The sequence below is a fragment of the Acidovorax sp. GBBC 1281 genome, assembly GCF_028473645.1.
GTDB lineage: Bacteria > Pseudomonadota > Gammaproteobacteria > Burkholderiales > Burkholderiaceae_C > Paracidovorax.
Genome location: NZ_CP097269.1, coordinates 4,797,501 through 4,852,102, shown reverse-complemented (window position 1 = coordinate 4,852,102; position 54,602 = coordinate 4,797,501). Strand labels below are relative to the sequence as shown.

General features: G+C 64.3%; 59 protein-coding genes (2 of these 59 cut by a window edge). 37 read left to right on the top strand and 22 right to left on the bottom strand.

Annotated features, from left to right (window positions below; all coding sequences use genetic code 11):
- A protein-coding gene (gene flgC, locus M5C96_RS22710) for a flagellar basal body rod protein FlgC (RefSeq protein WP_272565439.1) crosses the window boundary here: on the bottom strand, window positions 1-174 show its beginning. Its footprint begins 231 nt before the window's first position; only the first 174 of its 405 coding nucleotides appear in the window; it begins with the start codon at window positions 172-174; its stop codon lies beyond the left edge, outside the window.
- A 39-nt stretch (window positions 175-213) separates the two neighbouring features.
- Window positions 214-672 (bottom strand): flagellar basal body rod protein FlgB, encoded by a 459-nt coding sequence (gene flgB / locus M5C96_RS22705; protein ID WP_272565438.1) that lies wholly within the window; start codon window positions 670-672, stop codon window positions 214-216.
- Between the two features lie 213 nt (window positions 673-885).
- Here flgB and flgA point away from each other — a divergent pair, with 213 nt between their 5' ends.
- From flgA to M5C96_RS22690, 3 genes are all read left to right on the top strand, one after another.
- Window positions 886-1,644, top strand: coding sequence for a flagellar basal body P-ring formation chaperone FlgA (gene flgA, locus M5C96_RS22700; protein ID WP_442867336.1), 759 nt, complete (start codon window positions 886-888; stop codon window positions 1,642-1,644).
- Window positions 1,645-1,735: 91 nt separating this feature from the next.
- On the top strand, window positions 1,736-2,071 hold the full coding sequence (gene flgM, locus M5C96_RS22695) for a flagellar biosynthesis anti-sigma factor FlgM (RefSeq protein WP_272565436.1): 336 nt from the start codon (window positions 1,736-1,738) through the stop codon (window positions 2,069-2,071).
- Between the two features lie 42 nt (window positions 2,072-2,113).
- Window positions 2,114-2,476 carry a hypothetical protein gene (locus M5C96_RS22690; RefSeq protein ID WP_272565435.1) on the top strand — a complete coding sequence of 121 codons (363 nt, stop codon included), beginning with the start codon at window positions 2,114-2,116 and terminating at the stop codon, window positions 2,474-2,476.
- Window positions 2,477-2,601: 125 nt separating this feature from the next.
- Here the strand turns inward: M5C96_RS22690 and M5C96_RS22685 are convergent, their stop codons facing one another.
- The 9 genes from M5C96_RS22685 to motA form a co-directional block, all read right to left on the bottom strand.
- Entirely contained in the window at window positions 2,602-3,318 is a 717-nt protein-coding gene (locus tag M5C96_RS22685; RefSeq protein WP_272565434.1) for an RNA polymerase sigma factor FliA, read from the bottom strand.
- 4 nt (window positions 3,319-3,322) lie between these two features.
- Window positions 3,323-4,120, bottom strand: coding sequence for a hypothetical protein (locus tag M5C96_RS22680; protein WP_272565433.1), 798 nt, complete (start codon window positions 4,118-4,120; stop codon window positions 3,323-3,325).
- Window positions 4,113-5,639, bottom strand: a complete 1,527-nt coding sequence (gene flhF / locus M5C96_RS22675) for a flagellar biosynthesis protein FlhF (protein ID WP_272565431.1) — start codon at window positions 5,637-5,639, stop codon at window positions 4,113-4,115. Before flhF ends, M5C96_RS22680 begins: the two co-directional genes overlap by 8 nt.
- Complete coding sequence (gene flhA, locus M5C96_RS22670) at window positions 5,636-7,717, bottom strand: flagellar biosynthesis protein FlhA (RefSeq protein ID WP_272565429.1); 2,082 nt, start codon at window positions 7,715-7,717, stop codon at window positions 5,636-5,638. Before flhA ends, flhF begins: the two co-directional genes overlap by 4 nt.
- Window positions 7,714-8,868 carry an EscU/YscU/HrcU family type III secretion system export apparatus switch protein gene (locus M5C96_RS22665; RefSeq protein WP_272569821.1) on the bottom strand — a complete coding sequence of 385 codons (1,155 nt, stop codon included), beginning with the start codon at window positions 8,866-8,868 and terminating at the stop codon, window positions 7,714-7,716. Before M5C96_RS22665 ends, flhA begins: the two co-directional genes overlap by 4 nt.
- Window positions 8,869-9,131: 263 nt before the next feature.
- Window positions 9,132-9,761, bottom strand: coding sequence for a protein phosphatase CheZ (locus M5C96_RS22660; RefSeq protein WP_272565428.1), 630 nt, complete (start codon window positions 9,759-9,761; stop codon window positions 9,132-9,134).
- A gap of 2 nt (window positions 9,762-9,763) precedes the next feature.
- On the bottom strand, window positions 9,764-10,150 hold the full coding sequence (gene cheY / locus M5C96_RS22655) for a chemotaxis response regulator CheY (RefSeq protein WP_092745669.1): 387 nt from the start codon (window positions 10,148-10,150) through the stop codon (window positions 9,764-9,766).
- 66 nt (window positions 10,151-10,216) lie between these two features.
- Entirely contained in the window at window positions 10,217-11,155 is a 939-nt protein-coding gene (gene motB / locus M5C96_RS22650; protein ID WP_272565427.1) for a flagellar motor protein MotB, read from the bottom strand.
- Window positions 11,156-11,170: 15 nt separating this feature from the next.
- Window positions 11,171-12,031 (bottom strand): flagellar motor stator protein MotA, encoded by an 861-nt coding sequence (motA, locus tag M5C96_RS22645; protein WP_272565425.1) that lies wholly within the window; start codon window positions 12,029-12,031, stop codon window positions 11,171-11,173.
- A gap of 250 nt (window positions 12,032-12,281) precedes the next feature.
- On the opposite strand from motA, the gene M5C96_RS22640 reads away from it, so the two are divergent.
- The 10 genes from M5C96_RS22640 to M5C96_RS22595 all read left to right on the top strand — a co-directional run bounded on the left by M5C96_RS22640 (window position 12,282) and on the right by M5C96_RS22595 (window position 22,954).
- Window positions 12,282-13,958 (top strand): O-linked N-acetylglucosamine transferase, SPINDLY family protein, encoded by a 1,677-nt coding sequence (locus tag M5C96_RS22640; RefSeq protein WP_272565423.1) that lies wholly within the window; start codon window positions 12,282-12,284, stop codon window positions 13,956-13,958.
- Window positions 13,955-15,106 carry a DegT/DnrJ/EryC1/StrS family aminotransferase gene (locus tag M5C96_RS22635; protein WP_272565422.1) on the top strand — a complete coding sequence of 384 codons (1,152 nt, stop codon included), beginning with the start codon at window positions 13,955-13,957 and terminating at the stop codon, window positions 15,104-15,106. The genes M5C96_RS22640 and M5C96_RS22635 overlap by 4 nt, the downstream gene beginning before the upstream one ends.
- Window positions 15,107-15,234: 128 nt before the next feature.
- Window positions 15,235-16,365: an aromatic ring-hydroxylating oxygenase subunit alpha gene (locus M5C96_RS22630; RefSeq protein WP_272565420.1), complete on the top strand. Its 1,131-nt coding sequence runs from the start codon at window positions 15,235-15,237 to the stop codon at window positions 16,363-16,365.
- The gene (gene rfbF, locus M5C96_RS22625) at window positions 16,362-17,132 is read left to right on the top strand and encodes a glucose-1-phosphate cytidylyltransferase (RefSeq protein WP_272565419.1); all 771 of its coding nucleotides are present in this window, start codon (window positions 16,362-16,364) and stop codon (window positions 17,130-17,132) included. The genes M5C96_RS22630 and rfbF overlap by 4 nt, the downstream gene beginning before the upstream one ends.
- On the top strand, window positions 17,126-18,214 hold the full coding sequence (gene rfbG, locus M5C96_RS22620; protein WP_272565418.1) for a CDP-glucose 4,6-dehydratase: 1,089 nt from the start codon (window positions 17,126-17,128) through the stop codon (window positions 18,212-18,214). Before rfbF ends, rfbG begins: the two co-directional genes overlap by 7 nt.
- Window positions 18,215-18,220: 6 nt before the next feature.
- The gene (gene rfbH, locus M5C96_RS22615; RefSeq protein ID WP_272565417.1) at window positions 18,221-19,537 is read left to right on the top strand and encodes a lipopolysaccharide biosynthesis protein RfbH; all 1,317 of its coding nucleotides are present in this window, start codon (window positions 18,221-18,223) and stop codon (window positions 19,535-19,537) included.
- A gap of 8 nt (window positions 19,538-19,545) precedes the next feature.
- Complete coding sequence (rfbC, locus tag M5C96_RS22610; protein WP_272565415.1) at window positions 19,546-20,112, top strand: dTDP-4-dehydrorhamnose 3,5-epimerase; 567 nt, start codon at window positions 19,546-19,548, stop codon at window positions 20,110-20,112.
- On the top strand, window positions 20,102-20,992 hold the full coding sequence (locus M5C96_RS22605; protein WP_272565414.1) for an NAD-dependent epimerase/dehydratase family protein: 891 nt from the start codon (window positions 20,102-20,104) through the stop codon (window positions 20,990-20,992). Before rfbC ends, M5C96_RS22605 begins: the two co-directional genes overlap by 11 nt.
- The gene (locus tag M5C96_RS22600; protein ID WP_272565413.1) at window positions 20,970-21,911 is read left to right on the top strand and encodes an SDR family oxidoreductase; all 942 of its coding nucleotides are present in this window, start codon (window positions 20,970-20,972) and stop codon (window positions 21,909-21,911) included. Before M5C96_RS22605 ends, M5C96_RS22600 begins: the two co-directional genes overlap by 23 nt.
- A complete protein-coding gene (locus M5C96_RS22595; protein ID WP_272565412.1) occupies window positions 21,908-22,954 on the top strand; it encodes an oxidoreductase in 1,047 nt (348 codons plus the stop codon). Before M5C96_RS22600 ends, M5C96_RS22595 begins: the two co-directional genes overlap by 4 nt.
- 16 nt (window positions 22,955-22,970) lie before the next feature.
- Here the strand turns inward: M5C96_RS22595 and M5C96_RS22590 are convergent, their stop codons facing one another.
- The 7 genes from M5C96_RS22590 to M5C96_RS22560 all read right to left on the bottom strand — a co-directional run bounded on the left by M5C96_RS22590 (window position 22,971) and on the right by M5C96_RS22560 (window position 29,582).
- Window positions 22,971-24,218, bottom strand: a complete 1,248-nt coding sequence (locus M5C96_RS22590; RefSeq protein ID WP_272565411.1) for a WavE lipopolysaccharide synthesis family protein — start codon at window positions 24,216-24,218, stop codon at window positions 22,971-22,973.
- A 48-nt stretch (window positions 24,219-24,266) separates the two neighbouring features.
- Window positions 24,267-25,505, bottom strand: a complete 1,239-nt coding sequence (locus tag M5C96_RS22585; protein ID WP_272565410.1) for an FkbM family methyltransferase — start codon at window positions 25,503-25,505, stop codon at window positions 24,267-24,269.
- A gap of 46 nt (window positions 25,506-25,551) precedes the next feature.
- Entirely contained in the window at window positions 25,552-26,217 is a 666-nt protein-coding gene (locus M5C96_RS22580) for a NeuD/PglB/VioB family sugar acetyltransferase (protein ID WP_272565408.1), read from the bottom strand.
- Between the two features lie 7 nt (window positions 26,218-26,224).
- Window positions 26,225-26,992: an SDR family NAD(P)-dependent oxidoreductase gene (locus tag M5C96_RS22575; RefSeq protein ID WP_272565406.1), complete on the bottom strand. Its 768-nt coding sequence runs from the start codon at window positions 26,990-26,992 to the stop codon at window positions 26,225-26,227.
- A 3-nt stretch (window positions 26,993-26,995) separates the two neighbouring features.
- Window positions 26,996-27,982 (bottom strand): ketoacyl-ACP synthase III, encoded by a 987-nt coding sequence (locus M5C96_RS22570; protein WP_272565403.1) that lies wholly within the window; start codon window positions 27,980-27,982, stop codon window positions 26,996-26,998.
- A 57-nt stretch (window positions 27,983-28,039) separates the two neighbouring features.
- Window positions 28,040-28,270 (bottom strand): acyl carrier protein, encoded by a 231-nt coding sequence (locus M5C96_RS22565; RefSeq protein WP_272565401.1) that lies wholly within the window; start codon window positions 28,268-28,270, stop codon window positions 28,040-28,042.
- Window positions 28,271-28,352: 82 nt separating this feature from the next.
- Window positions 28,353-29,582, bottom strand: a complete 1,230-nt coding sequence (locus M5C96_RS22560) for a flagellin (protein ID WP_272565400.1) — start codon at window positions 29,580-29,582, stop codon at window positions 28,353-28,355.
- 385 nt (window positions 29,583-29,967) lie between these two features.
- Here M5C96_RS22560 and M5C96_RS22555 point away from each other — a divergent pair, with 385 nt between their 5' ends.
- The 4 genes from M5C96_RS22555 (at window position 29,968) to M5C96_RS22540 (ending at window position 33,658) form a co-directional block, all read left to right on the top strand.
- A complete protein-coding gene (locus M5C96_RS22555; RefSeq protein ID WP_272565399.1) occupies window positions 29,968-31,191 on the top strand; it encodes a flagellin in 1,224 nt (407 codons plus the stop codon).
- Window positions 31,192-31,347: 156 nt separating this feature from the next.
- The gene (gene fliD, locus M5C96_RS22550) at window positions 31,348-32,772 is read left to right on the top strand and encodes a flagellar filament capping protein FliD (RefSeq protein WP_272565398.1); all 1,425 of its coding nucleotides are present in this window, start codon (window positions 31,348-31,350) and stop codon (window positions 32,770-32,772) included.
- 158 nt (window positions 32,773-32,930) lie between these two features.
- Window positions 32,931-33,356 carry a flagellar export chaperone FliS gene (fliS, locus tag M5C96_RS22545; RefSeq protein WP_272565397.1) on the top strand — a complete coding sequence of 142 codons (426 nt, stop codon included), beginning with the start codon at window positions 32,931-32,933 and terminating at the stop codon, window positions 33,354-33,356.
- 2 nt (window positions 33,357-33,358) lie between these two features.
- A complete protein-coding gene (locus M5C96_RS22540) occupies window positions 33,359-33,658 on the top strand; it encodes a flagellar protein FliT (protein ID WP_092745692.1) in 300 nt (99 codons plus the stop codon).
- Window positions 33,659-33,981: 323 nt separating this feature from the next.
- On the opposite strand, the gene fliE is transcribed toward M5C96_RS22540, so the two are convergent.
- Window positions 33,982-34,290, bottom strand: a complete 309-nt coding sequence (gene fliE / locus M5C96_RS22535) for a flagellar hook-basal body complex protein FliE (RefSeq protein ID WP_272565395.1) — start codon at window positions 34,288-34,290, stop codon at window positions 33,982-33,984.
- A gap of 171 nt (window positions 34,291-34,461) precedes the next feature.
- Between fliE and fliF the strand changes: the two genes are divergently transcribed.
- The 13 genes from fliF (at window position 34,462) to fliR (ending at window position 45,723) form a co-directional block, all read left to right on the top strand.
- Window positions 34,462-36,144: a flagellar basal-body MS-ring/collar protein FliF gene (gene fliF / locus M5C96_RS22530; protein ID WP_272565393.1), complete on the top strand. Its 1,683-nt coding sequence runs from the start codon at window positions 34,462-34,464 to the stop codon at window positions 36,142-36,144.
- Between the two features lie 51 nt (window positions 36,145-36,195).
- Window positions 36,196-37,191, top strand: coding sequence for a flagellar motor switch protein FliG (gene fliG / locus M5C96_RS22525; RefSeq protein ID WP_272565391.1), 996 nt, complete (start codon window positions 36,196-36,198; stop codon window positions 37,189-37,191).
- On the top strand, window positions 37,175-37,903 hold the full coding sequence (locus tag M5C96_RS22520; RefSeq protein WP_272565388.1) for a FliH/SctL family protein: 729 nt from the start codon (window positions 37,175-37,177) through the stop codon (window positions 37,901-37,903). The genes fliG and M5C96_RS22520 overlap by 17 nt, the downstream gene beginning before the upstream one ends.
- An 85-nt stretch (window positions 37,904-37,988) precedes the next feature.
- On the top strand, window positions 37,989-39,347 hold the full coding sequence (gene fliI / locus M5C96_RS22515) for a flagellar protein export ATPase FliI (protein ID WP_272569820.1): 1,359 nt from the start codon (window positions 37,989-37,991) through the stop codon (window positions 39,345-39,347).
- Between the two features lie 10 nt (window positions 39,348-39,357).
- A complete protein-coding gene (gene fliJ / locus M5C96_RS22510) occupies window positions 39,358-39,831 on the top strand; it encodes a flagellar export protein FliJ (protein ID WP_272565386.1) in 474 nt (157 codons plus the stop codon).
- Window positions 39,832-39,833: 2 nt separating this feature from the next.
- Entirely contained in the window at window positions 39,834-41,237 is a 1,404-nt protein-coding gene (gene fliK, locus M5C96_RS22505; protein WP_272565385.1) for a flagellar hook-length control protein FliK, read from the top strand.
- 257 nt (window positions 41,238-41,494) lie between these two features.
- Window positions 41,495-42,076 carry a flagellar basal body-associated FliL family protein gene (locus tag M5C96_RS22500; RefSeq protein WP_272565383.1) on the top strand — a complete coding sequence of 194 codons (582 nt, stop codon included), beginning with the start codon at window positions 41,495-41,497 and terminating at the stop codon, window positions 42,074-42,076.
- Window positions 42,077-42,094: 18 nt separating this feature from the next.
- Window positions 42,095-43,099 carry a flagellar motor switch protein FliM gene (fliM, locus tag M5C96_RS22495; protein WP_272565382.1) on the top strand — a complete coding sequence of 335 codons (1,005 nt, stop codon included), beginning with the start codon at window positions 42,095-42,097 and terminating at the stop codon, window positions 43,097-43,099.
- On the top strand, window positions 43,089-43,535 hold the full coding sequence (fliN, locus tag M5C96_RS22490) for a flagellar motor switch protein FliN (protein ID WP_272565380.1): 447 nt from the start codon (window positions 43,089-43,091) through the stop codon (window positions 43,533-43,535). Before fliM ends, fliN begins: the two co-directional genes overlap by 11 nt.
- A gap of 13 nt (window positions 43,536-43,548) precedes the next feature.
- Window positions 43,549-43,908 (top strand): FliO/MopB family protein, encoded by a 360-nt coding sequence (locus M5C96_RS22485; RefSeq protein WP_272565378.1) that lies wholly within the window; start codon window positions 43,549-43,551, stop codon window positions 43,906-43,908.
- Complete coding sequence (fliP, locus tag M5C96_RS22480; RefSeq protein ID WP_272565376.1) at window positions 43,901-44,677, top strand: flagellar type III secretion system pore protein FliP; 777 nt, start codon at window positions 43,901-43,903, stop codon at window positions 44,675-44,677. Before M5C96_RS22485 ends, fliP begins: the two co-directional genes overlap by 8 nt.
- Before the next feature lie 9 nt (window positions 44,678-44,686).
- On the top strand, window positions 44,687-44,956 hold the full coding sequence (fliQ, locus tag M5C96_RS22475; protein ID WP_272565375.1) for a flagellar biosynthesis protein FliQ: 270 nt from the start codon (window positions 44,687-44,689) through the stop codon (window positions 44,954-44,956).
- On the top strand, window positions 44,953-45,723 hold the full coding sequence (gene fliR, locus M5C96_RS22470; RefSeq protein ID WP_272565373.1) for a flagellar biosynthetic protein FliR: 771 nt from the start codon (window positions 44,953-44,955) through the stop codon (window positions 45,721-45,723). Before fliQ ends, fliR begins: the two co-directional genes overlap by 4 nt.
- A gap of 12 nt (window positions 45,724-45,735) precedes the next feature.
- Here the strand turns inward: fliR and M5C96_RS22465 are convergent, their stop codons facing one another.
- The gene (locus M5C96_RS22465) at window positions 45,736-46,365 is read right to left on the bottom strand and encodes a response regulator (protein ID WP_272565372.1); all 630 of its coding nucleotides are present in this window, start codon (window positions 46,363-46,365) and stop codon (window positions 45,736-45,738) included.
- Complete coding sequence (locus M5C96_RS22460; RefSeq protein WP_442867335.1) at window positions 46,362-47,483, bottom strand: ATP-binding protein; 1,122 nt, start codon at window positions 47,481-47,483, stop codon at window positions 46,362-46,364. Before M5C96_RS22460 ends, M5C96_RS22465 begins: the two co-directional genes overlap by 4 nt.
- A 166-nt stretch (window positions 47,484-47,649) precedes the next feature.
- Between M5C96_RS22460 and M5C96_RS22455 the strand changes: the two genes are divergently transcribed.
- The 7 genes from M5C96_RS22455 (at window position 47,650) to M5C96_RS22425 (ending at window position 54,150) form a co-directional block, all read left to right on the top strand.
- Complete coding sequence (locus M5C96_RS22455) at window positions 47,650-48,096, top strand: hypothetical protein (protein ID WP_272565370.1); 447 nt, start codon at window positions 47,650-47,652, stop codon at window positions 48,094-48,096.
- A gap of 52 nt (window positions 48,097-48,148) precedes the next feature.
- On the top strand, window positions 48,149-48,511 hold the full coding sequence (locus M5C96_RS22450; RefSeq protein WP_092745705.1) for a response regulator: 363 nt from the start codon (window positions 48,149-48,151) through the stop codon (window positions 48,509-48,511).
- Window positions 48,512-48,550: 39 nt separating this feature from the next.
- Window positions 48,551-50,710: a chemotaxis protein CheW gene (locus M5C96_RS22445; protein WP_272565368.1), complete on the top strand. Its 2,160-nt coding sequence runs from the start codon at window positions 48,551-48,553 to the stop codon at window positions 50,708-50,710.
- 31 nt (window positions 50,711-50,741) lie between these two features.
- Complete coding sequence (locus tag M5C96_RS22440; protein ID WP_272550831.1) at window positions 50,742-51,233, top strand: chemotaxis protein CheW; 492 nt, start codon at window positions 50,742-50,744, stop codon at window positions 51,231-51,233.
- A gap of 103 nt (window positions 51,234-51,336) precedes the next feature.
- Window positions 51,337-52,227: a CheR family methyltransferase gene (locus M5C96_RS22435; protein ID WP_272569819.1), complete on the top strand. Its 891-nt coding sequence runs from the start codon at window positions 51,337-51,339 to the stop codon at window positions 52,225-52,227.
- Window positions 52,228-52,252: 25 nt separating this feature from the next.
- Window positions 52,253-53,014 (top strand): chemoreceptor glutamine deamidase CheD, encoded by a 762-nt coding sequence (gene cheD, locus M5C96_RS22430; RefSeq protein WP_272565367.1) that lies wholly within the window; start codon window positions 52,253-52,255, stop codon window positions 53,012-53,014.
- A gap of 23 nt (window positions 53,015-53,037) precedes the next feature.
- Window positions 53,038-54,150, top strand: a complete 1,113-nt coding sequence (locus tag M5C96_RS22425; protein WP_272565365.1) for a protein-glutamate methylesterase/protein-glutamine glutaminase — start codon at window positions 53,038-53,040, stop codon at window positions 54,148-54,150.
- Between the two features lie 26 nt (window positions 54,151-54,176).
- Here M5C96_RS22425 and M5C96_RS22420 read toward each other — a convergent pair whose 3' ends face one another.
- Window positions 54,177-54,602, bottom strand: the final stretch of a protein-coding gene (locus M5C96_RS22420) for an ATP-binding cassette domain-containing protein (protein ID WP_272565363.1). Its footprint extends 1,464 nt past the window's final position; the window shows 426 of its 1,890 coding nt (coding positions 1,465-1,890); its start codon lies off the right edge, out of view — the gene reads right to left on this strand; its stop codon occupies window positions 54,177-54,179.

Sequence of the window (54,602 nt, the reverse complement as noted above, 5' to 3'; positions counted from 1 at the left end):
GCTCTCGGCGCCCATCGGCGCCGTCTGGAACACCACCTGGCGCGCCTTGTAGGCCTGGCCGTCCGGGCCGGCGACGGCCTCGACGTTGGCCAGGTTGCTGGCCACCACGTTGAGCCGCTGCGACTGCGCACTGATGGCGCTGCCTGAGACATTGAAGATGGAGAACATGGACATGGCGGTTTCCGCTTTCCGTGGGTGGTGGCGTTGCGGCGCTTACTGGCCCTGGATGGCGCTCAGCATCGTCTTGGCGTTGCCGTTGATGAACCGCAGCGTGGCTTCGTAGCGCACGGCGTTGTCCACGAAGGCGGCCCGCTCGCGATCGAGGTCCACCGTGTTGTTGTCCAGGTTGGGCTGGGTCTGCACCGAGTAGCCCAGCGTGCTGCCCGATCCCATGCCTGTCGTGGCGGCCGGCAGCGGAATGTGGCGCGGATCGGTGGCGCTTTGCTGGCGCTGGCCGGTGGCCAGGGACATGGTCGACCCCGATCCGGTGCTCAGCGTGGTCGAGCCGCCGCCGGTCGCATCGCGCATCGCGTCGGCGAAATTGAAGTCGCGGGCCACGTAGCCCGGCGTGTCGGCATTGGCGATGTTGCTCGCGATGGCACGCTGGCGCTCGGCACGCAGCAAAAGCGCGTTGCCGTGGAAATCCAGCCTTTCAGTCATCTTGTTGAGCATGTCAGCCTCGCAAAGCGTTGGGTCCTGGCCGGGGAAAAGAGGGGTTCCGGCGTGGGTTCGATTATGGAAATGGGCCGGTTTTTCTAAAGCGCGAAGAACGCGGCGATTGGCGCGCAGTTCGGTGCTTCGTGCGCGCCGGCCGGCCCTAAAGTGCAAGGGGTCGAATGGCCTTCCCTGTTGGGCGGCGCATTCCCCGCCACAGGAGGCTTTCCCATGTCACACACCACCGCTCCCCGATTCCTTCCCACCCTGCGCCTGGCCCGGATGGCCGCGCTGGCGGCGGCCTTTGCCCTGCCCGCCGCGGCGCTGCGGGCCCAGGCCGTGGCCGAACCGGCGGCGGACCTGGGCGGAATCACCCAGCGCTGGCTGGACGATGCGCTGCAGCGCGGCCAGTCGGGCACGGCCAGCATGCCGCTGCGCATGGAAGTGAGTGTGGGGGCCTTGGACCCCCGCCTGCGCCTAGCGCCATGCGCTCGCGTCGAGCCCTACCTGCCCGCTGGCTCGCGGCTGTGGGGCCGCACCCGCCTCGGGCTGCGGTGCGTGGACGGTGCCACCGCGTGGAACGTGTTCCTGCCCGTCACCGTCAAGGCGTACGGCCCGGCGTGGGTGCTCACGGGCAATGTCGCGTCCGGGGCCGTGCTCACGGCCGCCGATGCGACCGAGGCCGAAGTGGACTGGGCGGCAGAAACCACCGCGATCTTGGCCAATCCCGAAAGCTGGGTCGGCATGGTGGCCTCGCGCCAGCTCATGGCCGGCCAGGCCGTGCGTCAGCACATGGTGAAGGCGCCGACCCTGTTCAAGGCGGGGGCGGCGGTGCGGGTGGTGGCGCAGGGGCGGGGTTATTCGGTAACATCCGCAGGCCAGGCGATCACTGCAGGCGCCGTTGGCGAGACTGTGCGCATCCGTATGGAGAATGGCCGTGTCGTCGCCGGTGTTGTGTCCGAAAATGGAACAGTAGAGATCACTTTGTAAGCGATGGGGCGCAAGAAAAGCCTAAAGTCCCTGTCGAAGTGGTCGAAAACATTGCTACTGTGCCCCACATCGAGCGGGGTGGGAGAGAGCGATGAAGATAGGTCAAAACCCCGAAATAGCCAATGCAGTGTCGCAAGCCGCCACTGCCGCCAAGCAGGCCAAGGCCCCTGCGGCTGCCGCCGAAACGGCTGCCAAGAGCGCCGCGCCCGCTGCCGCTGCGGCCGCTGGCGTGCCTGTCACGTTTTCCAGCGCCGCCCGCGGACTCGAAGCCAATGGCCGGGCCAGCACCGATTTCGATGCCAACAAGGTGAAGGCCGTGCGCGCCGCCATCGAAAAGGGCACGTTCACGGTGGACGCCGATGCGATCGCGGACAAGCTGCTGTCCAATGCGCAGGAAATCATCTCCCACACCAGCAACAGCCACTGACCCCGGGTTTCCTGCAGGGGTTGATCGGCACAGGATCCACCCATGCAACTCGAAACCACGCTGTCTGAAGTTGAATCCCGGTTGAAAGACGTCGGTGCCGCCCTGGTGGAAACCGACGCGCTCGCGGTAGAACGTACCGCCCCCCTGTTGCGCCAGGCCGCTCTCGATCTGTCCCAGGCGCTTCAGAAAATCCCCCGCCCCACCGAATTGCCGGCCGACATCCAGCGCCGCATCCAGGCCCTGCGCAGCCAGTTGTCCCAGCAGCGGGAACAATTGGCGCGCCTGTCTGCTTTGACCGAGCGCCAGGTGGCGACCCTGCTGCCGCCCCAGGAGGCTGCGACCTACGGAAACGGTGCTCCGGCACGCTCGGGCGGCGCCGCTCGGATCTACCGGTCGCAGGGCTGATCCCGCCCGGCTTCCCCTTCGCTCCTGGCAAAAGCCAGTTCCCCAAAGCAAAAAGGCCGCATCTGCATGCGGCCTTTTTCGTTGGCTCCAGGGGATGTGCCCGGTGGGGGGGCAGCGGCACTCCGCTAGTGGCTGCGCATCTTGGCGCGCAGGCGGGCGATGGACTGGCTGTGCAGCTGGCAGATGCGCGATTCGGTCACTCCCAGCACGGCCGCGATTTCCTTCAGGTTCATGTCGTGCTCGTAGTACATACCCATGATGTGCTGCTCGCGCTCTGGCAGGCTCTTGATGGCGGCCACCAGCGAGGCCTTGAGCCGCTGGTCGCGCAGCATGGCCATCGGGTCGGCGTCGCCGTCGGCCACGTGCCGGTCGAGGAAGCTGTCGTCGCCGTCGTCGCCCCGCGTCATGTCTTCCAGGTAGACGAGCTGCGTGCCGCGCACCTTGCCCAGCAGCGTCTGGTATTCGCCCAGGCTCAGGTCCAGCTCGGCGGCGATTTCTGACTCGAGCGGACTGCGGCCGAGTTTCTGCTCCAGCCGGTGGACGGCGTGTTCGATTTCCTTCTGGCTCTTGCGCGAGCTGCGGGACATCCAGTCGCCCTCGCGCAGTTCGTCGAGCATGGCGCCGCGGATGCGCTGGGTGGCGAAGGTCTCGAACTGCACGCCCTGCGCCACCTCGTAGCGCGACAGAGCCTCGCTCAAGCCCATCATGCCAACCTGGATGAGGTCGTCCAGCTCCACGTTGGGCGGGAGCTTGGCGATCATGTGGTGCGCAATCCGGCGAACCAGCGGCACGTGCTGGCGGATCAGCGCATCGCGGTCGAGCTGTCCTTTGGCGGTGTACATCGGGTCAATGTCTCCGGGCGAAATGCGCAGCCGTCTCCGTCATGCCGAAGGGCGGGGTGGGGGGCGGCGTTGCGGCGCCAATGGTGCACGCGTTTTCCAGCAGTTGCAAGGCCAGGCGCTGCACGTCCTGGGCGTGGTTGGCACGCACCGTGCTGGTCAGGATGCCGCTGCCCAGGTGCCGCTCGGCGCAGCGCTGCAGCGTGTTCAACGCCGCATGCGTCGGGTCGGCCTGGGCCGGCCCGCCCGGCGGCAGGATGGAGGCCACCGAGCAGTGCACGCCGGCGTGCATCGCCATGTGTTTCAGTTGCCGGTAGCTTTGCACCACGCTGTCGGGGCCGCCCTCGGCGATCACCAGGGGGATGGCCGAGGTCGCGCGCACCAGCGGTGCCAGCACCTCGGCGCTGGCGTAGAGCACGAGCAGCGCATAGGTGCGAAAGAAGGGTTGCAGCGCCTGCATCGCGGCCGGGCCGTCGGCGGTCTGGCGGGCGAGGCGCTGCATGCCGTAGCCGGCCGGAATCACCGCCAGCGACGAGGCCGCCGGGCCGGTTTCGAGCGGGGCGCCGTTCTGCCAGGAGGGCTCGGCCAGCAGGTGGGCCAGGCCCGGCGCGTCGTCGGTTTCGCGGGCGGTGCCGTCCAGCACGGCCACGGGATACCCCAGCCGCTGCAGGCTGGAACACACCTGCCACAGGGTTTCCAACCCGTAGGCGGCGTCGGGCTGCGCCACGACGGACACGACCCGCAGGTCCGACTGCGGCGTGATGCTGTGCAGGCTCGTGGCCTGGTGGAATCCGGTATCAAGCATCGACCAGTCCCCTTTCCGAGGCAAGCTCGGGCGAGTGCGAGAAGAAGAAGTTCAGGTCCGACGCCTTGGGGTCGAAGGCCGACTTGGCGGGCGAGCGCATCGAGGTGCTGATGAGCTTGTGCGCATCGGCGGCCTCCCAGTCCTCAGGCACACGCTGGCCGTTGGTCACGCCGCGCAGCACCATCTGGTGGCGGATCAGGGCGTCGATCGAAGGTCCGAGCTTGACGGCTTCGTCCACCTTGGACAGGATGGCCTGCTGAGAGCCGGCGGTCTTGAAGGCGCTGAGCACGTCGTCCAGCGTGTCGCCGTGGCAGCCGGCGTTCAGCACCAGCAGGCGGTTGACGTTGGGCAGGTCCAGCACATCCAGCATGTCGCGCTTGCGCGGGTCGCGCGGGGCGACGCCGGTGGTGTCGATGAGCACCATCTTCTTGCCGCCCAGCAGGCCGAGCAGGTCCTGCAGCGCGGCGCGGTCGTGCGCCAGGTGGGCCACGACGCCCAGCATGCGGCCATAGGTGCGCAGCTGTTCGTGGGCGCCGACGCGGTACGTGTCCAGGGTGATGAGGCCGACGCTGCCCGGGCCGTGGATGCGGGCGCACAGGGCGGCGAGCTTGGCCGTGGTGGTGGTCTTGCCCACGCCGGTGGAGCCCACCATGGCGTAGATGCCGCCTTCTTCGTACAGGGGGCGGGCGTGCGCGTCGGTCTTCAGGTTGCGCTCCAGCACTTCCATGAGCCAGCGCACCGCGTCGCCGGCGCCCAGTTCCTCGGGAAGGCGCTCCAGCACGGCGCGGGCCAGCGACGGCGAGTAGCCGGCGCGGATGAGCTTGAGCATCAGGTTCGACTGGATCGGGTTTTGCCTGGCCTGGCCGAGCCAGGCCAGGGTGTTGAAGCGGTCCTCGATGAGGTCCTTCATGGACTGCAGCTCGCTCATCAGGTTCTGCTGGCCGGCGGCGGGGGCCAGCGAGGGCACGGGCACCTGCACGCGGCGCGGGGCCACGGGCTCGGGGGCGACGTCCATCGGAATGGAGCGCAGCGGGTTGTGGCGCACCACGGGCGCGGCGGCCGGTGCGGGCATGCGTTCGCGCTCGCGGTCCGGAGCGCGTTCGCGTCTGCGCTCGTTGATCGAAGGGGCCTCGGCCGTGCCGGTCAGGGCTTCGTGGCGGCGGCGCAGCATGCGCTCGCGCACGTAGTCCTGGAACGACAGCGTGCTCATGGCCAACTGCTCGGTGTCCTGCGCCACCGCATTGCGCTGGGGCTCGGCCCGGGCCGCGGCGGCTGCGGGGCGGGCCAGGGTGCGCGCGGGGCTGGCGGCCATGTCGGAGGCGCGCTCCTGCAGGCGGCTCGGCGCAGCTTGCTCGGGCGCGTTTTCCAGGCTGGACAGCGTGTCTTCCGCCGTGGCCATGACTTCCACGCCATTGGCGGTGGGGCGGTTGGACAGGATGAGGGTGCCGTCCCCGAAGGCCATGCGCGCCTTGGCCAGGGCCTCACGCGAGGTGGGGGCGGTGAAGCGTTTGATGTTCATGCGGATGCACCTTTGAGGATCGGGCCAATGCGGATGGTGTGGGTTTCAGGGATCTCGCTGTGGGCGAGCACCTGCAGCCGGGGCGCGACGCGGCGCACCAGGCGGGAAATGGCGTTGCGGATGGCGTCGGGCACCAGCAGGCAGGCGGGCATGCCCAGTTCTTCCTGCTTCATGGCGACTTCGGCGGCCTTCTGCGTGAGGATGTCGGCCACGCCCGGGTCCAGCGAAGGGCCGGCGTTGTTGCTCAGGGCCTGCACCAGCAGGCGCTCCAGGCCGGGTTCGATGGCGATCACGTTCAGCTCGCGCGTCGGGCCGTAGATCTGCTGCACGATGGCGGGCGACAGCGCGATGCGCACGCGGCGGGCCAGTTCCACCGGGTCGGTGGTGGCGCCGGCATGTTCGGCCAGCGTCTCGATGATGGTGCGAATGTCGCGGATGTGCACAGACTCTTCCAGCAGCAGCTGGAGGACTTTCTGGAACGTTGCGATCGACACCATTTTGGGAACCACTTCCTCGATGAGCTTGGGGGCCAGTTTTGCCACGTGTTCCACGAGTTGCTGGGTTTCGGTGCGACTCAGGAGCTTTGCGGCTTGAACTTGCATCAAGTGTGACAAATGCGTCGCCATCACGGTTTCTGAATCAACGACCGTAAAACCCGCCATTTGTGCCGCTTCCTTCTGGTGTTCGTCGATCCAGTGGGCGGGCAGGCCGAATGCGGGGTCGGTCGTGGGCGTGCCGATCAGGGGGGTGGTGATGCCGCCGGGATTGATCGCCAGGTGCATGCCGGGGAAGGCCTCGCCTTCGCCCACCACCACGCCGCGCAGGGTGATGCGGTAGGCGCTGGGCTTGAGTTCCAGGTTGTCGCGCACATGCACGGCCGGCGGCAGGAAGCCCACTTCCTGCGCGAACTTGCGGCGCACGCCCTTGATGCGGGTGAGCAGGTCGCCCTGGCGGTTTTTGTCCACCAGCGTGATGAGGCGGTAGCCCAGCTCCAGGCCCAGCAGGTCCACGGGCTGCAGGTCGTCCCAGCTGGCTTCGCCGTCGTGCGCGGGCGGGGGCGCTTCCACCACCGGCTGCGGGGCGTTGGCGCGCTTCATCAGCGTCCAGGCGGCGTAGCCCAGCGCCGACCCCATGATGAGGAACACGGCGTGCGGCATGCCCGGGATCAGGCCCAGCAGGATCAGGATGCCGGCCGTCACGCCCAGCACGCGGGGCGACATGAAGAGCTGTTGCACGATCTGGTGCCCCATGTCCTCTTCCTTGCCCACGCGCGAGATCACCATGGCCGCGGCCACCGAGATCAGCAGACCCGGGATCTGCGCCACCAGCGCGTCGCCGACTGCCAGCAGGATGTAGCTGTTGGCCGCCTGGCCGGCCGACAGGTCGTGCTGCAGCATGCCGATGGCGAAGCCGCCGACGATGTTGATCAGCAGGATCAGGATGCCGGCGACCGCATCGCCGCGCACGAACTTCGAGGCGCCGTCCATCGAGCCGAAGAAGTTGGCTTCTTCCGCCACTTCCAGGCGCCGGCGCTTGGCTTCCTTCTCGTCGATGAGGCCTGCGTTCAGGTCGGCGTCCACCGCCATCTGCTTGCCGGGCATGGCGTCCAGGGTGAAGCGGGCCGACACTTCGGCGATCCGCTCGGCGCCCTTGGTCACCACCACGAAGTTGATCACCACCAGGATGGCGAACACGATCAGGCCGACGGCGAAGTTGCCGCCGATCAGGAAGTGGCCGAAGGCCTCGATCACCGCACCCGCCGCGCCCGGGCCGGTGTGGCCTTCCAGCAGCACCACGCGGGTGGAGGCCACGTTGAGCGACAGCCGCATCAGCGTGGTCAGCAGCAGCACCGAGGGAAACGCCGCGAAGTCCAGCGGCCGCAGCATGTAGGCCGCCACCATCATCACCATCAGCGCGACGGCGATGTTCAGCGTGAAGAAGGTGTCCAGCAGCCAGGCGGGGATGGGCAGCACCATCAGCGCCAGGATGGCCACCACCAGCAGCGGGGCGGACATGCCCTGCACGGCCGAGGCGTTGGTGCCGGCCCACTGCCGGACGGATTTCATGGAGGGCGTCATGGGGCGGTCCCTGCGTCGGTGGTGCGGTTCAGCGGATCAAGCTCGGGCGGCACGAACGGGTCGGGCTGGGCCTCGGGCATGCGACCTTCGCCGCGCATCGCGGCCTTGAGGCGGTAAACGTAGGCCAGCACCTGCGCCACGGCGGCGTACAGCGTGGCGGGAATGGCCTGGTCCAACTCGGCATGCGCGTAGAGCGCGCGGGCCAGCATGGGCGACTGCAGCACCGGCACCGAATGCTGCGTGGCCATTTCGCGGATCTTGAAGGCCAGCAGGTCGGTGCCCTTGGAGATCACCTGCGGGGCGCTCATCGTGCCTTCTTCGTACTTGAGGGCCACGGCATAGTGGGTCGGGTTCATCACCACGAAGTCGGCCTTGGGCACGGCGGCGATGCTGGCGCGGTCGGCGATCTCGCGGGCGCGCTGGCGCTGGCGGCTCTTGGTCTCGGGGCTGCCCTCGGATTCCTTGTGCTCCTGCTTGATTTCCTCGTGCGACATCTTCTGGCGCGACTTGAAGAAGAACGCCTGCAGCGGCACGTCGACGACCGCCGCGAGAAACACCACCAGCAGCATGAGGCTCACGCCCGAGGTCATCCATTCGCCCACCCAGCGCAGAGCCACCGGCGAGGGCTGCAGCACCAGCATGGACAGCTTCTGGATGCTGTTGCCCAGGAAATTCCAGGCCACGGCGGTGATCACGCCGGTCATGAGCACCATCTTGCCCACGTTGACCAGCTGCTGTTTGGACACCAGGTTGGTGAACCCCGAGATCGGGTTCAGCCGGCTGAACTGGGGTGTGATGGGCTGGAAGCTGAACACCCAGCCGCCGGCGCCGATGGCGCTGACCACGGCGGCGGCGCTGGTGAGAACGGCGAAGACGAGGCTGGCGACCACGCCGATCAGCGCCATCTGGTGCAGCCGGGTGACCATGCTGCCCGTGGCCTGCACCGTGGCGGCGTTGAACACCAGCTGTTCGCGCACGGCCAGCTGCAGGTGTTCGGTCAGCATGGGCGCCAGCACGAGGACGCTGCAGGCGCCCATGCCGAGGACGGCGATGTGGGACAGGTCCCGCGAGCGCGCAGCCTGGCCGTCCTTGCGCGCTTTCTGGAGCTTGTGCTCTGTCGCGGGGAGGTCTTTGTCTTGGCTGGAGTCCATGGTGGCATGACGGCTGGTGGTCATGCCATTGTCGTGAGCGCCCCGGAAACCTAAAGCGCGAATAGACGGCTTGTCGGGCGGCTATTCAGGGTGGCGGCCGGTGGGGTGGGCCGGCAGGGGCGGGGCGTCACGCATGCCGTTGTATCAAAAATGATAGCAATATGCCCTAGTACTTATTGCCATTGCATGCCAAAATGCCATGAAATCCCATGCGGGCATTCGGTGGGCGCTCCTTTTTCAGGAGCGCCATCGCCCGCGCGCCATCAGAAGCCCAGGCTGGCCAGCAGATCATCCACTTGCGACTGGTCGGTGACCACATCGGGCGTGCCTTCGGGGTCGACCACCGGGCCGGCCAGGTGTTCGCGGCGCGCTTCCACCACCGGGGCGACCTGCGCCTGCGCGGCCGGGGGAGCGGTCTGGATGAGTAACTGCACCAGCTGCTCTTCGATCGTGGCCGCCAGGTTGACCACACGGGCGATCACCTGGCCGGTGAGGTCGTGGAAGTCCTGCGCCATCATGATTTCGGTCAGGTGGCCGTCGGCTTCCTTGGTGACGCGTTCCACGTCGTGCAGGAAGTTCATGATCTCGCCCTTGGCGACGGCCGCCACGGGGTCCTTGACCAGCGAGGAGACGACGCGGCGGGTTTCCTCGGCGATGAAGTCGTGCTGGGCCTTGGCCTGCTCCACCCGGCTCAATACCTTCTCCGCCGCTTCGCCCGTGAGGCGCGCGATGTAGGAAAGTCGGCTTTGCGCATCGGGCAACTCGCCCATCGTGCCGCGCAGCTTGTCGGCGTAGCCGAGTTCGTTCAGCGAGTCGTGCAGCTGGCGGGTCAGCTGGCCGATCTTGTTGTGAACGGCGCCGGCTTCCGGAAGGTTGTTGTCCGAGGTATCCATGATCACAGGCCCATTTTCTTGAGGATCAGGGTGACTTTCTCTTCCAGCGTGGCCTTGGTGAACGGCTTGACGATGTAGCCGGCTGCCCCGTTCTGGGCGGCTGCCACGATGTCTTCCTTGCGGGCTTCCGCCGTCACCATCAGCACAGGCAGGTGCTTGAGCTTGTCGTCCTTCTTGATTTCAGCCAGCAGCTGGAATCCGTTCATGTTGGGCATGTTGATGTCGGTGACGACGAAATCGAACTTGCTGTTGCGCAGTTTGTTCAGCGCCACCACGCCGTCTTCCGCCTCGTCGGCATCGGCGAAGCCGCTTTCCTTGAGCAGGTTGCGCACGATGCGTCGCATGGTGGAGAAGTCGTCAACGATCAAAAAGCGGAGTGCAGTGGTCACGTGGGACCCTTTCGGTCGGAAATTGCAGTGTGTATTGTCATGGGCCGCAGGTTTGGTGACAAGACGTTACGGCCGAGGGGCGGATGCCGGATTCTCGCGCTTTTCGGCGGTGAACTCCGTGGAAGTGATGGTGGCAGATTTCTTTCCGAGCAGCCGTTCCTCGGCTTCCTGGGTCAAAACCGTGATCGTGATGCGCCGGTTAGCGGGCGCGCGCGGCTCCTTGGGCTCCAGCAAATCGCTGGCCGCCAGCCCGACAACGCGGCCCAGCTTGGCATCCGGCATGCCGGCGGCCACGAGTTCGCGGCGCGAGGCGTTGGCCCGGTCTGCCGACAGTTCCCAATTGCTGTAGCCGCGGTCGCCGTTGCCGTAGGGCGTCGCGTCGGTGTGGCCCGCCAGGCTGATGCGGTTTTGCACGCCGCCGAGCGCGGTTCCGATTTCTCGAAGAATGTCGCGCATGTAGGGTTTTACCAACGCACTGCCGCTGTCGAACATGGGCCGGTTCTGGTCGTCCACGATCTGGATCTGCAGGCCATCGGGCGTCACATCCATGCGGATCTGCGAGCGATATTCATTCAGCTTGGGCGTTTCGGTGATAAGCGCGTCGATTTTGGCCTGCAGCGCCTTGATGCGCATCTCGTCCTGGCGGGCGCGCTCGGCGCGTGCGGCTTCGAGGTTGGCGCGGCGGTTCGTCGATGTCTCCGAGTCGGAGCGCCGCACCTGGCCATGCACCTTGGACAGATCGTTGCCGCCGCCGGGAATCACGCTCGAGCTGTTACCCGCACCGTCTCCCCCCTGCATGGACACCTTCAGCGGCGAATTGAAGTAGGCGGCGATGCCCTGCAGTTCGCCCTTGGCGGTGGAGCCCAGCAGCCACATCAGCAGGAAGAACGCCATCATGGCCGTCACGAAGTCGGCATAGGCGATCTTCCAGGCGCCGCCATGCACGGCGTGGCCGCCCTTCTTGACGCGCTTGATGATGATCGGCTGGAGTTTCTTGTCGGCCATGGTGGCGTCTTCAGCCTACTTCTTGCCCTTCACGTGGCTTTCCAACTCGGAAAAGCTCGGTCGGTCGGTGGAGAACAGGACCTTGCGGCCGAATTCGATCGCAGTGGCGGGGTTGTAGCCCTGCATGCTGGCCAAAAGCGTGGTCTTGATGCACTGCAGTTCCTTGGCGGCATCTTCCAGCTTCTGCTCGACCAGGCCACCCAGCGGCTCCACCACACCATAGGCCAGCAGGATCCCGAGGAAAGTGCCGACCAGCGCCGAGCCGATCATGCCGCCCAGCACCGAAGGCGGCTGGCCCACCGAGCCCATGGTGTTCACCACACCGAGCACGGCCGCGATGATGCCGAAGGCGGGCAGGGCGCCGGCCAGGCGGGCCAGCGCTGCCACGGGGGCATGCGCTTCCTGGTGGTGGGTTTCTATCTCGCTGTCCATCAGCGCCTCGATCTCGTGGGCGTTCAGGTTGCCGGACACCATCATGCGCAGGTAATCGGTCATGAACTCGATCACATGATGGTCGTTGCCGACCGTGGGGTATTTCTTGAAGATTTCCGACTCGTGGGGCGTCTCGACATCCTTTTCGATGGCCATCAGCCCTTCCTTGCGGGCTTTTTGCAGGATGTCGTAGAGCATGGCCATCAGTTCCATGTACCGCGCCTTGGTGTACTTGGACCCCTTGAGCGCCATGGGCAGCGCCTTCAGCGTGGACTTGAGCACCTTCGGCTGGTTGTTCACCACGAACGCGCCCAGCGCGCCGCCGAAGATCGTGATCATCTCGAACGGGAGCGCTTTGATGATCACGCTCACATTCCCGCCGTGCACCACGTACACGCCGAAAATGCACCCGAGACAGACCAGGTAACCGATGATTACAAACATGGGGCCATTCTGTCAGAGTCTTTTTGAAGCGCAAAAACGGAAATGCAGGCGGGATACACCCCAATTCGTTCCCCTTGACAAGTCCCGTTGCCCTGTTGGTGAAACCGGCCGCCCACCGCCAAAACAGGCGGGCAAACCATGGTTTATTGGGGCCACCGCAGGCTCCGCGAGCCCCTAAGATGGACCCCAGCCGTTTCGATCCACTGCCCCCGATCCAACCCTTCCCCATTGCCTGCCGCCGATGTGCTCCATGTCCACTTCCACCGACGACGCCGATGTGCAAGAGCATGCCGAGCTGCTGATCGCGCTCTTCCAGGCCGAGCAGTGCCTGGCGCAGCAGGACCTGATGGGGGCCCTGACGAAATTCGCGACGGCCCTGGCGTTCGATCCGCAGCGTGCGGACGTGTGGATGCATGTCGGGCGCACCTACCTCAAGATGGAAAACTGGGCGCAGGCCATTCCGGCGCTGGAGACCGCCCTGAACCTGCAGCCCGGCATGCCGGATGCGCAGCATGGCCTGTCTTTCGCGCTGTTCAACCTGGGCCGGCATGCCGAAGCGTTGCAAATGATCGACGATGTGTGTCGCCGCGGCAACAATCCGGCCATGTGGGTGATGCGCGCCTTCCTGCATGACCAGATCGAGGGCAATCCCGTCAAGACGCTGGAGGTCTACCGGGACTGGGGCCGGCGCTACGCCGATCCGCTGACGCGCAAGGTCGCTCCGCTCGTCGTGGCCGATCGGCGGCCGAAGAAACGCCTCAAGATCGGCTATGTCACGGCCGACTTCCGGGAGCACTCCATCGCGTTCTTCATGCTGCCCGTGCTGCGCCACCACGACCCGCAGGAGGTCGAGGTGCATGTGTATTCGGGCGGGCGGCGAGACGGCATCACCGATGCCCTGCAGCAATGCGTGCCCCATTGGCACGAGATGATCCATCTGTCCGACGACGAGCTGTACACGCTCATCCGCTCGCACGGCATCGACGTGCTGGTGGACCTGTCGGGCCACACCGCCGGCAACCGCCTGCTGGTCTTCGCGCGCCGCGCAGCGCCCGTGCAGGTGACGTGGCTCGGATTCATGAGCCCGCTGGGCATGAAGGCCATGGACTACCGCCTGACGGATGTTGGCATCACCCCGCCGGGCCATGAAGTCTTCTACAGCGAGCGGCTCTTTCGCCTGGCCTGCATGGCGAGCTACGCGCCGCCCACCTATGCGCCGCTGTGCGAAGAGCCGCCGATGCTGCGCAACGTCTACCCCACGCTCATCTCGCTGAACAATTCCGCCAAGGTCACGGACCGCATGCTGGGCGTCTGGGGCCGCATCCTGCAGGCACGCACCGATGCGCGCCTCGTCATCATGGTGAAGGAGCGGTCTGCCGAGGCCGCGCAGGCCAACATGCAGATGCGGGTCGAGGCACAGGGCCTGCCGCTGGACCGCGTGTTCGTGATGCACCAGCAACCGCTCAATCAGTTCATGGAACTGGGGCATATCGCCGACGTGGCGCTCGACACGGCCCCGATCTCTGGCGGCACCACGACGCTGCATGCTCTCTGGATGGGGCTGCCGATCGTGGCGCTGGACGCCGAGCGCGGTGTGGACGCGAGCACCGCGCGCACGCTGCAGGGCGTGGGCTATCCCGATTGGGTGGCGCGCAGCGACGACCAATACGTCGAGCGGGCCCTGGCGTTCATGGCCGATCCGGAAACCCTGGCCCGCCTGCGCCACGAAACACGGCAACGCGTTTCCGCCTGCGCACTCATGGACTATGCCGCCCGCACGGCCGAGCTGGAAAAGGCGTTCCGGCTCATGTGGCTCAACTACCTGGAAGGCCGTGACCGTTTCCTGGATGTGTTCGCCGATGCGGAGCCGGCCCTGGCACACCTGGGCGGTGGCGAGAAGCGTGTGCACGGCACGCCCTCCATATGACCGCTGGCGCTTCCACCAATCCCATTCCTCTGCTGGTGCCGGATGTGCCGGACCCGCTGTCCCTCCTGCCCTATCTGCAGCGCATGCATGCCGCGCGCTACTACTCCAACGGCGGCCCACTGGTGCGCGAACTGGAGGACCGCTTCGCCGAGCGCTTCGGCCTGAGTGCAGAACAGGTCACGACCGTGGCAAGCGCCACCCTGGGCCTGGAGCTGGTGCTGCAATCGCTGGGGCTGCGTGCCGGCTCCCGGGTGCTCATGCCCACCTTCACGTTCGCTGCCACGGCGACGGCTGTGCTGCGCGCCGGCCACGTGCCGGTACTGTGCGATGTGGATGCCGACAGCTGGCTGCTGACGCCCGACATCGCGCGCGCGGCCCATGCCACCGATGCCGTGGATGCCGTCCTGCCCGTGGCGGCCCTCGGCATGCCGCACGACATGGCGGCCTGGCAACGCTTCGAGGACGAAACGGGGCTTCCGGTGGTGATCGATGCGGCAGCCGGCTTTGGCAGCCAGTGGCTGGCAGGCGCTTCTGGCACGCTCGTGTTCAGTCTCCATGCCACCAAGTCGCTGCCGGCGGGAGAGGGCGGTTTCGTGGTCTCGTCCCGTCCCGGGTTGGCGGCGCGAGTGCGTCAACTGGCCAATTTCGGCATCAACCTCGACCCGGCCAGCCACCTGCCGGTCGGCGCCCTGGCTGCGGTGGGCACGAACGCCAAAATGAGCGAGTTGCACGCTGCCGTGGCGCTGGCATCGCTCGCTTGCTGGGAGCAGGGCGCGCAGGCCCGGCGCGCGTTGCAGCGGGAAATGCAGGATGCCCTTGCGCGCGCGGCGGACGGCCGGATCGCATGGCAGTTGGCGGGCCCGGCCGGCGCCATTGCAGCACCGACGCTGTTGTGTGCACGGATGCCCGACGCTGCCTGCCGGGGACGGCTCGAGGCACTGTGTGCCGCGCAGGGCATCGCGACGCGTCGCTGGTACCAGCCTCTCATGCACCGCATGGAAGCCCTGTTGCCCTTCTGTACGCTATTGCCCACGCCCCAAGCGGATGCGCTCGCCGAAACCCTGATCGGCCTGCCGTTCTTTCCGAAGATGGATCCTGCGCAGATGCAGCGGCTCACCCGTGTGATGGAGCAGGCAATGCGCAGCTAGGAAGGGGCCCATTTCAGATCACTGTAGAGACAATGGGCTGTACGAGCCGCCGCTGGCTCGGCAGGCCCCAGACCGGTACCGACCACGGGGCCGCGGTCCTTGCAACATCCATCCAGAAGAGTCGATCCATGCCGAGCAGTGTCGTTTCCCCCCACTTCTATCGAGACCCCGATCACCACGCCTGCGAACTGGAGGGGCTGTTCCGCGAAAGCTGGGTTTTCGTCTGCATGCGCTTCGAACTCGGCGGTCTCGTGCACCGCGGTGTGCAGGTGGGCGGGGTGTCGTTGTTGCTCCAGTGCGACAGCCAGGGGCGGCCGCGTGCCTTTCTCAATGTCTGCTCCCACCGGCATGCCCAGTTGTGCGAATCGGGCACGCACCGCGGGCCTGCGCGCTGCCCCTACCATGGCTGGGTGTACGACCGGGAGGGCGTTCCGGTCGGCATTCCGGCGAAACACTGCTTTCCCGAGGTGGTGGCCGAACCTGCCCGCTTTCGCCTCCAGGAATTCAACTGCGAGGCGGTAGGGCAGTTCGTGTTTGTCCGTATTTCCGAAAGCGGCCCGGCACTGCGCGAGTATCTGGGCGAGCAATACGCCTTTCTCGAGCGTGCCAGCCAGGGGATGCAAGGCTTGCTGGACGAGTTCCGGGAGCCGGTGGGCGCCAACTGGAAAATCGTGATCGAGAATGCCCTCGAGGGGTATCACGTCCCTGCCGTGCATTCGCGAACCTTCATGCAGGTCGACGGCATGGACCGGGCCGAAACGGCACCCCGCTTCTTCCTCGAAGATCGCCGGCACAGCCACCTGGAGCATGCCGCCGATGCGCAGTGGGTAGCGCGGTTCGCCCGCATGGAGAGCAAGATCGGGCAATGGCCCTGGCGCTTCGCGCATTACACCCACCACCATATTTTTCCGAACCTGACTGTTACGTCGTTCATGGGTTACAGCTTCCATGTCCAGTCGTTCGAGCCGACCGCGCCCCGCCAGACCACGGTTCACTCGAGGACTGTGGGCGTGGAGTTCACCGGGACCACGCCTGCCGGCGCCAAGATGATGGAACACATCCATGCCGACGGCCACGCCTTCACGCGCAAGGTGTTCGCGGAAGACGGTGGTATTTGCATTAAGGTGCAGGCGGGCGTCGATCAGGCGCAGCGCCCGGCCCTCGTGGGCGCCGGGATCGAGGACCGGGTGGCGCATTTCCAGGCGGCCTATGCCCAGGCGCTTCAGGGCTCCGAAACATCGATGGGCGGAAAAGCATGAAGGCCATCATCCTGGCGGGGGGGCTGGGTTCCCGCCTGAGCGAGGAGACGCAGCAAAAGCCCAAACCCATGGTGGAGATCGGTGGACGCCCGATTCTCTGGCACATCATGAAGATGTACTCGCACCATGGCATTCATGACTTCGTGGTGTGCTGCGGCTACAAGGGCTACGTGATCAAGGAGTACTTCGCGAACTATTTCCTGCACATGTCCGACGTGACGTTCGATCTGGTGAACAACCGCATGGACGTTCACGAGCGGTATGCCGAACCCTGGCGGGTGACCCTGGTGGACACCGGCGATGCCACCCAGACGGGTGGCCGCCTGCGCCGTGTGCGGCGCTACGTGAGCGAGGACGAGGCCTTCTGCTTCACCTATGGCGATGGGGTGGGCGACATCGACATCACGGCGCTCATCCGGTTCCACCGGGCGCATGGACGGCAGGCCACGCTCACCTCCACCCGGCAACCCGGCCGCTTCGGCGCGCTGGACATGGAGGGCGACCGCGTGCTGTCGTTCCGCGAAAAGCCCGATGGCGGCGGCGGCATGGTCAACGGCGGGTTCTTCGTGCTGTCTCCTGCCGTTTTCGATCTGATCGATTCCGACGAGACGGTTTGGGAAGGCCCTCCGCTCGAGGCGTTGGCGCGGTCTGGGCAGTTGCAGGCCTATCGGCACGAAGGCTTCTGGCAACCCATGGATACGCTGCGCGACAAGAACTATCTCGAACAGCTTTGGCAGGGGGGCCATGCGCCCTGGAAGTCATGGTGAGCGGTCCCGACAGCGGTTTTTGGTCCGGACGCAAGGTGTTCGTCACGGGCCACACAGGCTTCAAAGGCACCTGGCTGTCGCTCTGGCTGCAGCGTTTGGGCGCGCAGGTGACGGGGTATGCGCTGGAGGCGGACTCCATGCCCGCGATGTTCGCGCTGACCCGGGCCGCGCAGGGCATGCATTCGGTCATCGGCGATGTGCGGGATGCGGCGTTGCTTGCAGGCGCGCTGGAAGCAGCGGCGCCGGAGATCGTGATCCACATGGCTGCACAGCCCCTGGTGCGCAAGTCCTACGCCGATCCGGTCGGCACCTATTCGACCAACGTCATGGGTACCGTGCACCTTCTGGACGCCGTCCGTCGCGTGCCGTCGGTGCGCGCGGTGGTGGTGGTGACGAGCGACAAATGCTATGAGAACCGCGAGTGGCTCTGGGGCTATCGAGAGAACGACGCGTTGGGCGGGTTCGACCCTTACAGCAACAGCAAGGCTTGCACCGAGCTGGTGGCCGCCTGTTACCGCGACTCGTTTTTCGCCCCGGCAAGGCACGCGGATCACGGTGTGGCGCTGGCCACGGCGCGGGCGGGCAATGTGATCGGCGGCGGTGACTGGTCCCGCGACCGGCTGATTCCGGACTTCCTAAGAGCCGCCTGCGGCGGCGATCCGCTGGACGTGCGCAATCCCGCTGCCGTACGGCCATGGCAACATGTGCTGGAGCCCCTGGCCGGGTACCTCCAATTGGCGCAGAGACTCGTCGAGAAGGGTCTGGTGGCATCGGGCGCCTGGAATTTCGGGCCCGCCGAGCAGGACGTGCGAAGCGTCGGCGACGTCATTCGGCAACTGGCTGCCGCGTGGCCTGGCCCTGTCGAATGCCGCTTCGCGGCCGGGCCCGAGGGCGTGCACGAGGCGCAGATGCTGCGGCTCGACAGCAGCAAGGCCTGCTCTCTGTTGGGCTGGGGGCCTCGGTGGTCGCTGGCGCAGGCCGTGGAGCGCATCGCCCAATGGCATTCCGCACACGCTCGCGGCGAAGACATGCGCCAGGTGACCGAGCGTCAGATCGAATCGTATTGCGCCGCCGAGCGCTGAAATTCTATGGACAAGTTGCACCACATCCGCGAGCAGATCGCCGCGCTCGTTGGCGAATACGCGGCCCACGCGTATCGCGCCCAGCCATTCCTGCCGGGCGCCACGGCCATTCCGCCCTCCGGCAAGGTGATCGGGGAGGCCGAGCTGCAGAACATGGTGGCTGCGTCGCTCGACGGATGGCTGACCACGGGGCGTTTCAACGATGCGTTCGAAAAGCGCCTGCGCGAGTACCTCGGGGTGCGCCATGCGCTCACGACGAACAGCGGCTCGTCCGCGAATCTGCTCGCCTTCTCGGCGCTCACGTCTCCTGCATTGGGCCAGAGGGCCATCCGCCCGGGCGACGAGGTGATCGGTGTGGCGGCGGGGTTTCCCACCACCGTCAATCCCATCCTGCAGAACGGCGCGGTGCCCGTCTTCGTGGATGTGCAACTCGGCACTTACAACATCGATGTCGCGCTGATCGAAGCTGCGATCTCGCCGCGCACCAAGGCCATCATGCTGGCCCACACCCTCGGCAATCCCTACAACCTGGAGGCAGTGCAAGCGTTGTGCCGCAAGCATGGACTGTGGCTCGTCGAGGATTGCTGCGACGCCCTGGGGTCCACTTACGACGGACGGCTGGTAGGCACCTTCGGTGATATCGGAACCCTGAGCTTCTATCCGGCCCACCACATCACCATGGGCGAAGGCGGCGCGGTCTTCACCAACGACGATGAACTGGCACGCATCGTCACGTCATTCCGCGACTGGGGGCGGGACTGCTATTGCGGGCCCGGCAAGGACAACACCTGCGGAAAGCGGTATGGCTGGCAACTGGGCGATCTGCCCCCAGGCTATGACCACAAGTACACGTATTCGCATGTCGGCTACAACCTCAAGATCACCGACATGCAGGCGGCCTGTGCCCTGGCGCAGATGGACCGTTTGCCCGGCTTCATCGCGGCGCGGCAGCGCAATTTCGAGCATCTCGCCGGCCGGCTGAAAAGCTGCGAGGAGTTCCTGGTGCTTCCCCGGGCCACGGAAAATTCGCAGCCTTCGTGGTTCGGGTTCCCGCTCACGCTGCGCGAAGCTGCCGGTACCCGCCGCGTCGATCTGCTGGAGTACCTGGATCAGAGCCGCATCGGCACGCGGCTGCTGTTCGCCGGCAACCTGACCCGGCAGCCTTCGATGCAGGGACAGACGTACCGGGTGGCCAGCAGCCTGGCGAATACGGACACGGTCATGGAGCACACGTTCTGGCTGGGCATCTACCCCGGATTGAGCGAGGGCATGATCGACTTTGTGGCCGATCGCATCGAAACCTATTTCGGCGTCAACTTCTAGCACCCACCATGCGCTTCGAAGAAAGCCCTTTGCCGGGCTGCTACCTGATCCAGCCCGAAGTGCGGCCCGACGAGCGTGGGCGATTCGTGAAGACCTTCAGCCGCGAGGCGTTCCTTGCCCGAGGGCTCGACTGCGACTGGGTAGAAAGCTTCTACAGCGTATCGCGGCGTGGCGTGCTGCGCGGGCTGCACTTCCAGTTGCCGCCGCACCACCATGCCAAGCTGGTGCACTGCAGCCACGGCCGCCTCTTTGATGTGGTGGTCGATCTGCGCCGCGGCTCGCCGACACAGGGCCGCTTTGCCGCCTTCGAGCTGGACGTCGAGCTTGGCAACCAGGTCTACATTCCGGCGGGGTATGCCCACGGCTGCTATGCGCTGACCGAAGGCGCGACCATCGTCTACCACGTCACCTCGGCCCACGCGCCTGGGCACGATGCCGGCATCCGCTGGGACTCTGCCGGCATTCCCTGGCCCGATGACCATCCTGTGCTGTCGGTGCGCGACCGCCAGCACCCGCGGATGGAGGATTTCGCCAGCCCCTTCGAGATGCCGGAAGGACCGCCGAATGACCACTGAACGGCATGTGTTCCTGACGGGAGGGACGGGGTTCATCGGCCGGCACGTGCTGGCGTCTCTGCTGGAGGCGGGCCATCGCGTCACCGTCCTGAGGCATCCGGCCGACGCGCCTGCGTCGGTGCATCCTCGCCTTGTGTGGCTCAGCCGCGCCATGGACCAGTTGGCGCCCGCCGATCTGGCCGGGGCGGACGTGCTGATGCACCTGGCGTCGCCGGGCGTCCCGCCGCAGCAGGCCGACTGGCAGGCCCTGTTCTACTGGAACGTCACCGTTTTGCTGCAACTGCTCGATACGGCGCGTGCCGCTGGCGTGAAGCGGTCGGTCTTGGCGGGTACGTTCGCGGAATACGGTCGCAGCGCGGATGCCTTCGACTTCATTCCGGCCAGCGCACCGCTGGCACCCGCGTATGGCTACGCGGCATCCAAGGCCGCAGGTTTCCAGGCTGCGCATGCGCACGCGATCGAACACGCCATGGAGCTGTGCTACCTGCGGATCTTCTCGGTCTTCGGCGAAGGCCAGTACGCCGGGAACTTCTGGCCGGCATTGCGTCTGGCCGCATCGCAGGGCCTTGATTTTTCGATGACACCCGGTGCGCAGGTGCGCGACTACGTCCCCGTGGAGGCGGTCGCCCGGGCATTCCGGCATGCGGCTGAGCGCGGTGACGTCGAGGCGGGCAGGCCCTGGGTGCGCAATGTGGGATCGGGCTCGCCGGTATCGATGCAGGATTTCGCGCAGCACTGGTGGTCTGTCTGGAAGGCGCCGGGCCGGCTGCTCGTCGGCGCCCTGCCGTACCGGCCCAACGAGGTGATGCGCTGCGTCCCCGAAATGGCGGCCGACCTGTTCTTGTCTGGATCTGAACATGAGGGGCAACGATTTGCGTGAATTCAACGAACTGTCCGCCCTGGAGGGCTCGCGCATCCTGATCACGGGTGCCGGCGGAATGCTCGGGCAGGCGTTCGCCCGCCACTTGGCTGAGCAGGTCCCTGCTGCCCTGGTCGCGGCCCTCGACCGCCACGCGTTCGATGTGCGCCAGCGCGAGCAGGCCCAGGCCTTGCGCGCCTGGCGGCCCGATATCGTGATCCATTGCGCCGTGTGTTCCGACGTCAACTGGTGCGAGGACCATGCGGACGCGGCGGTGCAGGTGCAGATCGAAGGAACCCGCCACGTGGTCGAGCTGGCCCGCGAATGCGGAGCCCGGTTCTTTTACCCGCAGACCTTCCTGATCTACGACGGAAGCCAGCCGGTGGACGAGGCCACGCCCCCCCGTCCTTTGAGCGTGTACGGACACCTTAAGCTGGAGGCGGAGCACATCGTGCTGGAGGCATCGCCGCAGGCGCTCACTGTGCGCATGGGCGGGTTTTTCGGAGAGCATGCGCGCGACAAGAATTTCGTCGGCAAGCTGGTTCCGCACCTCGCGGGACTGCTGCGCTCCGGCGTGGACCGCATGGAGATCGGTGACCGCATCTGGCAGCCCACGCTCACGGACGATTTGGCCTACAACAGCCTGCTGCTGCTGGCGCGCGGCGAGACGGGCCGTTTCTGCATGGCTTCCCATGGGCAAGCCTCTTTCTTCGAACTGGCGCGGGAGATCGTGCTCCGATTGGGTCTGGATCGCCGCATCGAGATAGCGCGTGTTCCTGCGGAAACCATGGCTCGCAAGGAAAAAGCCGTGCGCCCCGATGCGGTGGTGATGCGCAACGCCGCGCTGCAGGCCCACGGGCTGGACCGTCAGCGCACATGGCAGGACAGCCTGGCCGCCTATCTCGACCACCCTTATTTCACTGGAATGTTCGCCCCATGAGCCTGCAACTGCTGAGCCCCTTCGTTCACCACGACATTTTCGGTCCCATGCGCAATCGTGTGGCCATGGCGGCCATGACGCGTGGTTTTGCCGATGCGCAGCACCGCTGCACGGACGAAATCGCTGCTTACTACGCGCGGCGTGCCGCTGCCGGCGTATCGCTCATCCTGACGGAAGGCATCGTGGTCCATCCTTCGGCGGATGGTTACCGGAACGTGCCCCATCTGCAGAACGACGAGCAGGCCGACAGCTGGATCCCGGCCGTCCGGCAGGTGCAGGAGGCTGGCGGGCGCATCGTGGCGCAACTGTGGCATTGCGGGCGGATCTCGCACCCGGACTTCACTGGCGGGTTGGCGCCGGTCAGTTCCACGGACCGGCCAGCGGCGGGCATCAACCGCCAGAACGGCCAGCCCTACGGGCAGCCCCGTGCGCTGCATGCATCGGAGATGCCTGGCATCTACCGTCTTTTCGAGGAGGCCGCGCAGCGCGCCCTGAATACAGGTTTCGACGGCGTGCAGATCCATATGGGACATGGATACCTGATCGACCAGTTCCTGGATGCGCGCATCAATGACCGGACCGATGCCTATGGAGGATCGGTCGAGAACCGTTGCCGCATCGTGCTGGAACTCGTGGAGCGCCTGCTGCCCATTTGCGGCCCCCAGCGCCTGATGATTCGCCTCTCGCCTGCGCGGATGATGGGCGGACTGTACGAGTGGCCGGACCTCGACGACATGCTGCAGCATCTCATCGCCCAGCTGGATCGCCTGGGGCTGAGGCAACTGGACATCAGTTGCGCGGATGCGCCCTATGCCGAAACTTCCGGAAAAATCGTGCGCCGTGTGCGTCCCCTCTGGCCCCACTTCCTGATGGGGGGCGCGTCGCTATCCGCTGCGGAGGCCGAGCACGAAATCCAGGAGGGGCATCTGGACATGGTCACCTGGGGCCGCGCGCTCCTTGCGAACCCGGACTTCGTGCGAAGGCTGGAGCGTGGAGAAGCCCTCGAGCCCATGACGCCCGAGCGGCGCGCCGTGCTCTATTAATCAGATTGATGGGCAGTCAGCCGACACGGCCACTGAAGAATTCGGCGATCGTGAAGTCCTGAGCGCTTTCCTCGTGCGCCTGCCGCATGGCCGAGGGCAGATCGGCGTAGACCTCCCGCCACCAGGCGGGCGTGCCGACGAAGCCCTTGTTGAGGGTCAGATTGAACAGCGGGACGCTCTTGAGCGACAGGACATCGGCGTATTCGTCCATCGGCAGAAGATGGTTCGCGGCGAACCGGTAGCCATCGGCGAGGTCCTGGGCCGGCTCACCCCACTTGCGTGCCAGGCTCTGCCACAGCAGGCATTCGACGGCCGCCTTCTGGATCTGCTGGTAGGGCTCGTCGGTCCGGTGCTGGATCTCGGACGCACCGCGCAGGTCTTCCGGCAGCGCCCACAGCTCGCACATGTCCTGGGTGCGGCTCACGAGAAAACGCTCGGAGAAATGGAAGGGAATCTGCTTCCAGGACGAATGCGCCAGGAAGCCGAATTTCCCCTCGTTCCTGCTGCCATCGTCGAACAGTTCTTCCACCGCCCGGTAGAGCGATCCGGTGACGACCGTATCGCTTCGCATGCGCACCGAGTACGGTACGCCCACCTCGGCCAGATGCCGGGCGCCTGCCTTGGCCGAGCGGATGATGGCATTGCGGCTGTCCACCATGTTCTGGGGCTGGGGAAGCGTGATCACGGCGTCTACCCATGGCCGGCAGGCATCGAGGCTGGCGGCAGACTGGTGATCCCAGGTGACGAAGCACAGATGCGCCTCGGGGCACGCCATCCGCTGCCAGGCCAGTGCCATGGGGGTATAGGGAAACACCGGGCCTTGCACGAAGATGCCGAGCGAAGGCGTTCGTGAGGGCGATTTGCGCTGCAGGGACAGCCCTTCGAACACCCTGGAGAAAGCCTGGAGCTGGTCGATGTCTCCATGCCGACCGCTGTGGGTGAGCGCCGGCACGCAGCGGTAGTCGCCCCACAGGTTGCGGATCTGGTTCATGATTTCCGCCGAATGCGCTGCGAAGATCACCAGGAGCACTTCCTCGTGCGGTTCCTTCATGAGCGCTTCGGGGCCGCGGACGGGAACGCCATGGATCTGCCTGTCCTGGTGGGCGGTGAACGGGCACACGGTGTATTCCACCGGCAGGCCCAGCAGCGGGTAGTAGTCCGTGAACGCCTGTCCAGCGCCCCAGCCGATCAGTCGGACCTTGGCCGGGTCGATTTCCGGATATTTCAGTAGAACGCGGTCAAGGCCGCCCCGAATCTTGGCCATCCTGCGGTGCCCTCTGGGTATTGGAGTGAATGCCTCTGGAGAGGCGTTTCAGCGATAGAAATACAGGCAGGTATCCCAGCGATCTTCGGTGTGGTGCTGCAGCCCGATCGAGTACCCGGGGGCCACGGCATCCACCAGCGCCGGGATGTCCAGCAGGTCGGTCGCGCGGTGATAGGCGGAGATCGCCATCTTGGGCAGGCCGGCGCGGATGGCCGCCTGGGCGCCCCGCAGCGCCGGAATCTCGAAGCCTTCGATGTCCATCTTGATGAAGGTCGGTGGCGCATCGATGAGATCGTCGATGCGCCGGATGCGCACCGTCTCCAAGGGCGCGCTCGGATCGACGGCGATGCTGCCGCCATGCCCTCCCAGATGGTGGAACGGGACTTCCGCGTCGTTCTCGCCGACGGCGAAGGGATGCAGCGAAATCCGGGATTCGAGCGCGGTGCCTGCGTAGCCCTGCTGCAGCTTGCGCAGCACCTCGATGTTCAGCCGGTCGGGCTCGATCATCCAGGAGTGTTCGATGCGATCGCCCGTGAGGCCCAGCAGCCCGGTCGTGGATTCGCCGATGGAGGCGCCGCAATCGACGAACCTCTCGTGGTCCGAGAACGTCAGCAGGCCCGAGCGGAAGTACAGCGTCGAATAGGGCCTGGCCACAGTGAGGTACCACTCGGGATTGCAGCTCAGGTGGAACAGGAGCACGCTGCGCAATGTGCTCACGGAGTGTGCATCCGCAAGCCGCCGCTCCAGCGCCAGGAATTCATCGAACCTGCTGCTGATGGCAGGGGCCCAGTCGGCCGTGCGGTAGTCCACCCGGTCATTCATGCCGAAGAGCCGGGTGACCTGCTCGTGGTTCACATGGGCGATGCCGTGGCGGGTGCAGAGCCGGTCGAAGAACCGCCTTGAATAATCCGTCCGGCAGCAGTTGATGGCAATGATGTCCGGGTCCTCGCGCAGCATCGCAAGGAAGCGGTCGGTGGAAATGATGTCCACGCCGTAGTAGTCCTCACCGCTGGCGTGCTTGAAATCATCCACCACGGCCAGGGCCCAGCCTTGGTCGCGGGTCGCACGGATGAAGACTTCCGCGAAAGTCTTCGTTCCCAGCAGGATGAAGCGCGTCCGGTCCCCGCGCCGGGCGAAGATCTCGCGCGCCTGCTCAGGTATGCAGAAATGCGGGTCGCGGCGGTACAGGTCCAGCATGGCGAGCAGTGCTTCATCGAGCTGGAAGTGATCCAGGTTGATGCGGCTGACCAAGGCGTCGGGCAGGAAGGATGGGGGCAGTGAGGCCATGGTGGGTCGCTCGCGGGGGCATGCGGTGCCGGGGCGCCGGAGACGTTCAACTCCAGGAAAAGCGCCGGGCCGGATTGCCCATGATGGTGATGTTGGGCGGAATGCGGCCATACACCACGCTGCCCGCACCGACCTTGACGTTGTCGCCGATGACCGTGCCGCTGGTGATGACGCAATTGGGATGGATCGACACGAAGTTGCCGATCTTCGCGCCGCCGCCGATGGAGCAGTGGCTGTTGATCTGGCACCAATCCCCGACGCGGACGTCGTGCCCGATGACCGTATATTCCTGGACGCACACGAAATCGCCCAACTGGACATCCACCGAAATGCCGACACGGGGTGCGATGATGCAGCCACGGCCTAGCCGGGCATGCCGCGTCACATGGGCCTGGGGATGCACGACCGTGGCGAAGTCGACGTCGTGGACCGATCGCAGTACCTCGGTGTACTTGTATCTCGCCATCGGATCGCCCAGTGCGGCCATGAAAACGTCGCCATCCACGGGGATGTAGGTCATGGGGTCGCCCACGATGCCGATCGAGCGCTGCATGCCGTTCAGCGCCGAAGTGCGCGAATCCAGAAAGCCCTTGGGGCGAAACAGCGGGTTGTCGTCTTCGACATACGTCAGGACTTCGCGGCCGAAGCCACCAGCGCCCACAATGAGCAGGTTTCGATGCGGAGCGGACGTATCCGTGGAGGGCGCAGCCATGGGGGGATCAACTGATGGTGAGGCCGCCGTCCATCACCAGCGTTGTGCCGGTGATCCATCGGCTGGCCTGGGACAGCAGGAACACGGCGGCATTGGCCACGTCCTCCGGCTGGCCGAAACCGAGCGGGTAGTTGCCTCGCTCCTTTTCCATTGAGCCCACGAGCGTGGCGGTGGCGTCGAGCAATGGCGTTTCAACCAGGGCGGGCGAGAGGCAGTTGGCTCGGATGCCCCGCTTGACGACCTCCATCGCGAGGCAGCGCATCATCGCAATCAATGCGGCCTTGGTGCCCGAGTAGGCGGCCACTCCCGGCACACCGATGTGTGCGGCGATCGAGGCGATGAACACCATCGATCCTCCCGGCGCGATCAGGTTGCGCTTGAGAAGGGTCTGCGTCAGCAGCATCGGGGCGTCCACGTTGATGCTCTGCACTTCGCGCAGATGCTGTTCCGTGATCATTCGCACGGGAGACAGGCGGGAAATGCCTGCGCTGTGGACGATGCCGTTCAATGGCACAGAAGCGATCTGCTCCACCAGCGCGGAGCGATCGGTAGGCTGGGTCAGGTCTGCACGCACCACGAGGTGCTCGGCTGCCGGTGCGACGGCTTGCAGTGCCTGCAACGTGCGGGTGAGGCGCTCTTCGTCGCGGCCCACGCCGATGACTTGAGCTCCCATGCGTGCGCAGGCGATGGCGATGGCATGGCCCAGGCCCGAAGTGGCCCCCGTGACGAGGATGCGCTGTCCCTGCAGGTGGAAGGGGGTGGGCGTTGCGTCCATCGGTCAAGACTCCAGCATGGCCGGGAAGCGTGCCCCTGCAATGTCCAGGATGCACGTGCCCCAGGACAGGCCGATGCCGAAGCCGCTCAGCAGCAGCTTGTGCGTGCCGCTGGCCAGCGTTTCGTTCAGGCGCGCGGTCATGGTGACCGGCAGGGTCGCCCCACTGGTGTTGCCATAGTCGGCCAGCGTCGATGGGACTTTCTCAGGGGGGAGTGCCAGCTTCTTGCGGATGGTTTCATTGATCATCCGGTTGGCCTGATGGAAGACGAAGTAGTCGACATCGTCCTTGGACACGCCTGCATATTGCAGCGTGCGCTCCACGGCCGGAGGAATTTTCTGCGTGGAGAAGCTGAGCACGGCCGGTCCGTCGAGGAGGAGGCGGTCCGGCCATTGCAGTTCCCCGTCCTCGTCGCGCGTGGGGATGCTGTGATGAAAGGCATAGGGCTCCCGATGCCCACCCACCGGTTTGATGATGGCTTTGTAGCCGCTGCCGTCGCTGTTGAGGTCGAAATACATGGGCGCGGCTGAAGGATCGAATTCCAGTGCGGTCGCCGTGCCGGCGTCAGAGAACAGCGGGTCCTTTTCGCTTGCGGAGCGGTCTCCCACCAGCAGCAGGCCCTTTTTCACCGTGCCGGACGCGATCATGCTGCCCAGCAGGTGCAACCCGAACGGGTAGCCAGAGCAGCCGAGATTCACGTCGAACGCGATCGTGGACTGCGACAGCCCGAGCTTGTCCTGCAAGATGATGGCGGTGGAGGGAATGGGATAGTCGGGCGACTGCGTCACGACGATCAACGCGTGCACGTCTTCGCGGGCCCACTGCAGTTCCTGCAGCAGCTTTTCCGTGGCGTCTTGCGCCAGATCGGAAAAGCATTGCCACGACGCGCACAGGCGGCGCTGCTGGATGCCGATGTTGCGAACCAGCCTTTCCCGCTCCGAGCGGATTTTCGGAGGGCAATCCTCGAGGTTGGAAACCACGCGCTTGGGCACGCAGCTCGCCATGCCTGCAAAGCGCACGTTGTGCAGGGTGGACAGGCCCATGGTGGTCTACCCCAACAGCTTGTAGAGGTCCGTGACCGTGACGCAGTTCTTCAGGTCGTCGCCCACGATGGTTTTCCCGTACTCCACGTCGAACATCACGATGACACCCAGGGCGGCAAGGGAGTCCCACTCGGGCAGAGCACGCAGTTCGGTATCCGCGGTGACCTCCACCGGCTCCTGGAAATCGACGGCGGTCAGAAAGCTTTCGATGAATTGCTCGATGGAAGGCGAAGGCATGCGTACTCCAGAATGAAAAATGTCGCTGAGACCAAGATTTCGGCCTCCAACGGCAGTGTATTAGCCCCGGATGCCTTCTTCTTCAGCCCTGCAGGAGTTTCAGCACCTGCTGGGGCAACTGGTTCGCCTGGGCCACCATCGCAGTGCCCGCCTGCTGCAGGATCTGCGTGCGCGACAGGTTCGCCGTTTCCTTGGCAAAGTCTGCATCCACGATGCGGCCGCGGGCTGCCGACATGTTCTCGCCCTGGATGTCGATATTGGCGATGGCATTTTCGAAGCGGCTTTGCAGGGCCCCGAGGTCCGCGCGCGCCGAATTGACCTGGTCGATCGCGCTGTCGATCTTTTTGAGGGCCACCCAAGCCTGGCTCTGCGTTCCGACATCGACGCTGTCGATCCCTTTCTGGCCGGTGCCCGTGGCGTTCGTCAGCGTGGGCGGGGTAAAGCCCGTATTGGCCACGGTGAACCCGGTCGTGCCGCCGAACGTCACGGTCTCCGGCACGGGGGGAACGGCATTCGTCAGTTTCGAGGAGGCGAACTCCAGCCCGTAGCTGCCGTCGTCGTTCTTGGTCAGGAAGGCGGTCACACCCGTATCGGCCGTCTTGTTGTTGATCGCCGAGATCACCTGGCCGAGACGTTCCACGCCGGAGCCGGCGGCCTTGATGCTTCCCAGGTCGATGGCGGAGCCCGAACCGACCTGGATCGTCAGGCCGCCCGCGGGGATCGCGCTGCCGAAGGCGGAGATCGACGTGTCCGACGCGTCCACGGCGATCGCGGTGCTCGTGCTTGAGTACATGATGCTGGACAGGCCCGAGGCGCGGGTGTCCGCCAGGGCGCCGAGCGTGACGTTGTCGCCGGAATTGGCGCCCACCTGGAACAGGGCGCCCGCAAAGCTGCCGTCCAGGATCTTCTGACCGTTGAAGCTGGTCTGCTTGGAGACGCGGTCGATTTCGTCGGTGAGTTGCTTGACTTCGGACTGCAACGCGGCCCGGTCGGCCTTGCTGTTCGTGGCGTTGCTGGCCTGAACGGCCAGTTCGCGCATCCGCTGCAGCATGTCGCCCACCTTGCCCAGGGCGCCTTCTGCCGTCTGGGCCAGCGAGATGCCGTCGTTGGCGTTGCGGGAGGCCACGGCCAGGCCCTTGACCTGGGTGTTCATGCGCTCGGCGATGGCCATGCCGGCCGCGTCGTCCTTGGCACTGTTGACGCGCAGGCCGGAAGACAGCCTCTGCATGGTGGTCGTCAGCGAGGCTGCCGACATTCCCAGATTGCGCTGGGCGTTGAGTGAGGCGATGTTGGTGTTGATCGTCGAGGCCATTACGGAACTCCTTCGCAAAAGGGACAAGGCACAGCTGCCGTGGCCAAGGACACCACCATCAGCGGGCAACCCTAGCGTTGGGAGAATTCTCCCCAGGTGGGGTTTTCCTGGCGTGGGGAAAAAAGGGCGGAAAACCGTCCATATCCACCCTTGTGCGAGGTGGCTGACCCGGGCGGTGCCGGGGAAAGTCGATTTTTTTGCGTGGAGACGCTCAAGTTCTCCAGGGCCTGCCCGATAACCTAACCAACAGGTTCAAGCGAATTTGTTGACCGGCAAGCGATGGATGGGTTCACGTGACTGCCGCCCCGGTCTTGGCAGCTGGCCATGGGGGTCAGCGTTGTGATCGGCGGTCTAGCCGGAATTTAAGTTACCAAGGAGCATTTCAATGGCCTCTACCATCAACACCAATGTCGCTTCCCTGACTGCTCAGCGCAATCTGGGAATGTCGCAAAACTCTCTCACCACCTCGATGGCTCGCCTGTCCTCGGGTTTGCGCATCACCAGCGCCAAGGATGATGCAGCAGGATCTTCGATCGCCGAGCGCATGAACACCCAGATCAAGGGTCTGGCCGTGGCGGCCCGCAACGCCAACGACGGCATCTCGCTGGCCCAGACGGCAGAAGGCGCCCTGGGCAAGGTCGGCGACATGCTGCAACGGATGCGTGAACTGTCGGTGCAGGCCAGCAATGCCACCAACAGCACCAAGGACCGCGCTGCACTGCAATCCGAAGTGAAGCAGCTCACCGACGAAATCGACCGCGTTGCCAAGCAAACCAGCTTCAACGGCCAGAAGATCCTGGACGGCAGCTTCGCAGGCGCCCTGTTCCAGGTCGGTGCCAACTCCGGTGAAAACATCACCGTCGGCGCCCTGACCAATTCGTCGGCTGCGGGCCTGTCGAACATCGAGTACTCCACGGGCAGCGTGACCTCCCTGAATGCTTCCGACACGACGGTCACGGGCTTCGGCACCAAGATCGCTGCCGGTGGCCTGACGATCCAGGTGGGCTCGGCATCCGCCATCGATCTGGGCGAAATCAAGGCTGCCGGCTCTGGTGTTGAGCGTCTGGGCCAAGTGGTTTCCGCAATCAACAACAAGTCCGCCGACACCGGTGTGACCGCCTTCCTGACCAAGAAGGACGACGGCACGTACGACCTGGAATTTGCTTCGTCCAAGCTGAACAGTGCAACGCCTCCCGTGCCGGAAACCATCACCTTCGGCGGCACGACCGGCTTCTCCGTGGCGAACACGGGCTTCGCCGCCCCGACGCTCGCGGCCGCCACCGGCACCGACAAGAAGGGCATCGACACCGTGACCGTCGCGACGCAGAAGGACGCATGGGTTTCCCTGAAGAAGATCGACAGCGCGATCGACCAGGTGAACTCCGCACGTGCCGACCTCGGCGCTCTGCAAAGCCGCTTCGAGAACTCGGTGGGCAACATCAACATCCAGGCCGAGAATCTGTCGGCATCGCGTGGCCGGATCGTGGACGCCGACTTCGCCAAGGAAACGGCGAACCTGTCGCGCACGCAGATCCTGCAACAGGCGGGCACTGCGATGGTGGCCCAGGCCAACCAGCTGCCCCAGGGCGTGCTGTCCCTGCTGCGTTAATCGGTGGCTTATAAAGGGGATCGGAACGGTCCGAACCCTTTTAAGCGGCGACAGGGCCACTCCTGTCGCCGCTTTTCCTGCTTTTAGATCGAAGCGATTCTCGCCACAATCGTGTATTGATTGTTGATGGCGGCCCCGGCTGCCTGGGAGACCAAAATGGGTATTACCTCGATAGGCATTGGCAGCGGGCTCGACGTCGAAACCATCGTCACCAAGACGGTGGCGCTGGAAAAGCAGCCCCTCGTTCAGCTGCAGGCCAAAGCGGGCACCATCCAGACCAAGATTTCTACGTTCTCCCAGGTGAAGTCGTTGCTCTCGACCTTGTCGGATGCCGCGGCCAAGCTGACCCGGGACAGCGCGTGGAACGGCATGGCGGTCAGTTCTTCCAACAGTGCGGCCGTCACGGCCACCGTGTCGGGGATTGCCAGCGCATCGTCGTTCGGCGTGAGTGTGCAGCAACTGGCCCGCGCGCAATCGAATGCTTCTACCGCCGTCGCCAAGGACTCTGTCATTGGCGCAGGCACCATGACCATCCAGTTGGGCACCTGGGATTCCACTGCGAATCCACCGACTTTCGGCGTGGGGTCCTCCAAGCCGATCAATGTCTCGGTCAGCGCGACCGACACGATCACGAACATCGCCGCCAAGATCAACGAGGGCGACGCCGGCGTCACGGCCACCGTGTTGCGCGATGCCTCCGGGGAGCGGCTCCTGCTGCGTTCCAAGACCACCGGGGAAGAGTCGGGCTTTCGCGTGCAGGTGGCGGAAGATCCGGCGGCGCCGGGCCTCTCCAAGCTCGCCTTCGATCCGCAGAATTCCCCAGGCGTGGGGCTGGCGGCCAATACCATCCAGTACGCACAGAACACGCAGGCCAAGATCAACGGCATCAGCGTGACGTCCAAGGACAACACGTTCACCGAAGCCATTCCCGGGTTGACCCTGACGGTGTCGCAAGTGACCACGACCGACGTGGAGATGGGGGTGAAGGCCGATACCGCCACGATGAAGAAGAACATCCAGGATTTCGTGGATGCCTACAACGCCGTCAATGACCTGCTGGGTTCCTCGACCAAATACGACAGCGAGAGCAAGACCAAGGGCGTGCTGCAGGGCGACAGCACGGCGGTCGGGCTGCAGAACTCGCTGCGGGCGGCCATCGGTGCTGCAGTCGGCGGTACGTCTGCCCTGCAGACGCTCTCCGACATTGGCCTGGAAGTGCAGCGCGGCGGCAAGCTGACGGTGGACAACACCAAGCTGGACAACGCGCTGAAAACGCCCGACACGCTCAAGCAGCTGTTCGCGTCCGACCCGGCCTCGGGCGGCACGGGCACTGGCGCTGCCGTTCGCATGAAGTCGTTCACCTCTGGACTGCTGTCGCTGGACGGCCTCATGAACAACAAGTCCGACGCCCTCGACCTGGAAGTCAAGCGCAACACGTCCGACCAGGAAAAGGTGAACAACCGCGCGGCCGTATTGGAAAAGCGCATGCGGGCGCAATACACCGCGCTGGACACCCAGATGGGCAGCCTCTCGGCCCTCAACAGCTACATCACGCAGCAGGTCGCCCAGTGGAACAAGTAAGCCCGGTGTCCGGGCCTGCCGCCGCCGCACAGCTGGCCTGAACCCTGGGTCACTCGCCGTTGCGCCACCCTGCCAGAACGCCAAAACACCTCGTAAATGTCCTTGAGTTCCTTCTTGATCTGCCGATATTGAATGTAAGTAGCATGAAGGAGTTCTCGATGTACACGCCAGTCAGTTCCCGCGCCGCCTCGGTCTATCGGCAGGTCGGTGTGCAATCCAGTGTGGATGGCGCCTCGCCCCATCAATTGATCCAGATGTTGTTCGATGGCCTGGTGCAGTCGCTCAACGCGGCCCGCGGCTCCATGCAGCGCGGCGATGTGGAGGAAAAGGGCCGTCAACTCGGCAAGGCCGTGCGCATCATCGAAGAGGGCCTCAAGGGAGCGCTCAATCCCGCCCAGGGTGGTGAGCTGGCTGCGAATCTCCGTGCGCTGTATGACTACTGCGTGGGCCGGCTCACCATGGCCAACCTGCGCAACGACGTCACTCTGGTGGAAGAAGTGGTCAACCTGATCGTGCCGGTGGCGCAGGGTTGGGGCGAGATCGGTGCCGGCGGCCGTCCTTCGGCCTCCGGTGGGAGAAACTAAGAATGTCTGAAATGCTCATCGATTACTACAAAGCCATCGAAGACAGCAGTGCCAAGATGCTGGAGGCTGCCAAGCTCAAGGATTGGGACGGCGTGGTTCGCTATGAAGGCGCCTGCGCGGTGCTCATCGAGCAACTGCGATTCAAGGCCCAGGAGCACGATCTGTTGCCGGAGCACCGCCGGGAAAAGACGCGCATCATGCAGCGCATCCTGAGCAACGATGCCCAGATCCGCTGCCTGGCGGAACCCTGGCTGTCGCAGTTCGAGCATTTGCTGGAGCGCCAGCCGCAGATGATGCATTGAGGAGGGGCGGGGCCCGCCCTTCGCCGGGCTGTCTGCCCGGCCAGTGCCTCCCGGCGCCACCGCGCAGCGCAGCGCAGCGCAACGAACGGCAAGCCGGCATGCCTGGCGCGCAGTGCGCCTTCGGCCGTGTTGTTTTCAGGATCGCCGCCGCCGAGAGGGTTTGATGTGGGCGGTGCAGGGAATCGAAAGCCCATGCGGCGTCGCTGTATCAACCGCAGCGGTGCAAGGTATTACCAGTCAAATGGCCTTCCAGTGCAATAAGCACTAGGGCATTAAGCTATAAAAATAATAGCAAATGATGGGTTGGATGTTGCGGGCTGGCGTCAAACCTGCATGTTCATGATGTCGGTGTAGGCCTGAACCATGCGGTTGCGCACGTGCAGCGTGGCCTGAAAGCCGATCTGGGCCTTCTGGATCGCCACCATGGTTTCTTCCAGGCTCACGGCCGGGTTTTCCATCTGCACTTCCTTTTGCAGGTCGGCCGCTCGGTTCTGGGAGGCGCTGACCGACTGCAGCGCGCCCTTGAGCGCCGAGGAAAACCCCACTTCCTGCGAGTCCTGCGGTGCCGCGGCACGGCGCGCAAGGCCAGCGCCTGCAAGTGGCGTGGTAGGGCTTGATATGCGGAGGTCCATGGCTGTGTCCGAAGGAATGGCGGGATGGTGCAATCCTAGGGGGCCGGCGCCGCGCCATCCTGGGGAATAGATGGTGAAACGACGGCCTTATCTCGGCTACGTCGGCAAGGGGCTCGTCCAATAATCGCCCCACGCCAACCCTCTGCCGGGTCGGACCTTTTGGAAAGCACCATGTCCGCAGTTGCTGAAGTCCCTGTCATCAGTCCCGCCAACCCCTCGTGGATGCAGCGGTTTTCCGCGCTCGAACGGGGCCAGCGGATGCGCCTGGGCGCAGGCATGGTCTTGCTGATCGCTGCCGTGGTTGCCGCGGTGGTCTTCAGCCGCCAGCCGGACTACCGGGTGCTGTTCGCCAATCTGAGCGACAAGGACGGCGGCGCCATCGTGGCCCAGCTGTCCACGATGAACGTGCCCTACAAGTACGCCGAGGGCGGCGGGGCCATCCTGATTCCGGCCGAGCGCGTACACGACGTGCGCCTGCGCTTGGCCACCCAGGGCTTGCCCAAGGGCTCGGTGACGGGCTTCGAGCTGATGGAGACGAACCGGTTCGGCGTCACCCAGTTCCAGGAGCGGCTGAACTTCCAGCGTGGCCTGGAGGGCGAGCTGACCCGCTCGATCCAGGCGCTGTCTTCGGTGCAAAGCGCACGCGTGCACCTGGCACTGCCCAACCAGAACGGTTTTTTCCGCGAGCAGCAAAAGCCTTCCGCGTCCGTGCTGCTGAGCCTGTTCCCCGGCCGTTTCCTGGACCGCACGCAGCTGGCCGGGATCGTGCACCTGGTGGCCTCCAGCGTGCCGGAGCTGTCGCCCTCCGCCGTGAGCGTGCTGGATGACACCGGCAAGCTGCTGTCGCAATCCCCCGACACGGCCGCCGGTTCGGGGGTGGACGCGCAGCAGCTGAGCTACGTGCAGCAGATCGAGCAGCAGTACACGCGCCGCATTCTGGACATCCTGGAGCCGGTGGTGGGCAAGAACAACGTCAAGGCGCAGGTCACGGCCGAGGTCGATTTCAGCCAGACCGAATCCACCTCTGAGCAGCATCGCCCCAACCAGACGCCCGACGCCAGCGCCGTGCGCAGCCAGCAGGTCGTGGAAAGCGCCGGCACCCAGGGCGCCCAGCCCCCCAGCGGCGTGCCCGGCGCCACCAGCAACCAGCCGCCCCAGCCTTCGACCGCGCCCATCAACGGCGCCAACCCCGCACCGACGGCCGCTGGTCAGCAGGGCGCGCAGGGCACGGGCAGCAAGCGCGAATCCATCACCAACTACGAAGTGGACAAGACCGTCCGCGTGACCCGCGGCGGCAGCGGCGCCCTCAAGCGCGTGAGCGCGGCGGTGGTGGTGAATTACCAGGCCGTGGCCGAAGCCGCGGGCAAGGCGCCCACCAACAAGGCCTTGTCGCCCGAGCAACTGGAGCAGATGACGGCGCTGGTGCGCGAAACCATCGGCTTCAACAAGGAGCGTGGCGACTCGGTGAACCTCATGAACACGCCGTTCCTGGTCGATTCCGCGCCGGTGGTGGACCTGCCGCTGTGGAAGCAGCCCGAGATGATCGAGCTGGCCAAGAGCCTGGGCTGGCCCGTGGGTATGTCCCTGTTCGCGGCCATGGTACTGCTCGGCCTGGTGCGCCCCGCCATCAAGGGCATGGGCAAGCCCCGGGCGATTCCGGTGGCCCAGGGCGGACAGCTCGACGCCATCGAGGCGGAAGAGCCGCAGCGCCCGGCGCTGGCCGCGCCGTCCAAGCCCGAGGAGGTCGCCCAGACGCCCGAGCAACTGCGCCTGGAGGAGGCCCGTGTGCTGGCCAAGGAGAACCCGATGGCCGTGGCGAATATCCTCAAGACGTGGGTCAACGGCGAGTCGTGACGCGGCGCCGTGCGATGATTTCCCACCGACGCATGAAACCACGAGCTTTCCATGGATGACCAAGGCCTGAACGATGCTGCGATTTTGCTGATGTCCCTCGGCGAAGAGGAAGCCGCCGAGGTCTTCAAGCATCTGTCGCCGAAGGAAGTGCAGAAACTGGGCGAAACCATCGCCCGCATGCGCTCGGTTTCGCGCGAGAAGGTCGATTCGGTCATCAACCGCTTTTCCGGCGACGCCGCGGCGCAGAGCCTGCTGGTGTCTGACACCAGCAACTACGTGCGGTCGGTGCTCAAGCGCGCGCTGGGCGACGACAAGGCCGCGTTGCTGATCGACCGGATTCTCCAGGGCGGTGACGTTTCCGGCATAGAAAGCCTGAAGTGGATGGACCCGCTGTCGGTGGCCGAGTTGCTGCGCAACGAGCACCCGCAGATCGTCGCCGCCATTCTGGTGCACCTGGATTCCGAGCAGGCCGCAGCCGTGCTGATGCAGCTCACCGACCGCCAGCGCAGCGAGGTGCTGCTGCGCGTGGCCACGCTGGAAGGCATCCAGCCCACCGCGCTCAAGGACCTCAACGAGGTGCTGTTCAAGGTGCTGGCGGGTGGCGACAAGATCCGCAAGAGCTCGCTGGGCGGCGTCAAGGCGGCGGCCGAGATCATCAACCTGCTGGGCTCCAACATGGACAGCGTGGTGCTGGAGTCGATCCGGGGCTACGACCCCGACCTGGCCCAGAAGATCATGGACAAGATGTTCGTCTTCGACGACGTGGCCAAGCTCGACGACCGTGCGATTCAGACCGTGCTCAAGGAAGTGGCGTCCGAAACGCTCATCGTGGCGCTCAAGGGCGCCGTGCCCGAGCTGCGCGAGAAATTCCTGGCCAACATGTCGTCACGCGCCGCCGAGGCCATGCGCGAAGACCTGGAGTCGCGTGGCCCGATGCGGCTGTCCGAAGTCGAAGCCCAGCAAAAGGAAATCCTCAAGACTGTTCGCCGCCTGTCGGATGAAGGCCAGATCGTGATCGGAGGCGGCGGTGATGACGCATTCGTATAACCCGCGCAGCTACACGCGGTTCATCCCCAGCGAAGAGGTCGGGGAGGTGACCCAGTGGCAGTTCGGCGCCGTGGATGGGTCGGATTTGCTGCCCCCCGTGCCGGAGCCCGAGCCGGAACCCCTTCCGGTCGTCTTCGACGAGGCCACGCACCTGAGCGCCCTGGAAGCGGCGCGGCAGGAGGGCTTCGAGCAGGGCCAAGCCCATGGCGAGGAAAAAGCCGGACTGGAGTGGCAGCAGCGCATGGACGACTACATCGCCGGCCAGGGCCAGGAGGTCGCGCAGCGGATGGATCAGGTGGTGCAGGCGGCCCAGGCCAGCCTCGTCCACATGCAGCAGCATGTCGCGCAGGAAGTGCTGCAGCTGGCCTGCGACATCGCCCGCCAGGTGATCCGCCAGGAATTGTCGAGCCAGCCGCAGGCCTTGCTGCCCGTGGTGCGCGAAGCCCTGGGCATGCTGATTGCCGAAGGCCGCCCGGCCACGGTGCGCATGAACCCCGCCGACTGGGAGGTGCTTGAAAAACCGTTGGGCGAAGCCTATGCGGGGGCCAAGGTGCAGTGGCTGCCCGATGCGGCCGTGGCCGCAGGCGATTGCTTCGTGGAGTCGGCCGGGACGGTGATTGATGGCTCGCTGGGCCGGCGCTGGGAGCGTGCGATCGCCGCGCTGGGCCTGGCGTCCGCCTGGGATGCCGAAGGGGAGAAGGCCCATGGCTGACACCCTCCCTGAAACCTCGCTGTTGCCGGATGCACCCATCGAGGCCGATGTCCAGAGCCCGGCGGACACGGCCTGGGGCCGTTTCATGGCGGATGCGCGGGCCCGCGTGGCACAGGGCGCCCCACTGGAAACCTGCGGCACGCTCACCCGATTGACGGGGCTGGTGCTGGAGGCCGTGGGCATCCGCGTGCCCGTGGGGTCGCAGTGCATGGTGCAGATGCCCGGCCACGAGCCTGTGCTGGCGGAGGTCGTCGGGTTCTCGGCCGACCGCGCTTTCCTGATGCCGGCGGGTGACATCCACGGGCTGTCCAGCGGGGCCAGCGTGGTGCCTGCGGCGGCATATGTGCCCCAGCCGAGGCTGGGCGAGGACGCCCGGCCATCGCCGGCCGCTGGCGTGCTCCGGTTGCCGATGGGCGACGGGTTGCTGGGGCGCGTGGTCGATTCCCAGGGCATTCCGCTGGACCATGGCGGTGCCGTGGTCAACGTGAACTCCGAGCCCATGGACCGGCGCCAGATCAACGCCATGGACCGCGATCCCGTGCGCGAGACCCTGGACACGGGCGTGCGTGCCATCAACGCCCTGCTCACCGTGGGGCGCGGCCAGCGCCTGGGGCTGTTCGCCGGCTCCGGCGTGGGCAAGAGCGTGCTGCTGGGGATGATGGCGCGCTACACGCAGGCCGATGTGATCGTTGTCGGCCTGATCGGCGAACGTGGCCGCGAGGTCAAGGAATTCGTGGAAGACATCCTCGGCGAGGAAGACCGGGGCCGCGCCGTCGTGGTGGCGGCGCCGGCCGATGCGCCGCCGCTGCTGCGCATGCAAGGCGCCGCGTACGCCACGGCGATTGCGGAGCACTTTCGCGACAAGGGCAAGCACGTGCTGCTGCTCATGGATTCGCTCACCCGCTATGCCATGGCGCAGCGCGAGATCGCGCTGGCCATTGGCGAGCCGCCCGCCACCAAGGGTTACCCGCCCAGCTGCTTTGCCAAACTGCCGGCCCTGGTGGAGCGCAGCGGTAACGGATTGCACGGGGTGGGCTCCATCACGGCCTTCTACACGGTGCTGTCCGAAGGCGATGACCAGCAGGACCCGATCGCCGATGCGGCGCGCGCCATCTTGGACGGGCACATCGTGCTGTCCCGCGCGCTGGCGGAAACGGGGCACTTTCCGGCCATCGACATCGAGCAGTCGGCCTCGCGCGTGATGCACAACGTGGTGTCGCGGGAGCATTTCGAACTGGCCCGGCGGTTCCGCGCGGTGTATTCGCGCTATCAGAAGAGCCGTGACCTGATCCAGGTGGGCGCCTACATGAGCGGCTCCGACCCGGCGCTGGACGAAGCCATCCGGCTGCAGCCCGCCATGGCGGACTTTTTGCAGCAGAACATGTTCGAAGCGGCGCCCATGGGCGAAAGCCTGGGCTTCATGGGCGCGGTGCTCAACCATTGATGGGCCGACCATGTCTTCGCTGAATGCTTTTCTGGTGGCCGTCGAAATGGCCGAGCGCAAGCGCGACGAGGCGCGGCAGGTGCTGCAGGACGCGCAGCGCGCGCGCCAGGCGTCGCAAGCGCAACTGCAGCAACTGGAAGGCTACGCGCTGGAAACCCAGGGACGCTGGGGGGCGCAGGCCGACACCACCGTCAAGCCCGAAGTCATGTACCACCACTACCAGTTCATGGACCGGCTCGCCCATGCGGTCGGCCTGCAGACCGGGGTGGTGGGCGATCAGGCCGGGCGCGTGGAGCATGCCACCCGTGCCGTGCTGGCGGCCGAGTTGCGGCTGGCGGCACTGAAGAAAGTGGTCGAAAAACGGCGGAGCGAGATGGACAAGCTCCAGGCGCGCCGCGATCAGAAGCAAACCGATGAGCGCGCTGCGCTGCAATTCGGCAAGGAAAATGCAACCCAGGGCCAGCAGGGGCCGCAGGAGTGGTGAACATGGAACCGACACGCATCAACAGCTCGCACACGACCCACGAAACGCGCGGCGCGCGCGCCGCCGGCAAAGCCGGCGCGGCGCAGGATGCCACGCAGCAGGGTGCGGGGCAGGGCGGCTTCTCTCTGCTGCTGGCCGCCATGGACACCACCGCACTCGGGGACGGCACTGCAGACATCCTGCAGGCCGATCCCGGCGCGGCCCAGGCCCCCTGGCTGCAGGCCGGCGAAGCCGGTGCATTGCCGTTGGACCCTGCCGCGCTGGCGGCGCTGCAAAGCGGTCAGCTGTCCACCCAGGTGCCCATCCAGGGCCAGGGGCAGCTCCCGGCGCAGGGCGGTGCGCAGCAGTGGGTGCTGGGCCAACCGCTGGGCCGGGTGCTGGGCGACAACGCCGGCACAGGCGCCTGGGCCAATGGGTTCAGCGGCCTGATGGACTCTGGCAGCCTGGTCGGTCAAACGGCCTGGATGGACCGCGCAACGGATCTGTCCGATACGGCTGCGGCTGCTCTGGTGGCCTCTGGCACCACCCCTTACAAGGGCCTGCAGGCACGTCTCTCTGCGGTGGCGGGCTCCTCCGCTGCTGGCTTGGGCGTGGATCCGTCCACGGCGGGCACGGGCGCTGCGGCCCTGCGCAATGCGCTGGGCAAGGAAGACAAGAAGTCGGCTTCGGCAGAGATGCCTGGTGCATTGACCGCAGCGGTCGCCGCCATGGCACCGGATCGGCGCGATGGAGCGGGCGCCGCCGGGGTGTCGGCATTGGCGCGGGCACCGCAGGATGCCTTGGGTGCGGCTGCGCCGGTCGCTGGCGCACTGGCCGAAGCGGTGGCCTTGCGCTCGTCGGAGCGTGGCGCGGGGTCAGGGGCCTCCGATGGTCCATCCTCACGGGGTGGCGGGCCCGGGGCCGAGTCCGGAATGGGCTTTTCCCTGAGCGACGCACCGGTGGCGACCGATGGCACAGGGGTGCTGGCCGACCCCTCCCAGGTGGGCGTGGAGGACCAGATCGCCGAGCAGGTCGCGTACTGGGTGCACCAGAAAACGCAGAACGCCGAACTCACCATCGATCGGGAAGGCCAGCCGGTGGAGGTCATGGTGTCGCTGTCGGGCAACGAGGCGCATGTCACGTTCCGCAGCGACCAAGCCAACACCCGCGAATGGCTGGACTCCAGCGCGGCGCAACTGCGGGATCTGTTGCGCAGCGAGGGGCTGGAGTTGTCCGGTGTCACCGTGGGGCAGTCGGGCAGCAACGGGGCCGGGGCTTCGGGCAGTGATGGCCGTCGCCCGGCTTCGGACCGCGACGGACCGGCACGGCATGCCCAGGTGCAGGCTGCCGCCGGCGTGGGCTCGGGAGCGGGCTTGGCCGTGAAGAGCCCTTCGGGTTCCGCCCGCGCGTTGGACGTCTTTGCCTGAACGCAAGCCTGCCTGGGCATCCTGGCGCACCTGGCCGAAGAAGGGCCGGAGGCGGCAGGCCCGGGTGGGCCGACATCCCGCATCGGTTCTGGACGGCGCGCAGCCCTAGGAGGCTGAAAGCCATGGTTTTGGGCTTTTATTCTGGCTATTATCGAAAGCCGGGACGCCCAATAATGGGGACATCGAGTGAGGTGTGCCGCCTGTGCGGCCCTTGCTGTGCCGCCCTGTCCTGAATTTGTTGCGCAAGGAATCCCAACGTGTCTGCCAATCCTGCCGCCGCAGCGCCGCCCAAGGCCAAGAGCAAGAAGATGCTCATCATCGGTGTGGTCGTTGCCCTGCTGGTCATCGCTGGTGCAGGCGCGGCCTGGTTCATCATGAGCAGCCGCAGCCATGCCGAAGACGAGGAGGGCGCAGAGGCCCGCCCCCACGCCCCGGCAGCGCCCAAGGTGGCGCCCACCTTCCTGCCCATCGACAACATGGTCGTGAACCTGGCCGATACGGGTGGAGAGCGGTTCGCCCAGATCGGCCTCACGCTGGAACTGGCCGATGCGAAAACGGCGGAGCAGGTCAAGCTGTACCTGCCGAGCATCCGCAGCGCCATCCTGATGCTGGTGTCCCAGCGCACCTCCGAGGAGCTGCTGGGCCGCGAAGGCAAGGAAAAACTGGCGACCGACATCCGGCGCGAAGTCTCCAAGCCCTTGGGATACACGGTGCCCAAGCCCCGCAAGCGCCCCGCCAGCCAGGAGGTAGAGGACGAAGAAGAGGCACCGCGTGCCAAGCCTGCCGCCGATACGAATCCTGTGCGGCAAGTCCTTTTCTCCAGTTTCATCATCCAGTGACGGCGACAGGAGACTGCCATGAGTGATTCATTTCTGTCGCAGGAAGAGGTCGACGCCCTTTTGGAGGGTGTCACGGGTGAGAGCCAGAAGTCGGTCGAGGAAGTGGCCGAGACCGGAGCGGTCCGCAATTACGACATCTCCAGCCAGGAGCGCATCGTGCGCGGCCGGATGCCGACGATGGAAATCGTCAACGAGCGGTTCGCGCGCAACTTCCGCATCGGCCTGTTCAATTTCATCCGGCGCAGCCCGGAAATCTCGGTGGGCACAGTGTCGGTGCAGCGTTACAGCGCTTTCCTGCGCGAGCTGGCGGTGCCGACCAACTTCAACATCGTTGCCATCCGTCCGCTGCGTGGCAGCGGGCTGATCGTGTGCGAGCCGTCCCTGGTGTTCGGCATCATCGATACGCTGTATGGCGGCGTCGGCAAGTTCCAGACCCGCATCGAAGGGCGGGATTTTTCCCCGACGGAGCAGCGGGTCATCAACCGCCTGGTCGATGTGATCTGCGCCGAATACAAGAAGGCATGGCACGGCATCTATCCGCTCGAACTGGAGTACCAGCGTTCGGAAATGCAGCCCCAGTTCGCCAACATCGCGACCCCCAGCGAAATCGTGGTCTCCACGGCTTTCCAACTGGAAATCGGGGATCTGTCCGGCGCGATTCATATCTGCATGCCCTATGCCACGCTGGAGCCCATCCGCGATGTGCTGTATTCATCCACGCAGGGCGACTCCATCGAAGTGGACCGCCGGTGGGTGCGCGTGCTCACGCGGGAAATCCAGGCTGCCGAGGTGACGCTGGTGGCGGAACTGGCCAAGGCCGATGCCACGGTGGAGCAGTTGCTGGCCATGAAGCCCGGCGATTTCATCGAACTCGACCGTGAACCCCGCATCCGTGCCTCCATTGGAGGCGTGCCCATTTTTGAGTGCCAGTACGGCACGCACAACGCGAAATACGCCATCCGGATCGAGGAATGCCTGCGCAATTCCGATCTGAGCTGGCTGGGAGAAAAGAATGTCAACTGAAGGCGACAACGACAACAACGACAACAACGACGCTGGCGCGGACGATCCGTTTGCCGGCTGGGCCGAGGCGCTGGAAGAGCAAAAGCGCACGGACGAGCCTGCTGCGGACCAGGGTGGCCCCCTGGCTGGCGACCCGGTACGGCCTTTTTCGGCCAACTCGGACTCTCCGGTCAACGACATCAACATGGTGCTGGACATTCCGGTGCAGCTGTCGGTGGAGCTGGGCCGGACCAAGGTGCCGATCAAGTACATCCTCCAACTGGCGCAAGGCTCGGTGGTCGAACTGGACGCGTTGGCCGGCGAGCCCATGGATGTGCTGGTCAATGGCTATCTCATCGCCCAGGGCGAGGTGGTGGTGGTGAACGACAAGTTCGGTATCCGCCTGACCGATGTGGTCACGCCGTCGGAACGCCTGCGAAGGGTCAGCCGTGGATAGCGCGGGCGGCAACATGACGCAGACGCTGGTCATCGTCGTGCTCTTCGTGGCGGCCATTGCTACGCTGCCCTGGTGGATCCGGCGCATGCAGCAACGCCAGGGCGGCGGGCCGGGAGCGGCGGCGAGCGCTGCGTCCAAGGTGGTCTCCACCGTGGGCATCGGGCCACAGCAACGCGTGATCACGGTGGAAGTGGGGCCGGAGCACCAGCGGACCTGGCTGGTCCTGGGGGTCACGGCGCAGCAGATCCGTTGCCTGCATGTGATCGACCCTTCCGTGTCTGCCGGAGCGCCTCGGGGCGCGATTCCTGCGCCGTCCTTTGCCGATGAGGTGGCCGCAGCCAGGTTGCGGGGGCAAGAGGCGCCCCATGGCTGATCGCCGGTGCGCCTGGAGCGGGTGCGCCTGGAGCGGGTGGGCGTTGGCGGTTGCCGCCACGGTTTTCGCTCCGGCGGCACTTGCACAAGCGGCACCGGGTTCGTTGCCCGTGCTGGTCGGTTCGGGCAACGCGGGCGCGAGCTTTTCGGTGCCCATTCAGACGCTGCTGTTCTTCACGGCCCTGTCATTTTTGCCGGCAGTGCTTCTCATGATGACGGGCTTCACCCGCATCGTGATCGTGCTGTCACTGCTGCGCCAGGCCATTGGCACCCAGTCGGCACCTCCGAACCAGGTGATCGTGGGGCTGTCGCTGTTTCTCACGTTCTTCGTGATGGGGCCCACCTTCGATCGCGTGTACCAGGACGCCTACGTGCCTTACACCGCGAACACCATCACGTTCGAGCAGGCGCTGGAGAGGGCGGAGGCCCCCATGCGCGGCTTCATGCTCAAGCAGACGCGCCAATCCGACTTCGCCCTGTTTGCCCGCCTGGCCAAGCTCGATGCAGGGGCCACGGCGGAAACCGCGCCCCTGCGCGTGCTGGTGCCGGCATTCGTGACCAGCGAGCTCAAATCCGCGTTCCAGATCGGGTTCATGATCTTCATTCCGTTCCTGGTCATCGACATGGTGGTTTCCAGCATCCTGATGTCCCTGGGCATGATGATGCTGTCGCCTGTGCTGGTCGCATTGCCGTTCAAGCTCATGCTGTTCGTGCTGGCGGACGGCTGGAATCTGCTGATCGGCTCCCTGGCCGCCAGTTTCGCCACCTGAGGAGCGCGCATGACCTCGCAAATGGTTTTGACGATGGGGCGAGATGCCCTGACTTTGCTGCTGATGATTTCGATGCCGGTGCTGGGCGTGGTCATGGTGGTGGGGCTGCTCGTCAGCATCTTTCAGGCAGTCACGCAGATCAATGAGGCCACGCTCGCCTTCGTGCCCAAGCTGATTGCCGCCATGGTGGTGTTCGCCATTGCCGGCCCCTGGATGATCACTTCGCTCGTGGACTTCATCCGCAGAACCATCGAATCCATCCCGTCGGTCGTGTCGTGATCACGTTTTCAGAGGCCCAACTGGTGGCTTGGTTGTCACCGATCCTCTGGCCTTTCCTGCGCATCCTGGCCATGTTCATGGTGGCGCCGGTGTTCTCCATGCGCGTGATCCCGATGCGGGCCAAGATCGGCTTGGCCTTCCTCATTTCGGTTTGCGCGCAGGCCGCCCTGCCGGATCAGCCCATCATCAACATCAACGGGCGCGAGGCACTGGGTGCCGTGGCCCAGCAACTGGCCGTGGGAGCCGCCATTGGCTTTGCGGTGCGCCTGGTGTTCACGGCGGTGGAACTGGCGGGCGAGGTGATCGGCCTGCAGATGGGGTTGAACTTCGCATCGTTCTTCGATCCCTCCAGCAACACACAGGTGAGTGCCGTGGCCCGGTTTTTCGGGCACATGGCCATGCTGCTTTTTGTGGTCATCAATGGCCACCTGATGGTGTTGATGGCAGTGGTAAAAAGTTTCGACAGCTTTCCTGTGAATGGCCATTTCATGCAGGCCCTGGGCCAGTTGCGACTGCATGATCTGGGCGCTTCGCTTTTTTCCAGTGCCCTCTGGATTGCCTTGCCCATGATTGCCCTGTTGCTGTTCGTGAACATGGCCATGGGCATCATCTCGCGCGTGGCGCCGCAGATGAATATCTATGCGGTGGGTTTTCCCGTGACGCTGACCGTAGGCCTTCTGGGCATTGCGGCGACCCTGCCCATGCTCGAGCAGCCCGTCATGGCGCTGATGCAGCAATCCATCGATCTTTTCGCTTCACAGCGTTAGGCGGCCAGGCCTTCAGACCAACTGGTTGCGAATGGCGTACACCGTGAGTTCCGCGTTGTTGGTGAGCTTGAGTTTTTCCAACACGCGGGACCGGTAGACGCTGACCGTCTTGGGGCTCAGCATCAGTTCTTCCGCGATGTCTGACAGGCGTTTGCCGGACGCAATCTTCACCAGGGTTTGCAGTTCCCTCTCCGACAACGCCTCGTGGGGCAACTCGGGACTCGGCTGCGCCAGGCTGTCCGCCAGCATCTGCGCTACCTCCGGAGTGAGGTACTTGCGGCCTTTCATCACGGTGCGCACGGCTTCGATCAACTCCACCGGGTCGCCTGCTTTGTTGGCATAGCCCTGTGCGCCCGCGCGCAGGCACCGCAGCGCATATTGATCCTCGGGATACATCGAGACGACCAGTACCTTGACGGCGGAGTCCGTCTCGCGAAGGCTGGCGAGCACTTCCAGGCCGCTGCGACCGGGCATGTTGAGATCGAGCAGCAGCACGTCGCAAGGCGCGGTGCGCAATACCTCCCTCAGCTCGGAGTAGCCACCGGCCTCGCCCGTCACCTGAATGTCCGGTGCCTCCGAGAGCGTGTCACGGATGCCCCTTCGCAGGACCGCATGGTCATCACACAGCACGACCTGGATCATGGTGCCTCCTCCTCTGAAATGTTTTGGGGTGTCAGCGGCACCGACAGGATGACGGCGGTTCCGCGGCCGGGATGGCTGCTGATGTCGAGCCATCCTCCCACGGTGCGCGCTCGTTCTTGAAGGCCTTTGAGACCGAATGATTTGGGCTTCTCCCGCATGGCAGGCTCCATGCCCCGTCCGTCGTCGGTGACTTCCAGTGTCAGTACCCCCTCGCTGTCCGACAGGTCGACGCCAACCTGTCGCGCTTCGGCATATTTGAAGACGTTGGTCAGGGCTTCCTGCGCCGTGCGGTAAGCCACCAGCTGAATGGCTGCGTCCACGTGGATTGTGTCCTTGCTCGTGTGCACCCGGGTGGGAATGCCGGTGCGCCGCTCGAAACTTTCCGCCAGCCATTGCACGGCGGCCACCAGGCCCTGGTCCAGGATGGGTGGGCGCAGATTCATCATGATGCGCTGACTCGCCTCGATGGCGTGCTGCAGCATCTCGGTGGCGGCCGCCGCGTGGGCTTGCGTCCCGTCGTCCTTGGCATGCCGGCTGATCCAGCCCACATCGAAGCGCACGGCACTCAATGCACCGCCAATGTCATCGTGGATCTCGCGGGCAATGGCGGCCCGTTCTTTTTCGATCGAGCTTTGCAAATGCTCGGTGAGTTCTGCCAGTCGCCGTTCGGACGCAGCCAGATCGGCCGTGGCTTTCTCCCTCGCGCGCCGAGCCTCGTGCACTTCGATGGCGCGGTCAATGACGTGCGGCAGCCTCGCCATGTCGTCTTTGAGAAGGTAGTCCGCAATGCCCAGCCGCATCGCATCCACCGCTGCCGCCTCGCCGATGGCACCGGAAAGCAATACGAAGGGCGGATGGGGCTCCCGCTGCGCCACCACACTCCAAGCGTCCAGCGCAGTGAAGCCAGGCAGGCGGTAGTCCGCAAGGATCAGATCGAAAGGCTCTGCATCGAGTTGCTCTATGAACGATGTCAGTGTGTCCACGTGGTGGATTTCATACACCACGTTGGCGCGGCGCAACGTAATGCAAGCCAACTCATGATCCGCTACAGAATCTTCTAAATGCAGGATGCGCAAGGGTCGATCCGTTACTCCTGATGGCATGGGGAACGCTATCATAGGATACATATTGGAACAAACAAGGGTGTTTGTCCCGTGCGGCGGTGATCGAGGAAAGCCGAGAGAATGGTTTGCATGGGACGTCTTTGCCAGTGGATTCCGCCACCAGCGTCTTGCCGAATTGGAATTTGTTTGCCCTGCAGCCGCTTGCAGTTCTGGAGAAACGATGCAATCTACGCTAACTAGCCCTGGCGGCCCAGGGGTTCAAGTGCCAGTCATGGTTGCTGCAGAATTGCAAGACTCCTTGTTGGTCGTCATGCATGATCTGCACCGACTGGAAGGCCTGCTCAGCCATGCGACCGACAATCTGCTGGCACGCTTCGGCGAAGCCAACGGTGCGTTGACCGACGATGTGGTCGGCGATTCGGCGGAACTCGCCGCGCTGCGGACGGCACTGCGCAGTGCCGTCACTGAACTGCAATTCCAGGACATGGCCTCCCAACTGATCTGGCACACCACGAAGGTGCTCCAAGGATGCGCTTTTCGCCTTGCCTCCGAAGCCATGGGTACCGAAGAGGGCGAAGAAGCCGCGCCCTTCGCTGAAATGGCCCCCGACCGTCCCAATCCTGTCACGCAGAGCGAAATGGATGCAGGATCAATCGACCTGTTCTGAGCCCGCGCCCGTAACTGGTTACCTTATATATTTCAAGTGAGTGGAGCCCTACATGCAATCGATTCTTGCCGTTGATGATTCACCGTCCATGCGAAAGATGGTGTCCTTCACCCTGACCGGGGCGGGGTACCACGTGGTGGAGGCGGTAGACGGGCAAGACGCGCTCGAAAAGGCCGAAACCCACGATATCCATCTGGTGTTGGCCGACCAGAACATGCCAAGACTCGACGGAATCGGCCTGACCCGCAAGCTGCGTGAGCATCCCCGGTTCAAGACCATTCCCATTCTGATCCTCACGACCGAGTCGAGCGACCAGATGAAGCAGGCGGGACGTTCCGCGGGCGCCACGGGCTGGCTCGTCAAGCCTTTCGATCCGAACCGCTTGATCGAAGTGATTCAAAAAGTCATTCGCTAACGCCATCGCGTGCAGATAACCTAAGTACTGGAGCCCCTAATGGCGGATACCTATCAAGAAGGCGCGGGCGGTGGCGCGGACTTCGATCTCAGTCAGTTCTATCAGATCTTCTTCGAAGAGGCGGGCGAGAACCTGGACCAGATGGAGCACATGCTCCTGGACCTGGATCTGAGTGCGGCCAATGACGAAGAATTGAACGGTATTTTCCGTTGCGCGCACTCCATCAAGGGAGGGGCTGCGACCTTCGGGTTCTCCGATGTTGCAGAGTTGACCCATCAAATGGAGTCGCTGCTGGACCGCTTGCGGCGCCATGAATTGCAGCCCATTCCCCAAATGGTGGATGTGCTGCTGGAGTCTGCCGATGCGTCCCGCAGTCTGCTCGCAAGGCACCAGGCGGGAGGCCAGGGCGAAGCCGTATCTACTGCGGAACTGGTTCGCCGAATCAGTGAATTGGCTGCCGGCAATGTTCCTGCCGAACCTGTGGCGGCCGTGGCGCCGCCCCCCCCGCCGCCAGCGCCTGCTCCTGTGCCTGCGCCAGCTCCGGTCACGCCTGCCCCATCCATTCCCGCTGCGGCAGCCGCACCGGGCAGCGCGCGCGCTCTCGAGATCCGTATCGGTCCGCTGGAGCGTTTGGAGCAGGCTGACGCGATCAAGGAATTGTTCCGCGATATTCCCGGCCTCGGTTCCATTCGCGACGTCCCTTCTGACGAGCAGGGTGTCCGGCTGTTCGCGGTCGAGACCACTTCCACCAACGATGACCTGCTGGATCTGTTCGCCTTCCATGTGTCGAAAGACCAGGTCAGGATCGGTGCAGAAGACGGTTCGGCCAGTGTGGAAGCTGATCCGGAAGCAGCCCTGCTGCAAGCGGGCGAGGTGTCCACGGAAGCACCCTATGGATTCTTCAATGGGTCTCCTGGTATGCCGAGCGATCGGACGGAGGTGGCCGTTGCAAATGTGTCGGATGCCCCGTCTGCCAAGCAGCCTGCAGCCGCAGCCCGCGCTGCGGAGCCCAAAGCGGTCAGCCAAGCGCAGATGGAGTCCACCACCATTCGTGTGGCAGTGAACAAGGTTGACCAGTTGATCAATCTGGTCGGCGAATTGGTAATCACCCAGGCCATGTTGGCGCAGAACAGCCGCGGCCTTGACGCGGGGGCTTATCAGCAGTTGCTGGCGGGGTTGGCCGATCTGGATCGCAACACCCGGGATTTGCAAGAGTCCGTGATGTCGATCCGCATGATTCCCATGTCGATCGTGTTCAGCCGCTTTCCGCGGATGCTCAGAGATTTGGCCAACAAGCTGGGCAAGAAAGTCGAGATGGTCACCTTGGGTGAGGCCACCGAACTGGACAAGAGCTTGGTCGAAAAAATCACCGACCCATTGACGCATTTGGTTCGGAACAGCTGCGACCATGGCATTGAAATGCCTGCTGACCGGCTTGCTGCAGGGAAGTCCGAGCATGGAACGATCACGTTGTCCGCCTCGCATCAAGGCGGCTCCATCGTGATTGAAGTACGTGACGATGGTCGAGGACTCTCGCGCGAGAAAATCATGCGAAAAGCCAGAGAGCGGGGGCTGGATGTCTCCGATCAGATGAGCGACGCAGATGTATGGGGCCTGATTTTCGCGCCAGGCTTCTCCACAGCCGATGAAGTGACCGATGTCTCCGGGCGTGGGGTCGGTATGGATGTGGTGAAACGGAATATCGCTGCACTCAACGGGTCGGTGGAAATCGACTCTGCCGAAGGGTATGGCATGCGCGTGTCCGTGCGGTTGCCGCTGACGCTGGCGATCATGGACGGCATGTCGGTAGGAGTGGGAGAAGAGGTCTACATCCTTCCGCTGTCTTCTGTCGTGGAGTCGTTCCAGGTCAATCCCGATGATGTCAATACGGTCGCGCAAGGATCTCAATTGGTCAAGGTGCGGGATGAATATATGCCGGTCATCGCCCTGGAGAAAACATTCCAGGTCCCTCGCCTGGATCAAAGCAAGTCCAGCAACATCATGGTGGTGGTTGAGGCGGACGGTAGCCGGGTCGCATTGTTGGTGGATGAGTTGCTAGGCCAACACCAAGTCGTCGTGAAGAACCTTGAAACCAACTATCGCAAAGTGCCCAATGTGTCCGGCGCCACCATTCTCGGGGACGGAACTGTGGCACTCATCCTGGACACAGGTGCTTTGGTGCGGCGCGCTCGCCACTGAGCCCGCGACCCGTTGATATAAGGAGAGCCCTATGGCTGGAGTGATGGAAAAAACCAATGAAGCGACTGTCTCTGGCGCCCGGGAGTATTTGACTTTCCGGCTGGATCAAGAGGAGTATGGGATCGACATCCTGAAGGTGCAGGAGATCCGAGGCTATGAGCCGCCGACACGCATCGCCAATGCACCAGACTTCATCAAGGGCGTGACGAATCTGCGCGGCACCATTGTTCCTATCGTTGACATGCGGCTGAAATTCAGCTGTTCCAAAGCGGAATACAACAGCTTCACGGTGGTCATCATCCTGAATCTGCGAAACCGGGTTGTCGGGATCGTGGTGGACTCGGTGAGCGACGTCATGGAACTGAACTCGGACCAGATCCGCGTTGCCCCGGAGGTGGAGAGCACCATCGACACCAACTGCATCGTCGGCTTGGGCTCGGTGGGTGAGCGCATGCTCATCCTGTTGGATATCGAGAAGCTCATGGCCAGTATGGACATGGGTTTGGTTTCTGCCAACGAATGAGGCCGACACCTCGCCGCCACGCAACGGCTTAGAGATCAATCGACGTGGCTGTATCCGTAACCGCTGGCCTGTGAACCACCGACCTCTCGAAGTGAAAAGCAACATGCGCCAGACCTCCAGTCCTCTCCCTCCTGCACGAGGCGTGGCGGAATCACCAGCGGTTTCGCCTTCATCGGGACCCTTGGCCCAAGGGCGAGAATTCGTCTGGACCAACGCAGATTTTTCACGTGTCCAGGCGCTCATTTATCAGCGGGCTGGTATCAGTTTGCACGATGGCAAACATGCAATGGTCTACAGCCGTTTGTCGCGGCGGTTGCGCGATACCGGGCATACGAGCTTTCATGAATATCTGAGCTGGCTGGAAACCCATGATGGCCCGGAGTGGCAGGAGTTCGTGAACGCGCTCACGACCAACCTGACGGCGTTCTTCCGCGAACAGCACCACTTTGAGATTCTGGCCAATCTCCTGCGTACACGGCCTGCGGGTCCGTGGAGTGTTTGGTGCAACGCTGCATCCACTGGGGAAGAGCCATATTCCATCGTGATGACGGCCATGGAGTCGTTGAGCAGTAACGGTTCGTTCAAGTTGACGGCCAGCGATATCGACTCCCGCGTGTTGGCAACGGCAGCAGAGGGGGTGTATCGGCTGGACAGTGTGAAGGGGTTGAGTGCGGAGCGCCTTCAGCGATTCTTCTTGCGGGGCAAGGCGTCGAATGCCGGTTTTGCGCGTGCCAAACCTGAGTTGCGCCGAAGCATCGATTTCCTCAGCGTGAATCTCATCCGCGATGACTGGCCTTTTCGGGAGCCGTTCGACGTCGTGTTTTGCCGCAATGTCATGATCTATTTCGATGCCCCCACCCAGCGCAAGGTACTGGAGCGCATCCATCGTGTGTTGAAACCAGGCGGCATGCTTTTTGTCGGGCATGCTGAAAACTTCAGCGAGTCCCGTGACCTTTTCACTTTGCGCGGCAAGACCGTGTATGAGCGCCGTTGACCGATAGTCTTCTGCAAGAGCCCACATGACCAATACCCGCCCTGGCTTTCCCCCTCCGTCTGGCGCACCGCCGTCCGCCTATGGTGGAACGGTAGAGCGGCGTCGTGCACCGCGAATTGCGCCGCTCAGTGCCGATATTTACACTGGCACTCCAGCCTCCGCAGCAAAGCAATCAACATTGCCGGAGCTCAAGGCGCAAGCGCGCCGGCCGGGAGAAGCCTCATTCTTCTTTTTTGATCATCATTTTCAGCACAATGCGGTCAAAGTGCTTCCCGGGGAATATTTCGTCTCGGATGAGAATCTGGTGATCATGACCGTGCTCGGCTCATGCATTGCCGCTTGCCTTTGGGACAGCCGTAGCCGGGTCGGTGGTATGAATCACTTCATGCTCCCCGATGGCGATTCCTCCGATGTATCCGGCCGCTATGGCTCGTATGCCATGGAGTTGCTGATCAACGAAATGCTGAAACTTGGAGCTCGCCGGGAAAGCATGCAGGCCAAGATATTTGGTGGGGCACAGGTGATGCATAACTTCACCACGATGAATGTGGGTGAGCGCAACACCAACTTTGTGCTCAACTATCTCCAGACAGAGCGTATCCCGATTGTTTCGGAAGACGTGCTCGATATCTATCCACGCAAAGTCGTTTTCTTTCCGGTGACAGGAAAAGCGATGGTGAAGCGGCTCGCCCATGCGCATCCAGAGACATTGGTGGAGCAGGAAGTTCGCGGCAACGCTGCGACGGTTGCCAAAGCGACTGCCGGCGGATCAGTGGACCTCTTTTGAGAAATGAACAAGGACATGAGGGAATGAGCAGGAAGATCCGGGTGATCGTTGTGGATGATTCGGCGTTGGTGCGCAGTCTTTTGGCCGAAATCATCAATCGCCAGCGAGACATGGAGTGCATTGGAACCGCCAACGACCCTTTGATTGCGCGCGAAATGATTCGCGAAATGAACCCCGATGTCATTACCCTGGACGTCGAGATGCCGCGCATGGATGGGATTGATTTTCTTGGGCGCCTGATGCGCCTTCGGCCTATGCCCGTGGTGATGATTTCCACGCTCACGGAGAGGGGGGCTGAAGTCACCATGAAGGCGCTTGAACTGGGAGCGGTTGACTTTGTTGCCAAACCCCGGGTCGGCCTGTCCAGTGGCCTGAATGAATTGGCGACTCAGATCGTTGAGAAGATTCGGGTGGCCGCTGTCGCACAGGTCCGAAGAGCGCCGGTGCTGAGCCCGACCCGTCCGCACTCTCCAACAACTGGTTCTGTAGAGGGGGGACATGCTCCGACGCATACGACCACATTGTTGGGCCGCTTGTCGACGGAAAAGCTGATTTGCATCGGTGCATCCACTGGTGGAACAGAGGCCATCCGCGAAGTGCTGATGCAGATGCCAGCAGACTCACCGGCGATCGTGATCACTCAGCACATGCCACCAGGTTTCACCACCAGCTTCGCCGCCAGGCTCAATGGGTTGTGCCAAATCACAGTGAAAGAAGCGGCCAACGGAGAGCGCATCTTGCCTGGCCATGCCTACATAGCGCCCGGAGGAAAGCAGTTTCATATTGCACGCAGCGGAGCCAACTATGTGGCCGTGGTGGATGATGGTCCTCCTGTCAATCGGCACAAGCCGTCGGTGGAGGTCTTATTCAAGTCGGCCGCGGGGGTAGCGGGACGTAACGTTTTCGGCATCATGCTGACCGGCATGGGAAATGATGGTGCCTCCGCGATGCGCGAGATGAAGGATGCTGGCAGTTACAACTATGTGCAGGACGAGGCAAGTTGCATCGTTTTCGGTATGCCCCGGGAGGCCATTGCACATGGCGCTGCAGATGAGGTTTTGCCTTTGACGCAGATTGCACCGGCTTTGATCGCCAAGCTGCGTGGTGCAACCGATCGATTGCACCATCGCATCTAGGTATCAGTGCGTAATAAGACGGGGCGTTAGGACGACAAAGCGGTCCAGCGCTCTAGCGCAATCATCAGTTGATTTTCGATCTCTCCCTCTCTTGCATGGAGGGCGGCAGCTCGGGCCCCATCTTTGGCATATAAGGAACCGTCAGCCAGTGCTGACTGGATTGACTGTTGCTCTGTCTCTAGTGTGGCAATTTGAGTTGGGAGCTGTTCAAGCTCCCGTTGCTCTTTGTAGCTCAACTTCTTCTTGGGAAGATGTGATGACTTTGCCTCTACGTCCACTGTGTCATTGCGCTCAACTGCCGCCTTGGATGGGGGCAAAGACGTGGGATTGAGCAGCCCACTGCGCCGGGACTGGGTCAGCCAGTCTTGAACACTGCCCTCGTATTCCCGCCAGAGCCCGTTTCCTTCATACGCAATGGTGCTGGTCACCACATTGTCAAGGAAGGTCCGATC

Bases quoted from the DNA above. Each gene is read 5' to 3' on its own strand.
- M5C96_RS22465 (WP_272565372.1), bottom strand. From the start codon at position 46,365: ATGATCCAGGTCGTGCTGTGTGATGACCATGCGGTCCTGCGAAGGGGC.
- M5C96_RS22630 (WP_272565420.1), top strand. From the start codon at position 15,235: ATGCCGAGCAGTGTCGTTTCCCCCCACTTCTATCGAGACCCCGATCAC.
- M5C96_RS22565 (WP_272565401.1), bottom strand. From the start codon at position 28,270: ATGCCTTCGCCTTCCATCGAGCAATTCATCGAAAGCTTTCTGACCGCC.
- M5C96_RS22435 (WP_272569819.1), top strand. From the start codon at position 51,337: ATGCGCCAGACCTCCAGTCCTCTCCCTCCTGCACGAGGCGTGGCGGAA.
- M5C96_RS22595 (WP_272565412.1), top strand. From the start codon at position 21,908: ATGAGCCTGCAACTGCTGAGCCCCTTCGTTCACCACGACATTTTCGGT.
- M5C96_RS22600 (WP_272565413.1), top strand. From the start codon at position 20,970: ATGAGGGGCAACGATTTGCGTGAATTCAACGAACTGTCCGCCCTGGAG.
- flhA (WP_272565429.1), bottom strand. From the start codon at position 7,717: ATGACGCCCTCCATGAAATCCGTCCGGCAGTGGGCCGGCACCAACGCC.
- rfbC (WP_272565415.1), top strand. From the start codon at position 19,546: ATGCGCTTCGAAGAAAGCCCTTTGCCGGGCTGCTACCTGATCCAGCCC.
- M5C96_RS22585 (WP_272565410.1), bottom strand. From the start codon at position 25,505: ATGGCCTCACTGCCCCCATCCTTCCTGCCCGACGCCTTGGTCAGCCGC.
- motA (WP_272565425.1), bottom strand. From the start codon at position 12,031: ATGTTTGTAATCATCGGTTACCTGGTCTGTCTCGGGTGCATTTTCGGC.
- M5C96_RS22640 (WP_272565423.1), top strand. From the start codon at position 12,282: ATGTCCACTTCCACCGACGACGCCGATGTGCAAGAGCATGCCGAGCTG.
- flgB (WP_272565438.1), bottom strand. From the start codon at position 672: ATGCTCAACAAGATGACTGAAAGGCTGGATTTCCACGGCAACGCGCTT.
- fliQ (WP_272565375.1), top strand. From the start codon at position 44,687: ATGACCTCGCAAATGGTTTTGACGATGGGGCGAGATGCCCTGACTTTG.
- motB (WP_272565427.1), bottom strand. From the start codon at position 11,155: ATGGCCGACAAGAAACTCCAGCCGATCATCATCAAGCGCGTCAAGAAG.
- rfbF (WP_272565419.1), top strand. From the start codon at position 16,362: ATGAAGGCCATCATCCTGGCGGGGGGGCTGGGTTCCCGCCTGAGCGAG.
- fliM (WP_272565382.1), top strand. From the start codon at position 42,095: ATGAGTGATTCATTTCTGTCGCAGGAAGAGGTCGACGCCCTTTTGGAG.
- M5C96_RS22560 (WP_272565400.1), bottom strand. From the start codon at position 29,582: ATGGCCTCGACGATCAACACCAACATCGCCTCACTCAACGCCCAGCGC.
- flhF (WP_272565431.1), bottom strand. From the start codon at position 5,639: ATGAACATCAAACGCTTCACCGCCCCCACCTCGCGTGAGGCCCTGGCC.
- fliS (WP_272565397.1), top strand. From the start codon at position 32,931: ATGTACACGCCAGTCAGTTCCCGCGCCGCCTCGGTCTATCGGCAGGTC.
- M5C96_RS22590 (WP_272565411.1), bottom strand. From the start codon at position 24,218: ATGGCCAAGATTCGGGGCGGCCTTGACCGCGTTCTACTGAAATATCCG.
- M5C96_RS22605 (WP_272565414.1), top strand. From the start codon at position 20,102: ATGACCACTGAACGGCATGTGTTCCTGACGGGAGGGACGGGGTTCATC.
- M5C96_RS22450 (WP_092745705.1), top strand. From the start codon at position 48,149: ATGCAATCGATTCTTGCCGTTGATGATTCACCGTCCATGCGAAAGATG.
- fliK (WP_272565385.1), top strand. From the start codon at position 39,834: ATGGAACCGACACGCATCAACAGCTCGCACACGACCCACGAAACGCGC.
- M5C96_RS22440 (WP_272550831.1), top strand. From the start codon at position 50,742: ATGGCTGGAGTGATGGAAAAAACCAATGAAGCGACTGTCTCTGGCGCC.
- rfbG (WP_272565418.1), top strand. From the start codon at position 17,126: ATGGTGAGCGGTCCCGACAGCGGTTTTTGGTCCGGACGCAAGGTGTTC.
- M5C96_RS22660 (WP_272565428.1), bottom strand. From the start codon at position 9,761: ATGGATACCTCGGACAACAACCTTCCGGAAGCCGGCGCCGTTCACAAC.
- M5C96_RS22555 (WP_272565399.1), top strand. From the start codon at position 29,968: ATGGCCTCTACCATCAACACCAATGTCGCTTCCCTGACTGCTCAGCGC.
- fliE (WP_272565395.1), bottom strand. From the start codon at position 34,290: ATGGACCTCCGCATATCAAGCCCTACCACGCCACTTGCAGGCGCTGGC.
- fliD (WP_272565398.1), top strand. From the start codon at position 31,348: ATGGGTATTACCTCGATAGGCATTGGCAGCGGGCTCGACGTCGAAACC.
- M5C96_RS22680 (WP_272565433.1), bottom strand. From the start codon at position 4,120: ATGCTTGATACCGGATTCCACCAGGCCACGAGCCTGCACAGCATCACG.
- M5C96_RS22460 (WP_442867335.1), bottom strand. From the start codon at position 47,483: ATGATAGCGTTCCCCATGCCATCAGGAGTAACGGATCGACCCTTGCGC.
- M5C96_RS22540 (WP_092745692.1), top strand. From the start codon at position 33,359: ATGTCTGAAATGCTCATCGATTACTACAAAGCCATCGAAGACAGCAGT.
- cheD (WP_272565367.1), top strand. From the start codon at position 52,253: ATGACCAATACCCGCCCTGGCTTTCCCCCTCCGTCTGGCGCACCGCCG.
- M5C96_RS22485 (WP_272565378.1), top strand. From the start codon at position 43,549: ATGACGCAGACGCTGGTCATCGTCGTGCTCTTCGTGGCGGCCATTGCT.
- M5C96_RS22685 (WP_272565434.1), bottom strand. From the start codon at position 3,318: ATGTACACCGCCAAAGGACAGCTCGACCGCGATGCGCTGATCCGCCAG.
- fliG (WP_272565391.1), top strand. From the start codon at position 36,196: ATGGATGACCAAGGCCTGAACGATGCTGCGATTTTGCTGATGTCCCTC.
- fliI (WP_272569820.1), top strand. From the start codon at position 37,989: ATGGCGGATGCGCGGGCCCGCGTGGCACAGGGCGCCCCACTGGAAACC.
- fliF (WP_272565393.1), top strand. From the start codon at position 34,462: ATGTCCGCAGTTGCTGAAGTCCCTGTCATCAGTCCCGCCAACCCCTCG.
- M5C96_RS22690 (WP_272565435.1), top strand. From the start codon at position 2,114: ATGCAACTCGAAACCACGCTGTCTGAAGTTGAATCCCGGTTGAAAGAC.
- M5C96_RS22575 (WP_272565406.1), bottom strand. From the start codon at position 26,992: ATGGACGCAACGCCCACCCCCTTCCACCTGCAGGGACAGCGCATCCTC.
- M5C96_RS22455 (WP_272565370.1), top strand. From the start codon at position 47,650: ATGCAATCTACGCTAACTAGCCCTGGCGGCCCAGGGGTTCAAGTGCCA.
- M5C96_RS22580 (WP_272565408.1), bottom strand. From the start codon at position 26,217: ATGGCTGCGCCCTCCACGGATACGTCCGCTCCGCATCGAAACCTGCTC.
- fliP (WP_272565376.1), top strand. From the start codon at position 43,901: ATGGCTGATCGCCGGTGCGCCTGGAGCGGGTGCGCCTGGAGCGGGTGG.
- fliJ (WP_272565386.1), top strand. From the start codon at position 39,358: ATGTCTTCGCTGAATGCTTTTCTGGTGGCCGTCGAAATGGCCGAGCGC.
- M5C96_RS22445 (WP_272565368.1), top strand. From the start codon at position 48,551: ATGGCGGATACCTATCAAGAAGGCGCGGGCGGTGGCGCGGACTTCGAT.
- M5C96_RS22520 (WP_272565388.1), top strand. From the start codon at position 37,175: ATGACGCATTCGTATAACCCGCGCAGCTACACGCGGTTCATCCCCAGC.
- flgM (WP_272565436.1), top strand. From the start codon at position 1,736: ATGAAGATAGGTCAAAACCCCGAAATAGCCAATGCAGTGTCGCAAGCC.
- flgA (WP_442867336.1), top strand. From the start codon at position 886: ATGTCACACACCACCGCTCCCCGATTCCTTCCCACCCTGCGCCTGGCC.
- M5C96_RS22635 (WP_272565422.1), top strand. From the start codon at position 13,955: ATGACCGCTGGCGCTTCCACCAATCCCATTCCTCTGCTGGTGCCGGAT.
- rfbH (WP_272565417.1), top strand. From the start codon at position 18,221: ATGGACAAGTTGCACCACATCCGCGAGCAGATCGCCGCGCTCGTTGGC.
- fliN (WP_272565380.1), top strand. From the start codon at position 43,089: ATGTCAACTGAAGGCGACAACGACAACAACGACAACAACGACGCTGGC.
- M5C96_RS22425 (WP_272565365.1), top strand. From the start codon at position 53,038: ATGAGCAGGAAGATCCGGGTGATCGTTGTGGATGATTCGGCGTTGGTG.
- M5C96_RS22665 (WP_272569821.1), bottom strand. From the start codon at position 8,868: ATGGACTCCAGCCAAGACAAAGACCTCCCCGCGACAGAGCACAAGCTC.